Raw genomic sequence first — 57,671 nt, 5'->3', positions numbered from 1 at the left:
ATCAGACGTTGTTTCGGTTGGACTAATGACTTCAAGCTCAGTGACATTATCAACGTCAGAAGCAAATAAAGTGAGACTGGTTTCAATACTATCAAACACATAACTGATGTCGATTGACGCCGTTGTTGCTTGCTCTTCTTCAATATTATCAAGTGGTGCTAGGCGAGATAAACCTACATCCTCAATATCTTCTATAAACGGTGTTGGTGCAAAAAAACCTTCTCCGTAAGAGCCTCGAATAACCCAATCTTTAGGTTTATATAACATCGAAACCCGAGGGCTAAACTGTGTGCCATATTCGCTATGCCAATCGGTACGCGCACTAAGTGACATGGAGATATCGTCAGTCGCTTCATAATCAACTTGCGAGAATAATCCCGGGACTTGGTAGCTATAGTTAAATTCTGAGAAGTCTTCTGAGTCAAAACGGTCTGATTGATAAGCTCCCCCAACAAGCCATGCTATTTTATCGTTATACCCTGCGATACTTGATTCGACTAAATAACTTTCGTGGACATCATTTTCTTCAACTATGCCGTAAACATGATCGTGATCTTGGCGCATAGCCGAGCCACGAACGTTTAGGTTAAGCACCTCTCCAAGCGGTTGGTCAAAGATAAAACCACTATCAAGCCTCAGTGAATCTTGGCTTTGAATAAATGAATTGCCGTCGGGCATTGTTGCGCCCTCTTCAGTGCCGCCTTCTCGTTCTTCTTTCATTGCTCCAAATGTAAGGTACAAGTTAGCGCCGCTTTCACTTTCCCAATAAACACGAGGGCGAATAGTGGCACGTTTATACGCAGCCATATCAAGCCAACCGTCATCATCCAAATCTTGCTGTTCTTGGTTGTGTAAGCCCGTGGTTACTGATGCGCTGATAGTCTCATTAACCGGAGAAGCAAAGTATGAGGTGATGTCTTGGCCGTTTTTAGATGTCGCATTTAATAGCACTTCGCCTTCAAATTCATCAGACGGCGTACGAGAAATTAAATTAATCACTCCACCAAGTGCTGAGCCACCATACAGCGATGATGCCGATCCTTTGATGATCTCAACATTAGCCAGATCTGTCGGCGGTATTTGTAGCAAACCTATTGATGCGGTTTGGCCACCATATAATGGTAAGCCGTCACTGAGTAACTGGGTATAGCGTCCATACAAACTTTGCAATCGAATATTCGCGCTACCTAAAGCTGGAGAGGTATTTTGTACGCGTACACCGCCCGTTTCGGCAACTAACATCGAGATATTACCCGGTCTCATTAAGGCTTTTTCTTGGACTTCTTCACCATTAATAATTTCTGTACGAGTGGCTGATTCAGTTACAATACGGCCAAGGCGTGATGCGGTTACTTGAATTTTTTCAATCTTCTTTTCGTCATGTTCATGATGATGTTCTCCTTCACTCGCATAAGAAATTGAAGGAGCGAACAGCACAGCGAGTACTACTTTGAAATATTTGGTCAGCATTTTTTACCTCAAATAATGCTAAAAACTGTGAATTAATCACAATTTAAAAGAATTGTTTATGTTTTTTAATGTGGATGTAACTAGTTTTATATTGGCTCTGAGGTAAAAATTGGCGGCCGATAAAGAGATGTAGCAGTAAAGAATGTCGCTTGAGTAGAGAGCAAGTTCAGTGACTCACTGATAACCACTAACTCAGATAGAGGTAGGTTACTATATAAATAAAGCATAGAAGCACAAGCATTTGCTGGGCAAATACATTCATTTTCGCAACATTCAACGTCACAACAATCATCTTCTGAAGCACTTTTTGCCGACGAATGTTCGGTGCTAAAAGGTTGGAGTTGAGTGCTTGTTTGAAGTTCAGAGATACTGTCATACGACGTCATTAACGAATAAGCCATTGTTTGCCCAACAAAGGCAACTAATAGGATTATCATAAATAACAATTGTGACAATGATTTAAACATAAGTATCTCTAACAAGAATCGTGGCTATTGTAGGTGGTTTTAGGCTATAAGTGAAGAGGTGGTTTGGGTATCTATACTTCTTGCGCACTACTTATTCACCTTTATTATCTTTCGGCTGGCCGACCATCGCTGTAGACACGCATATTGACCGCGTATCTAACCGTACCAAATTTGCGATGGGTAAAAATGTAGTTGAGGTTGAACACAAGCTTGAAAAAGTGATCACAAAAGAATTTAAAGTAGACGTACACCACTGGCTTATTCTTCACGGGCGTTATACCTGTGTGGCCCGCAAACCAAAATGCGGTAGCTGTATTATTGAAGACTTGTGTGAGTTTAAAGAAAAGACTGATTAGATAAATACCAAAATCTATCAATAGCACAGGCTCATTTTTCGATATCCTTTAACTAAGTTTGAATAAAATCTTTTTATGCGAACAAATGTATTAGCAATTATTAGAACATTTTCAAAGTATTAATTTCACAAGCGTCAATCCTTTAGTTATGCTGTTGAGCATTATGAAATTTTATTGCGAGAATTCTTATGTTGCCTATACTTCGTATCTTGTTAATTGAGCAAGACCCCGCCACCTTGCAAGAGCTTTCTACTAATCTGTCGAAAACCATCCCAAATTTTGAGCGAGATGATATTCACATTGATATCATTGAACATCTCGAGCTTAAGCAAGCACTAGAATGTGTTGAAGAAGATGGCGATATTCAGGCCGTGGTACTTAGTTGGGATTTACAAAATAAGGTTGGCGAACGCACTTATAGTCGCTTTATCGAGCAGTTAAAGGGGATCCGCCTTGAGTTGCCCGTTTATGTTATTGGCGATGATACGAAAGGGCTTGAAATAGTTAATGAGTCGGAGGAGATTGAGTCTTTCTTTTTTAAAGATGAGGTGATTTCTGATCCTGAAGCAATTTTAGGCTATATGATCAACGATTTCGATGACCGCTCAGAAACCCCATTTTGGACGGCGTATCGCCGTTATGTTGGCGAAGCAAACGATTCTTGGCATACACCGGGTCACAGCGGCGGCTCCAGCTTTAGAAATTCCCCTTATATTAAAGATTTTTATCAGTTTTATGGTCGTAATGTCTTCGTTGGCGATCTGTCTGTTTCAGTCGATTCGTTAGGTTCATTGTCAGATAGCACCAATACCATTGGCCGTGCCCAAGAGTCAGCAGCGGCGACGTTTGAGGTTAAGCATACCTATTTCGTTACCAATGGGTCGTCTACCTCAAATAAAATCATCTTACAGACATTGCTGCGCAAGGGCGATAAAGTGATCATCGACCGCAATTGCCATAAATCTGTGCACTATGGCATTTTACAATCAGCGAGTTTACCTGTTTATTTGTCGAGTATTTTAAATCCAAAATATGGCATCTTCGCGCCGCCGTCGTTGGCCGACATTAAACAGGCGATAGAACAAAATACCGATGCAAAATTGCTGGTTCTCACCGGTTGTACTTACGATGGTCTGCTGAGCGATCTGAAACAAGTGGTCGAGTTTGCCCATCAACATGGTATTAAAGTATTTATTGACGAAGCCTGGTTTGCTTATTCCCTTTTCCATCCTAGCTTGCGTTATTATTCAGCAATCCATGCTGGCGCTGACTACGTCACTCATTCAGCGCATAAAGTGGTATCGGCATTTTCTCAAGCGTCTTACATTCATGTTAATGACCCTGATTTCGATGCCGACTTCTTTCGCGAAATTTACAGTATTTACGCCAGTACATCGCCTAAATATCAGCTAATCGCCTCTCTTGATGTGTGCCAAAAGCAGTTAGAGATGGAAGGCTATAAGCTACTCAATGCTTTGTTGAACCATGTGGAAGAATTTAAACAACAGATGGCGTCACTCAAGCAGATTAAAGTTCTTGGTAAAGAAGACTTTATGGAAATATTTCCACACTTTAGTGGTGATAACATGGGTCACGATCCGCTAAAAATTCTCATCGATATTAGCGAATTACCTTATTCATTAAAGGATATTCATAAATACCTGCTGGATGAAATTGGCCTAGAAATAGAGAAGTACACTCACAGTACCATTTTGGTGTTACTGACTCTTGGCGGCACGCGCTCAAAAATAATTCGCCTTTACAATGCGCTGAAGAAACTCGACAGCGGTAAAGTGAAGTTGTCAAAATCGACGCGACGATCTCGCTTGCCTGAGAATCTACCAGCAATAGACCTTGCGTGTATTCCAAGTGATGCTTTTTATGGTGAGCGCGAATCTGTGCCTATCGCTAAAAGTAACAACCGTATTTGTGCCGGTTTAGTTACCCCCTATCCACCAGGCATTCCGCTTTTGGTGCCTGGGCAGCATATTACTGAGGAACATATAGACTATCTAAAAGAGTTAGCTGGGCAAGGTTTGACGATTCAGGGGAGTTTTGATGGTGAAATCTATGTTCTTAAGGGTAAAGTTAAACAGTAAAGGCTGTCGTTTAACCCCAGTTTAGAGTTTAAAAAAGCCGCGATCATTTTATGAATGTCCGCGGCTTATATTTAGACTAATTTCAGGTATTAATTGCGCAGTTCAAAGCGACTTAGCCGCTCTTTTAAACCATGCGCTAGTTTACTTATTTCACTACATGCAATCGCTGTTTGAGAAGTCCCCTCTGCCATTTCTGTTGATGAGTTATTAATGTGTTCAACACTGCGGTTCAAGTCTTCTGATACCGCAGTTTGCTCACTACAAGCCGTGGCTATTTGCGTGCTCATATCAGCAATTTGATTAACTGATTCTTCGATTTCGTCGATTTGCGTACCGGCATTTTTTGCTTGCTCAACACATGAAACAATTCCTTCGTGGCATTGTCTACTTGATACTTCCATCGCTTTTGACTTTTTCTGTAATTGCTCAACAATATCAACAATTTCTCTTGTTGAGTCTTGTGTTCTTTTTGCAAGTGAACGCACTTCGTCAGCGACAACGGCAAACCCTCTGCCTTGCTCCCCCGCCCTAGCTGCTTCAATTGCAGCATTGAGGGCTAGCAAATTCGTTTGCTCTGCTATAGCACCAATTACATCAACAACAACATTGATATTATTTGAACTCGCCTCTAAGTCATTTGCAAGTCGCCCTGATTCATCAATCGTTGATGATACTTTAGAAATCTCAGTAACCATCTGCTCTAGTAATAAACTGCCATTTTTAGCCATATTTGCAGAATCATTAGCGGAGCTGGCTGCAAGCTCTGTATTTTGCGCCACCTCAGATACTGCGGCTTGCATCTGTGTCATTGCGGATGCCACAGAATGAAGTTCTAACTGCTGATTTTGCATACCAGATGCTGTTTGAGACGAAATAGCACTTACCTCTTCAACCGCTGATGTTAGTTGAATTGTTGCATCATTCACTTCTGTAACGAGGTTGTTTAAATTATTTTGCATCAAATTAATTTGCAATAATAAGTTACCGAGCTCATCTTTGCTTAAACTTTCATCGTCTAAAACAGTATTTAACTTGCCTTTGGCAATGGCTGAGGCGAATGTGAGGGCATGCTGTACAGGTTTACGAACCGATTGCACAAGCCATAAAGAAGCAATAACAATAAAAGCTATTACGATTAATGCACCAACGAGCGAAACCCACATGGTAGAATTCAACTTACTTTCAACAGTGCGAGATATACTCTCGACTGCTAATTCATTTAATTCAATAGCGGTATCTAAATTCGCGATAGCATCTGTATAAGCTTGGAAGCTCATTAATACAACGTTATTAGCTTTTTCTAACTGTCCTGATAACAAGAGCTGTGCATATTGATGCGTTTCACTTTGGTAAGTCTCCCACGTTAACTTAAATTTGTTTAGTGCTTGAATTTCAGCATCTGAAATAGAAAGTGCCTCATATTTTTTTAAAGTTTCCTCTACTAATACGCGTTTTTGGTTAAGCTCTTCTAACCATACCGGTAATTTAGGGTTTTCAGCATTTGGGATCAATGAGAACTCATCTTTACGAATTTCAGTTAAAATAACCTGTATATTCTTTAACTCAGTGATCGAGGGTAAGCTATCTTGGATAATAGTATCAACATTAGCATCGAGTTCAGATAAACTCTTGTTCATTACTAAGGTTAATATTAAAAAAATGATAAATACCAGAGAAAAGCTCCCCCATATTTTCTTACCAACACTTAAATCTTTCAATTTCATATGATTTCTCTTTATTTCAATAGCTTACTTAAAATAAACTATATATCCTTAACTGACCGAATTAAAATTTTTTCATACTTAAAAAAATAAATTAATCTATGATAGGTTGAACGCAAATAGTTAAGTTTAGCTAATATACTCCTGACCAAAAGCTCATAAGTAAGCGACTGAACCCTCTTAGTGTAAGCATAGACATAAGTAATCCTTTATGAAAATTTTAATTTAGGATGACTTAGCACGCAAAAGTATAACTTTCTTATTTCCCTTAGGTTGCCCAAGAGAATATTAACCAATAGAATACTCACTGCTAGATAGAAGATCTGTAGTCGATTTACTCCCTACTTAGCTAAAAGCAGGCTCAAGTAGTTATACCCATTTTTATCAACTACAAGTATTCTTATTTCAATATAAAACCATAGGGGCACCAAATGCGTTTACTACACACCATGTTACGGGTTGCTGATCTAGATAAATCAATTGAGTTTTATACTCAAGTACTCGCGATGAAAGAGTTACGCCGTGCTGATAACGAAGAATACCGTTATACTTTAGCCTTTGTAGGCTACGGCGATGAAAAAGACACAACAGTACTAGAGCTGACCTATAACTGGGATACCGACAGCTATGATTTAGGCAATGCTTATGGCCATATCGCCATTGAGTTTGATGATATCTATAAAGCATGTGCTGATATTAAAGCAGCTGGTGGCAATGTAAGCCGTGAACCTGGATCTGTGAAAGGCGGCACTACAGAGATTGCGTTTGTGAAGGACCCTGATGGCTATGTGATTGAACTAATTCAGAAAAAAGATAATAGCCAATTTTAACTATGTGATAGCACTAATCCTAAACTCAAACTGGCACAAATAAATAATAAGGTGGCGAAAGCTAACGTTTCTAAATCACCTCCAAATGAGATGTTAACTACACCTTGTGGCTTCCTACCTCATTGGCTTCCCAATTATTGCCTACAAAATCATATTTATCCTTGCGCCTGGTTTAATGACTAAGTCATAATTGATCCACAAATTATAGATTGGATATGTTATGACTTGGTTAGCAAATTTAGCCCAACAACGCAGTGCTTGGTTACTACTCGCCTTTAGCGCTTTTATTTTTGAAGCAATCGCATTGTTTTTTCAATATCAAATGGGCTTAGAGCCATGCATTATGTGTATTTACCAACGTACCGCCATGCTAGGGTTATTAGCCGCAGGGTTACTCGGTGCCATTAAACCCTCTAATATAATATGCCGTCTAACAGCATTTTCTGCATGGGCAGTTGCTAGTATTTGGGGTTATTTAATTGCACGCGAACATATCGATATGCAAACTACCACCGATCCTTTTGCGTTTAGCTGTGAATTCGAACCTAATTTCCCATTACCATTACACGAATGGATACCACATTTTTTTGCTGCAACAGGTGACTGCGGCAACATCGATTGGCAATTCGCAGGGCTAAGTATGCCGGCGTGGATGGAGATCATTTTTGCCGCATTTACTCTGATACTGATGAGCGTTATAGCAAGTCGTTTAATGATTAAAAAGTCGCTATGATGATGGCATTTTTTTCAAGCCAAATAACACAATTAAAACCATTTAAAATACGCCAACGTCAGCAACTCATTGCGCTTGCACTGAGTATGTTAACTCCAATGCAAAAAATCAATTTACGTATTATTAAGCTGGTTTTATTGATCCCGGTGTTTCTATCATTAGCATATGTTGAAGGTTGGCTGTTACTGCCAGCTTTACTTCTGGCCGGGTTAAGTTACCCATTATTAACCATGCCAGTCGAAATTCAATTTTCTAAACGCTATTTAAACGACGCTATTAAGCAATTAGAACAGGGCGAATAATTCGCCCTACTGATTTTTAGAATGTAACTTTGCCATCCAGTTTAGCGACTAATTTATCGCCAATACCTTTCACCTGCGCTAGATCTGCAACAGACTTAAATTTGCCTTGCTTGGTACGGTAATCAATTATCGCTTGCGCTTTTGATTTACCAATACCCGGCAACTGAGTAAGCTGTTCAACTGTGGCTTGATTCACATTGACTAACTGAACTTTATTCATACTTTCAGCAGCCTCGGTTTTAGTTACAGCTGCGCTACTAGGCAATGAAATAGCTAAGCCAAGCACTACTACTATTAAAGCTAAAAACTTCATGTTTCTCCTCCATGATATCCATACGTGGACTCAATTAATAGTTGATTTTAATGCCTTCACTTTTGGACTACCTCCAAATAAAGTCATACTAAAAAAGTGCGACTATTTAAATAAAGTAAAATTGTACCTTTTTGTCAAATCCTAGTAGTAAAAATAAAAATGTTCACTTGCAAAAAGACCAACAAACAATTACTGTACATAAAAACAGTAATCAATCAAGGTGAACGTGTTATTCACCACGCAAATTGGCAGGAGAAATCATGGCTGTTGTTGTTAAATATGTTGTAGAGAGAAACGGAGTCGAGCGTATGACGTTTACTACTAAAAAAGAAGCTGACGCGTATGACAAAATGCTTGATATAGCAGAGTCGCTTGAGGTTATGCTTGAAAAGGTTGATGTGCCACTAAGCGAACAACAAATCGAATCGCTCGCACTTGAGATTGCTAAAAGTAAAGATGACTTTATGAATGTGCTTAAAGGCGGTAAAGAGGCAATACAAAAAGCACCTACGGCGAAAGCAAAAAAAGAAAATGCAGCGCCTATTAAAGCCAGCGCTGATAAAGAAGCAAGCTAAAAACTCACAAGTTAAGCAACTAAAAAGGGCAATTAATTGCCCTTTTTAGTAACAAAATTACTATCTGTTACAGTTCTCGTTCAACTTCATCAAATAATGTGGTGATTTCTTTATTTGGTGGCGCTGTTGATAAGCTCACTGTAATAATTGCAATTGTTGCAAGTATAAAACCTGGTATAATTTCATAAATGATACTGCTGAGGCTCTCACCATTTATGGTGATTGGCGCATATATCCATATCAACACAGTGCCAGCACCAACAACCATACCGCTTATTGCACCTTGAAGATTCATTCGCTTCCAGTATAAGCTTAGCAATACTAATGGGCCAAATGCAGCACCAAAACCAGCCCATGCATTACTTACTAAATCTAAAATCGAACTATCGCGATCATAAGCCAAGTAAATAGCAAATAATGCAACCAGTAGTACGCTAATTCGACCGACTAAAACCAGTTCAGTTTGTGAGGCAGTACGGTTCAAATAAATTTTGTAAAAATCTTCAGTGAGTGAGCTTGAGCATACTAATAGCTGAGACGAGATAGTACTCATGATTGCAGCTAAAATAGCAGCAAGTAAAAAGCCGGCAATTAACGGATGAAATATTAATTCCGATAACACTAAGAAAATTGTTTCTTTATCATCAATTAACATTTGATTTTCGATCATGTAAGCGGCACCAAATAACCCAGTTAACACCGCACCAATTGCTGATAAGGTCATCCACGACATACCAATACGACGCATGCTTGGCATATCTTTAACAGAACGTACTGACATAAAGCGAACGATAATATGCGGTTGACCGAAATAACCTAAGCCCCATGCCATTGCAGAAATAATAGCAATGGTTGAACCACCAGCAAACCAATCCAACATATTAAGCGAGTGGACTTCGCTCTCTTTCGGAGCGCTTAACAACAAGTCATAACTGGCATTAGCAAGTGTGTCTAACACTGGCTGCTCTAGCATCATATAAGTAACAATAGGTACAGCAAGTAGCGAGATGAACATAATGCAACCTTGTACAAAGTCAGTCAAACTCACAGCTAAGAAACCACCAAATAATGTATAAAGTACGACCACCCCAGTTGTCACATAAAGCCCTGTTTCGTAACTCATTTGAAATGAGTTTTCGAATAATTTACCACCAGCAACTACGCCTGAAGAAGTATATAGAGTGAAGAAAACGATGATCACGATTGCCGAAATGACACGTAATATATTTTTATTATCAGCAAAGCGATTAGCAAAGTAATCAGGGATGGTAATCGAGTCATTCGCTTTTTCAGTATAGACACGCAGCCTCGGCGCGACTAAAAAGTAGTTTGCCCAAGCACCAAGTACTAAACCTATGGCAATCCAAACTTTACTCAAGCCAAATAAATACATCGCACCGGGTAAACCCATAAGTAACCAACCACTCATGTCCGATGCACCAGCAGATAGAGCCGCTACAGCTGGTGATAAACTCCTTCCACCCAACATATAGCCCGACACATCAGCGGTAGACTGCTTATAAGCGTATAAGCCAATACCTAGCATTGCGATAAAATACGCAGCTAAAGAAATAATCATTCCAGTTTCCAAACTCGCCTCCAACTCTGAAGTTAAAACCAGGCTTTCAATCCTAATAATGACTCATAAATCAATACTATATAAAGTCATTATTGGTGTAAAAACCAACCTAGAGCTTGACTATATCACGCCAAGGGTGAATAACTCCACTTACAGAGGAAACCATGTAATGATATAAGTTAAGTTGTTTTTACCTGATAGTTAATTATTTAACGACAGAACATGATAATTAATGCTATTTAGGCTGTTTTATCTTATATTGCCCAAGTAATCGCTTAACTGATGTGGATCCGCTGTTTATGTATTTTTATGCTGCACGCCAACCAATTTTAGATCGAAACAAACAACTTGTAGGGTATGAACTACTCTTTCGTGATGGCGTTGATAATGTATTCCCTGATATTGATGGTGACGAGGCAACTACTCGGCTAATTGAAGGTAGTCAATTCAATTTTGGTTTAGAAGATCTCACCGATAATAAACCAGCATATATCAACTTTACTCTGGAAACATTACAAAAAGGCTACCCAACACTACTTGGTAAAGAGCAGGTTGTTGTAGAAATACTCGAAACAATTCAACCAGGGAAACGCTTACTCGCGATCGTCAAAGACTTAAAACAAAAAGGTTATACGCTCGCGTTGGATGATTATATTCACCAGCCTGTATGGCGTCATTTCTACCCTTTTATTGATATTATTAAAATAGATTTTCTCAGTTGTGAGGTTGACACTATTAACACCATAATTGAAGAACTTAAACCTTATCCGCATATAAAGTTATTAGCAGAAAAGGTAGAAAGCTACGAAAAATATCAATTAGCACTAGATCTTGGCTTTGCTTACTTTCAAGGGTTTTTCTTTTCCAAACCAGAAATGGTGCAAAGTAAAACCTTGCCACCATCAGAAATCGCGCTAGCAGAGCTGCTTTATGAGACATCGAGTGTTGAAGTTAATTTAAAGAAAATTACCGACGTCTTTGAGCGGGATGTAAATCTCTCTTATAAATTATTACGTTATAGTAATTCAGCGGCATTTAAGCGTAGAGCAGAGATCAACACCATCAAACAAGCACTGATTGTGTTAGGTGCGGCAGAAATTAAAAAGTTTTTATCCTTGTTGTTTGCAGCCCAAGTTGCTGGCGATAAACCCGCAGAGTTAATACGTTTATCGTTAACCAGAGCACGCTTTACTGAGTTGCTAGCTATAAACCATAATAAACTCAAAGATACTGGCATGGCTTTTTTAACCGGTATGATGTCATTAATGGATGCCATATTAGATGAAGATATGGAAAGCGTAATGAAAAAGCTGCCATTGTCCAATGATATCAAGTTAGCCTTATTAGAGGATCAAGGTTTACTTGCACAATATCTGCGCTTGGTTAAATTATACGAACAAGCCAATTGGCAAGGTGCAAACGCGATTAAAGATGAACTTGGTCTTAGTGCTGGTAAAGTGCCAGATGCATATCATGATGCCGTTAGCTGGGCTAATGAGCAGATGAAAGTACTGGCTGGGTAATAAATAATATCGCAAATAAAAATGCCAGCTTAGAGACTGGCATTTTTATTTAACCTGAAAGTACACATTAAAGGCTTTCTAAAAAGTCCTCATCAAAATCTTCAGGCTCTTTTTCAACTGGTGGATTACCATCATACAGCTCATATAATTGACGTTGAAAGTAAATGTCTTTCATAAAAATATACGGATCGAGTGACTCATTCAATAAGCTTTCTTGTGGTATTAAAGAAGCTCGGGTTTCTACAGCTTCTAAAGCAAACACCAATACAGTTTGTGGCGTGGTTAAGGCCATTTTCGGTAACACAAACCTATCAACCACATCACCCGTTAGGTTACGCGCTGTTGTAGGCCCCATACCTGGGATCATTAAATAAGCACCGTCACCTATTCCCCAGACCCCTAGAGTTTGACCAAAGTCTTCATCAATAATATTCAAACCAAGTGATGTAGCAACATCAAATAAGCCTAAAATACCCACTGTTGAATTAACTAAAAACCGCGCTAAGCTCACGCCAGCGTTACCCGCTTTACCTTGTAACGTGGCATTAATTACATCAGTTGGTGCACTAATATTACCAGTAAAATTGACAATACTACGGCGCACCGGTGTTGGTGTAACGGCCACATACCCTACCGCGACAGGGCGCAGAACATACGCATCAAGTACATCCATATTAAAATCATACATTGAACGATTAAATGATTGTAGTGGATCTCGCTCATCTATTTTTTCGTTAGGCACTTGCGTGCATCCTGCTAGCACCAATAGCCCAAACAAAACTAAACTCTGTCTTAACATCTTTTATCCTTAAGGTATTAATTCATTAATAAGTAAATCATAAGCCTTTGTTTGGCTTCGTTCTAACACATCTGAACGACCTTCCAACTCACCCGTTGAAGGCATTACTGATGCATCCTTTGAAATACGTGCAGTTAAAATAATTTTATCAACGCTTGAAAGCGTCAAACCTGCAACCATAGCATTATTATCACTTAACTGTACTTCAATTGGAAAACTATAATCTGTTAATTTTACCACTGCTAATGGCATTGGCGGACCATTCGCAGCTTTTGCAAAGACGAATAAAGTGCCTTGCATTGGAAGCTTGTCCGCAAGCTGTGGCGCAAGATTAACAGTGACTTTGATAGCACTCATTTGAGCAGCGTTATGATCCTCGTCACTGCCCGACTCAACTTGTGACTGCAACCCAGATGCTAGTTGTGTGTTTTCAGCTATCATCATATTTTGTTCAATTTCAGTAATTCTCTGAGCAATCATGCCATAGCGAGTGTCTTGCTCGTCCATACTCTTTAACAGTACTTCGAATGCTGCTTTTGCTTGCAACCAATCATGACGTTCATAAGCAATTAACGCTAATAATGAAATTGCATCAAGGTTGGTTGGATCGTCTTTGAGCACTTTAGAGAGCATACCCGCAGCACGCGTCATATTTGCATCACTGCCTTCAAGTAATAGCACTTGGCTGTAACTGATCAGCACAGGCATATTGTCAGGATCCATACGCAATACTTTATCAAAAGACTGTTGCGCCATGTCGTATTCATTCAATGACATTGCAACGCGGCCGAGCAACATCCAAGCCACTTGATCATCACCACTTTGCGCAAGTTTAGTGCGCAATCCTAACGCAAACGCTTGTAATTCATTTTGTGTTAAAGACTCGCCTTGCTGCATTACGGCTCGTTCGCCATAAGCGGCTAAATTATCCATAGCGCTGTGCCAGTTCTGCAACTGTTGTTGTGAGCCAGTTGCGGTATAAAATATAGCTGTGAAAGCAATTAAAAATGCACTGCCTGTTAATGCAAAAATACGGTTATTGCCTCGACTCATTAGTGATTTTTCAGGTGATAACTCATTTAGTAAGCGACGTTTGAGCTCAATCACAGACTCATCATGGTTACCTTGATCAATACGCTTATTTACTAAATCATTCGCCAGCTCGCTAAGGCGCTGACGGTAGATGGCAATAAGCTCTGAGTTAGCATTGTAAGTGAGGCTTTGTACCCGCTCTTTACTCAAAAAAGGCAATACCACAAACGCCACAGCTAATAAGGTTAATAATGCAAAAGAAACCCACATTAGTATCATTTAAATCTGCTCCTGACGTTCATTTTTCGCAATGAGCTTGGCTAATAATGCCTCTTCTTGCTCACTCCATGTTTGCTTAACCGCAGCCTTACGTTGACGAAAAATAATAAAGCCAAAGCCAAATACCACAATCAAAATAGGTAGTACCCATAACACTAATGTTGCTGGTGTTACTGGCGGATCGTAGTGAACAAAATAGCCATAGCGATCAATCATATATTCAATAACATCGTCTTTTGATTTACCCTCTTTGACTAACGCCAATACTTTCTCGCGTAAATCTTTCGCAACCACAGCATCTGAATCAGCGATATTTTGATTTTGACATTTAGGGCAACGTAATTCTTTAGTTAACTCAGTAAAACGTTGCGCTTGTTCGTTGTTATCAAATTGGTAACGATCTTGCTCTGCCATAGCCATGCCACTGGCTAGTATCATTAAAGCAATTAAAAAATATTTCATGGCTGTAATTCCTGCATCAAGGGAGCAAATTTTGCACGCCAAACTCGCGGATTTATGTCCCCAGTATGGTGCAATAAAATAGTGCCTTTGCTATCCACTAAAAATGTTTCAGGTGCTCCTGATACACCTAAATCAAGCGAAAGAGTACGGTGTAAGTCAAGAATATTAAACTGATACGGATCACCGGCACGACTTAACATCGACGTCACTTCTTCTCGTAGCGCTGGCATATCAAATTCACCGTCAAAATCAGCATCGTAACTTTGTACATAGTAAAGTCCGATAATTTTAACGCCTTGCTCTCGCAGTTGGGTTAAATAACCTAATTCAGATAAACAGGTAGGACACCAAGTGCCCCATACATTGAGTAGGTACACATCGCCTTTTAATTGGCTATCTTGCCAACGCTTTGAATCCTGCATTAAATCAGGTAAATCAAAGGCTGGCATTGGCTGACCTAACCGACCTGTTTGAATTTCTCTTGGGTTTGAAAACAAACCTTGAAATAAAAACACGCACACTAAAAAAAATGCCAGCAGAGGTATCAGCGCTAACAACTTGCGGTTCATACTAGCTTCTCCTGTGACTTATCGGTACTTTTCTTACTAGTGCGGTAACGTTTGTCACCTAAAATCATAAATCCGGCGAGTGAGATCAATACACCACCAATCCACATCCAACGTACAAATGGCTTGTGGTAGATGCGCAGTGACCAGCCACTGTTATTTAATTGCTCACCAAGAGCAAGATATAAATCACGAGTAAAACCAGCATCAATTGCTGCTTCGGTCATAAATTGCATACCAATATCGTAGTGGCGCTTTTCAGCATGTAATACGGTGACTAGTTTATCATTTTTCAGGACACTCACTTCTCCAGCATAACCACTGTAGTTTGCACCACGAATAGTGTAGACCCCTTCAAAACGATACTGATATTGATTTAACTGTACGATTTCGCCCGGCTTCATCGAAACATCACGTTCAACCGAATACGCGGAAGTTAAAGTGACACCTGCGATAACAAAGGCAATACCAACATGTCCTAACACCATAGCCCAATAACTAAGTCCTAACCTTTTAAGACCTTGGCTAAAGTTAGTTTGCACAGTAGCTTTAACATATAAATCAACACCAGTGGTGATCACAATCCATATCGCAAGCGTGGTCGCCAATAAAGTTAAAGGTGCAACAACTGCATAGCTTGAATACAACCAAGCAGCTGTGATAACAAGGCTCATTAGCGCAGCAATAAGTAATTTATTTTGTAAAAAAGACCACTTATTTTGCTTCCAACGTAACAGAGGGCCAATGCCCATTAATATGGCAAACGGCACCAAAATAATGGCAAACATTTTATTAAAGAATGGTTCGCCAATTGAAATACTGCCTAAGCCCATTTCTTTATGGACCATAGGTAATAAAGTACCCAGTAATACAATAAAAGTAGCAACCACTAAAAATATATTATTGAGCCATAACGCCACTTCCCGAGATACCAGTTTATAGCGACCTTCGCTGTGTACTTGCGATACCCTAAATGCATATAAGGTTAACGCACCGCCAACCACTATCGCTAAAAACGCTAAGATAAATAAACCACGATCAGGATCGGTTGCAAATGCATGCACTGACACAATAATCCCTGAACGAACAATAAAGGTGCCCAGTAAACTCAATGAAAATGCAGCAATCGCAAGTAATACGGTCCATGATTTAAATACACCGCGTTTTTCGGTTACCGACAATGAGTGCAATAATGCTGTAGCCACTAACCAAGGCATAAGCGATGCGTTTTCAACGGGATCCCAAAACCACCAGCCACCCCAACCAAGCTCGGAATATGCCCACCAGCTTCCAATAGTAATACCTAGTGTTAAAAATCCCCACGCAGTCATTGTCCAAGGACGTGACCACTTAGCCCACGTATTATCAAGTTTACCAGTTAATAACGCTGCAATTGCGAATGCAAAAGAAACCGATAGACCAACATAACCCATATATAATAAAGGTGGATGGATGATCATCCCCGGATCTTGTAATAGCGGATTCAAGTCGCGCCCTTCGACTGGAAAGTAAGGCAGTAATAATTCAAAGGGGTTTGACATCCACAGGGTGTAAAGCATAAAGCCAACACCTAAAAAGCCTAATACACCTAATACGCGGGCACGCAGTATCCAAGGCAATGAATTAGAGCGTAGTGCTACTACTGCTGTCCAACCGGCTTGCATTACTAGCCACAATAAAATAGCACCTTCGTGCCCACCCCAGGTTGAAGTAATTTTATAATACCAAGGCAAGGTACTGCTAGAATGATAAGCTACATACGCGACGGTAAAGTCATCGGTTAAACTGGCATAAATTAAGGCCGCGAATGACACAAGTACAAATACAAATTGACCAACAGCTAATGAAGGAGCTGCACGCATTAACCGTAAATTACCAGTATGTGCGCCCCATAGAGGAAAAATACATAATAAAACACTCAGCACCATGGCCAGTGTTAGGGAAAAATAACCGAATTCTGGGATCATCTTAATTGCCACTTTCTAAGTTATATTTAGGTTTTTCGTGTTTGATCCCCTTCACCGCTTCCGCAACTTCAGCAGGCATGTATTCTTCATCATGCTTAGCCAACACTTCAAACGCTTCTATTACATCAGGTTCAATCAACACACCTTGAGCAACAATCCCTTGTCCCTCGCGAAATAAGTCAGGCAAAATACCTTGGTATTTAATCGTTACTAAAGGGCCTGTATCAATCAAGGTAAAGCTTACTTGTAGGCTGGTTTCATCTCGAATCACAGAGCCTGGCACAACCATACCGCCAATACGCAACTTTTGCCCAATGTGCGGCTTTTCTTTATTTGAGCCTTTACCTTCAATTAACTCACTAGGAGTATAAAATAAATTAATATTTTCTTGCAGTGCATACAGCACTAAACCGATAGCGGCACCAATACCAACTATAATAGCGACAACGCCAAGCAAACGTTTCTTACGTCTTGGGTTCATGCTTGATTCTCCTGTTGAGCGTGTTTAATGCGAGCCTCTCGTTCAGCTTGTTGCTGCACAGAAACCATAATACGCTTAGTATCATTCCAAGAGCTTACTAAAATACCTAATAAAATCAGTGTACATGAACCAAAAGAAAGCCACACATAAAAGCCGTAACCGCCCATGGCAATAAAATCAGAAAAAGAATCAAACTGCATAACTAGCCCCTATTTAACAACTGACGCACCCAAGGGCGATGCTTTTCACGTTGTAAAATTTCATTTTTAAGACGCATCAAAGTCACCATGCCAACAAAACCAGCAAACGCGACTATATTTACCATTAGTGGCCAAAACATACTTGGATCAATGGCTTTAGTATCAAACTTGGTAATAGTGGCCCCTTGATGCAAGGTGTTCCACCACTCAACCGAAAAATGGATAATAGGTAGGTTAATTACCCCCACAATAGCCAAAATAGATGCAGCTCGACCCGCTGCTTTTTTATCTTCAAAGGCATGATATAAAGACAATACCCCTAAATATAAAAATAATAGAATGAGCTCAGATGTAAGTCGTGCATCCCATACCCACCACGCCCCCCACATAGGTTTGCCCCAAGCGGCGCCAGTAATAAGTGCAATTGCAGTTACACATGCACCAACCGGTGCGATAGCAATCACCGCCAACTCGGCATTACGAAGTTGCCATACCAAAGCGATCACTGCCGCAACAGCCATTGATGTATAAGCCCCCATCGACAAAATAGCTGACGGTACATGAATAAAAATAATGCGATAACTGTCTTTTTGTTGATAGTCAGCTGGTGCATAGGCTAATCCCCAGACCCAACCAATAATCATAAAGACAACCGTTATCACGGCAAAATAGGGCAGTAACGTATTGCATAATTGATATGCACGATCTGCTTTAGCGTAGGGATGTAACCACTTCCACATATTAACTTACACTCACTTTCAATGCTGACGATATGGCGATTGGTGCGCTGATAATTGCAATGACAAGCATCGCACCAAGAATGGCAAGCTGACCACTATAATCCAGCGACATTGTGCTGGTATCGATAGCAGACGTTGCAAAAATTAATACGGGGATATATAAAGGCAAGACCAATAAACTCATCAAAATGCCGCCTTTTTGTAATCCCACAGTAAGTCCAGCGCCAATAGCGCCGATAAAACTAAGTAATGGTGTCCCCAATAGCAAGGTAAGCACCGTTGCAATCAATGCTTGATTGTCTAAATTTAATAACAAGGCGAACAACGGCGTCATCAGCACCAACGGCAAGCCTGTAATAATCCAATGGGCAACCACTTTGCCAAGTACCGTTAACGGTAGCGGGTACGATGAAGCAATCAATTGCTCTAAACTACCATCATGATAATCATCACGAAATAGTTTATCTAAGCCTAACATGGTTGAAAGTAACGCGGCGACCCAAATAATACCAGGTGCCATACGGCTAAGTAGACCGGGCTCAGGACCAATTGCTAACGGAAACAATGTGATAACAATTAAGAAAAATAAAATGGGGTTTACGATTTCAGCACGCTGGCGAAATGCCAGCTGTAAATCTTTTTTACAAACAGCACTGAATAGCTGCCAATATGAATGCTGGCGTAACATCAGTGTCGGTACTCCAGAGTAACGGTTTGCAACTCATTAAAGTGGGTCGTTAAGTCTTGATGAGTGGTTAGTAAAATCGCCCCACCTTGTTCTAGGTGAGCTAAAAAGCGTTGCTGTAAAAATGCGACACCTGCTTTATCTAGGGCTGTAAATGGCTCATCCAGCACCCATAATTTCGCATCATTAAGCCAAAGTCTGATCAACGCCACACGACGTTGTTGACCAGCTGATAAAGTACGCACAGGTACATCTTCAAGGCCTACTAAACCGATTTTAGCCAGTAAGGAATACAGGTCTTGATCTGTGTTATAGCCTTGGATCCGTAACCAAAATCGCAGATTTTCAATTGCACTAAGTTGACTATTCACCCCTGTTTTATGGCCGATAAATAGCAACTGACGGGCAAATTCATCATAATTTTTTGCAATTGATTCACCCTGCCACATAACCAGCCCCTCATCGGGCGTAGAAAAACCCGCAATTATACGCAGCAGTGATGTTTTACCTGCCCCATTTGGGCCTGCTAATTGCATGATTTGGCCTGATTTCAAGCTGAAATTAAGATCCGCAAACAAACAACGTTCTTGCTTGATGCAGGTGACGGACTTAATGTGTAACAAGATGATGATTCTCTATACCCAAAATTAGGCGTTAGTCTATCATAATGATAGGGTAATACGAATAATGCTTTGCACCGATTAACGAAAACTTGATTTAAAATAATGAATAAACCTACACAGATAACATTAGCGAATTCGCTTCCTGTCAGTCATTCATCGGACAATGGTGTTGCACAGCAATTACCTGTTTTCAGCGAGCAAACACTCAGCGCTAAAAACATCGTATTCGCCAAAGGCTCTGTGCAGATGGAAGTCTACGTTGATAAACATTGGCAAACATTACGCTTAGCTACGACTGGCACTGAAACAAACACTCAAAAAATTGCCAGTGCCGATATTCAACTCAGTAATGATGGTAAACAACTCACTATTTTACCAAAGCAAACTGAGATCAGCTTGCGTCAAATAAACCAACTGCAAAGTGTTTTAAATTTTATTAACAGTGGTGTTCAAGTAGAGAATAAACCTTTGTCGTTGCAAATTATTTTACAGCCTACAGCAAAATTACTGTTAAATCAGTTACAAGCCAGTATTCCTATCAATAAAGAAGTAGCCCAACTACTGCACAGTGAGCAAGGTCTAAAGGCAATCATTACCCCGAACCGTAATAACTTTACTTTAAGCGTTGTTAATCGCTTTGCTAATACACTTCACCAACAGCCAATTAGCCAAGCAAAACTTGCACTTTGGCTCAGTAAACTAGTACCAAATGGGCAGCTACAGCAAGATAAAAACACCGCAATACTGAGCTTTAATAATTATAATGGCAATATTAAGCTCGCACTGCAGCAGCCGTTAAATAACCACTGCACACACTCAACCCTGCCTGCCGGAGTAATTCAAAAAGTACAATTAAATGCGCTTAATGAACAATTAATAATAAAAACACAGCTGCCAAAAATGGCTTTGCAATTAAAAAATTCATTAGCCCATACTTTTAATTCACTGCTACAAAAAAGCCATGTACCTAGCCAGTTTAATACGCAAACAAGTGCAGCACCTAGCAGCCCTTCATTGGTCACTAGCAGCCCAATAAGCTCGTGGTTACAAGACAGTTTTGCTGATTTAAAAACCAGGATCAGTGACGCTGTACGCTATTTTGAAAGCAAACCATTTAGTCAATTAGCCATGCTCAGCAATAAATCAGCTGTAGCACAATCGCTAACACCAACAAATCAAACCTTATTGCCCAAATCACTCAGGCAAATAAACCTTGTAGCAATGGCGACAAACAACACTCAACCATTACTAGCAGATATCAGCCAAGGCACCGCGCTGCCAAAGAACTATCACCAGTCGCCTCCCTTGGTACAGTTATTTCAGCGATTAAAAGCCAGTTTAGCAAGTATTACAGATCCTAATGCGGTTAAAAATAACAGTCCCGCTGCGGCGCCACTAATTAAAGATACCGATAACCACAAACAATTAAATAAACTAGCTACCGCTATTCAATCCAGCAAAACCAATGGTACAACTGTCAATGCCAGTGATAATAGCGCTGTCGCCAAAACAGTTATAGCCGATGCTCAGCAAAAATTGAAAACAACACCAGTTATTATTGCTGGGGTAGATACCAAAATAGCATCCCTAACAGCACAGTTAAACAACGACAATCTAAAAGCAAGTACCCACTTACATATAGCAACACAGTTAAAAGAGCCGATAACCAGCCCCTTACCAGCAAGCCAAATAAGCTTACCACTGGAAGCCAAATTATTGGCGTCACTGCTAAAAACGCCTAGCGAAAAACCGCTGCCTAATTTTAAATCAACAGCAAACTACGATAAACAGTATATCGCTTCACAAATTGATAAACTAGCAGCGACCAAAGTGAGTGAGAATGTCGATTTAAACCGACTAGTCAATCAAGCCTTTAGCCGCATGATTGACAGCCAATCGTTGCAACCGTTAACCATTCAACGAGAAATACTCAGTATTTTGCGTCCAGAAAGCTTAACAACGAGTGCCCTACAAAATAGTTTTAGTCAATCTATTGAGCATCTGGCCGTGGCTATTTTAGCGGCTCCAAGCTTAGCAAATAGCAACGCATTGAATTTTAATAGTCAAAGCTCACTTGATGCTTTACTACAAGTATTAATGCCTAACTTTAAAGCAACTAACCCACAGAAACTGCAAGAACAATTATTACAGCCACAATCACAAGCCTTAGCGGCTGAGCTGAGCCAAATAAAAACGGCAATTAGCCAAATTAACAGTACCCCTATCAATCAGCAGCCTGATAATAATCCGTTAGTACAATTTTTGCTGCCGATGCGACTGCCACCGGAAACCGCACAAACTGAGATTTCATTAGGACAATATAAAAAACCAAGTAAAAATAAACTCGAAGATAAAAATGTTTGGTTTGTACGACTTAATTTTGATTACGCAGAGCTAGGCCAATTACAGATCACCGCTGAATTAATGGATAAAGCACTCGATTGTCAATTACTTGCCTCAAGTCAAGATATCACTGCGATGACTCATCCACATCTTGAGAGTTTGCGCCATAAATTAACAGCCCATGGCCTACAAGTTGGTGAAATGCAGCTAAGTCAAGGTGCACCGCAACACCACGCTTTCTATCAGTCCCATGCCATTATTAATATTAAGGTTTAAACCATGAATGAGATGCCAAAACACAAGTCTGCAATTGGTTTAGTTTATGAAGCCGGCCGCTCACCTACGATCAGTTGTAAAGGATTTGGTGAGCTCGCAGAAGAGATCATTAAAGCCGCAGAAGAAAAAGGAATTTTGATCCACAAAGATGAAGCATTGGCTAAAACGTTATCACATTTAGAGCTTGGCGAAGAGATCCCAAAAGAACTGTATTATGTGATTGCCGAACTGATTGCTTTTTCATATGTACTGCGGGGTAAATTTCCACCAGGCTGGCAAGACTTTCAAGGCAAGTTAAATATTCAGGCGTAAAAAGTAAAAGGCGCTAATTAGCGCCCTTTTGATGATGTAACGACATTAATAGTTCGGCTTCGGCACGCGGAAGTTCACACTCTCGTATGATCTCTTCAATATCGGCTCCTAACTCAACCATTTTCACTGCTCGAGAATAAATTTTCGCATCAGGATCGTCATATTTTTGCGCATCTTGTAACTGCGCTAACTCTTGATTTTGCTGCTCTACAGCGACTAAGCGCTTACCAATACTTAGCATACCAGTGCGCATTTCTGCAACTTCACTGCGTAAAATACTGAGCTGTTGTTGAGTTTCTTGCAGTTGCAGTATTTTGCTTTTTAATGCTGCAGCGTACTTATTATTATTAATAAAAATTAGTCCCAAGCATACTAACACCAGTACAATTGAGACGCCAAGCAACGAGTATAACAACATAGTTTTTCCGTAAGCGTTATAAATCGCTCAACTCATCCCACTCTTCGTCATTTAGTAATTTATTTAAATCAACTAAAATCAATAATTCACCATCACGATTACTCACACCTTGAATAAACTTGGCACTTTCTTCAGTGCCAATGTTTGGCGCACTATCAATTTCTGAGCTACGCAAATAAACCACTTCAGCTACACTGTCGGCTAAGATACCAATAACTTGCTCTTCAGCTTCAATAATTAATACTCGTGAATTGTCTGTTGCTTCTGCAGACATCAAACCAAATCGTGCACGTGTATCTATTACTGTTACAACATTGCCACGTAAATTAATAATCCCTAAAACATAGCTTGGAGCACCTGGTACTGGAGCAATTTCTGTGTAACGCAAAATTTCTTGTACTTGCATTACATTTACACCATAGGTTTCTGATTCAAGCTTAAAAGTAACCCATTGCAATACTTCATCATTGCCATCGGTATTTTTACTGCTTGATAATAATCTTTGTTCACTCATGTTATTACTCCGAATATCGTTACTGGTCGCGGCTGTCTAAACCTTGCTCTAATAATTGACCTAAGCTTTGCACATCAATTAAGGCACACATTTTTTCTTTAATTACACCTGCAAGCCAAGGCCGCTTGCCACTTTTAGCTCGCCATTTCACATCTTCACTGCGTAGTGTAATGTTATTAACCAGCTTTTCAGCCAACAATCCCCATTGGCTATTACCTAAAGTAATTAAGTATTGGTAGTTTAATTTTTCTTCTAACTCTTGGGTATACTTTTCTGGCATCACCCATAGAGCGGTATCAACTACATTAAGATTCTCATCACGATTTAGCATCACGCCTTTAAACCACTTAGGTTTACCAAAAAGCTGATTAACTTCACCTAATTGATGAATACCACCAAGTGCTTTTAATGGTACAGCGAGGGTAAGTCCTGCCACTTCAAAGAATAACGCCTGAAACTCGCCATCAAAATAATCTTCTTGGCGCTGCACAGGAGTTTTAGCTTCAGCAACATTTAACTGTTCACTCACTTTAGCTATATCTTTGATATTAGCTTGGATCTGTGGTTTCTCAAGCGGCGCTGGTATTTCTTCCCGAGGGCTTGTCTTTGGCTCATCAAGTGCGCTTGGCTGCACAATCGTCTGCTGCGACGCCTTGAGTGGCATTTTATTACTACTTTCTGTGGGTGGAACTTGTTCGAGTAATTTTGCAACCGGGTGTAAGTCTGTTGACTCATCGTCTTCGCACAGTAAAGCCCCCAAATACTGGGTCATTACTTTTTCATTAGCAAATAATTGCTTACTCATTCATTAACCTTGTTCAATCAAATAATCGAGTAATGCGCGATAAGCATAAACACCTCTTGAGCGTGGACAATACTGAATCGGTACTTGTTGAGCTAAACTTGCATCACGGAACTTAGTATCTACGGGTATTACCCCCGGCCATACTTTTTCTTGGTACGTTTGCTGTAATGTCTTATATGCTTCAAGGGATGCATTGGTGCGCTTATCATACATTGTAGGGATAATGGTATATTGATACTGCTTTGATTGCGAGCTTTGCATTAATTCCATGGTTCGCATCATTCGGTCAAGCCCTTTGAGTGCTAAAAACTCAGTTTGTACTGGCACTAAAATGCGCTCACTTGCAGCCAATGCGTTAACCATTAAAACACCTAACACTGGCGGGCAATCTAAAATAGCATAATCATAATGCTCACTAATTTTTGCGAGGGCTTTTTTTAAGATCAGCCCCATTCCAGTTTTATTACCCATACTGCGGTCAAGTGTCGCGATTGCCATCGTTGCAGGAAGAATATCTAAGTTATCTATGTTCGATGGACACAAAGCTTGCAATATTTCTTCACTTGCCATGGCGTTTCCACGGGCAAATATATCATACACACTGACTTCTAAATCTTCTGAATCAATACCAAAGTAATATGTTAAAGATGCATGAGGATCGGTATCAATCAGTAATACTCGCTTTCCTTGCAGCGCTAATATACCAGCTAAGCTCACAGCAGTGGTCGTCTTCCCTACACCACCTTTTTGATTTGCTACCGTCCAAATTTTCACATCACACCTTATTTTTGTTCGTTGCGCGTTGTAATTCGTATACCACCGTGTGGGAGTTGGATCACTTTAATAGTGTTATCATCACTTGGCAACTCAATTGGTTGCTCTGCTTCAGTTGCTGGTTGCTCGGTTGTAACAATGGGCTTGGGTGGCAAACCATATTTTGATAATGCAACGACTACTTTACGATTTTCAGCACGCCCTTGCTCTGTATCATTGTCGGCAAAGGGGGAATACTGTCCATATCCTTCAATGGCCATGCGCGCAGGGTTGATACCTAATGCATCAAGTTCGACTAAAATCGAGGTCGCTCTTGCAACCGATAGCTCCCAATTAGAACGAAACATTTCATTATGAATAGTTTCATTATCTGTATAACCACGCACTCTGACGTAGTTATCAACTGGGGCAATAATATCGTTCACTAATTTTATCACTGCTTTCGCGCGTTGATGCGCCACTGCACTGCCGCTAGAAAATAACATTCCTGAGCTTAATTCAATGATTAACCAGTCTTGATGTAACTCTAGACTTGCTTCACCATCACGTATTTCATCGATCAAGGCCGATTGTAATTTAGTTAATAAGCTATCTAAAGGTTTGCCTAAGTGTTTTTGTTTTATGTTACTAGTATCGCTTTGCCCATCCAATAACTCTGGGCCAGCTTCTTGCTTTTGAATACTTTCACCAAACAGCAGTTCGTTTTCAGGAGTCACTCTATCGGTTAATAAACCGGTCCCCGTCACACCTTGACCTTCTTGACTATACTGGCGAGCTGATTTATCAAAAACCTGCCCTAGCGAATCAGATAAAATTTGGAAACTTTCTTCTTTATTAATCGCAATCGCATACATCACCACAAAAAATGCAAACATGATAGTCATGTAATCAGCGTACGACACTAGCCAACGTTCTGTATGCTGACTTTTGGTCGATGGGTGACGAAGTCGACGGCGTATCATAATAATTATTCTTGTAACTGACTTGGACGCTCGACACGATACGCTTCAAGTTTCAGCTCAATATTGACAGGGCTATCACCTTGGCTCATGGCAATAATTCCTTCAGCTAATAACTCATGAAACAGCATCTTTTGTTCTACTTGTTGTTTGAGCTTGTTAGCCATGGGTAAAAACAGTAAATTTGCTAAGCCAACCCCATAAATAGTCGCAAGAAAAGCCGTCGCAACCCCAGCACCTAATTTTTCAGGTTCAGTGATAAATGACATCGCCTGGATCAGACCAAGTACGGCGCCTAAAATACCGATAGTAGGACTGTAACCGCCTAACGCCTCATACACCCGGCTGGCTTCCAGCAATCGCTCCCTTTCTAGCAACAGATCAATTTCTAGTGTGTCTCTGAGTTTTTGTTCACTGTTGCCATCAATCAGTAAACTCAAACCTTTAGCAACGTATGGATCCGGATGGGTTAATGCTATTTCTTCAAGTGCTAAATATCCTTCTTGGCGAGCTTTTTGTGACCAACTTTTAACTTGCTCAATTGCTCTGTTGATATCATAACTTGGAGGGAAAAATACCCAATGACTTATTCTTAATGCTTTATTAAACGTACTTGCTGGTGTTTGTAGCATTACAGCACCTAACGTACCGCCCAACACAATAATTAATGCTGGACCATTAAATAAAGCACTCACAACACCGCCTTCTAGTGAGTAGCCATAACCAATCGCCAAAAGTGCAACGAACAGGCCTAGAAACGACAACTTATCCACAACCAATCTCTCGAACTAACCGATTAGCAACGTCTTCAAGCGCAATGCTTGCAGATGATAACCCTGCGTTAGCAACCGCTTGTGGCATACCATATACCACACTGGTTTTTTCATCTTGTGCCCAAATAGTAGCGCCGGCTTGTTTAAGCATTCTTGCACCGTCTCGTCCATCAGCGCCCATGCCTGTAAGTACCACAGCTAATACATCACCTTGGAACGATTTGGCTATACTAGCAAAAGTAACGTCAACACTTGGTTTATAGGTGATCCGGGCACTATCGTCTTCAAAAACACGTAAAGAACGATTTCCAGCTCGCCCCTCAATCAACATTTGTTGACCGCCCGGCGCTAAATAAGCGACACCAGGGGTTAATCGATCACCTTGTTGCGCCTCTTTTACTTTTATTTTGCACAAGCCATTTAAACGTGCGGAAAATGCTGGCGTAAACGCAGCTGGCATATGCTGTATTAACAAAATGGGATGCGGAAAATTAGCGGGCAACTGAGTCAGGATTGTTTGCAGTGCAACAGGTCCTCCAGTTGAAGTACCTATTGCAACTATTTGATATTTCTTTCCTGAAGCCCGAGTGTTCGCTGCACTATTAGTCGCTGGTGCTGCACTACGGTTAAAGCTTCGATCTGGTTGAGTTATCGCAGGGCGACTTGTTGTACCCGCAGATACGGGAGCGGCTGGTGTCGGTGTCGGTGTCGGTGTCGGCCGACTAAAGCGTGAAAGCCGCTTGCGTCCAATTTCTTTTACTTTATTTTGTAATAACTTAATCGCATCTTCATTATTACGAGCAATATCTTCAAATTTTTTCGGTAAAAAATCTAAAGCACCCGCATCAAGTGCATCTAAGGTTGCTGTTGCGCCATCACGCGTCAGTGATGAGAACATCAGAATAGGGGTTGGATTTGCTGCCATGATTTCTTTTACAGCACTAATGCCATCAAGCACGGGCATTTCAACATCCATGGTGATCACATCTGGGCGTAGTTGAGCTGTTTTATCGACCGCATCTCGGCCATTTACCGCAAAACCAATTACGTCGATATCCTTATCTTGCTCGAGTATTTCGCTCACTCTGCGGCGAAAGAAACTTGAATCATCAACAACTAAAACTTTAACTGCCATTGGCATACTCTTGTTAAATTTTATCTGTGAGAGCCATATTTAGCTCCCACAATAAGATAAGAATTGGACTAACCTGCGTAGTGTTTTAGCAAGTTTGGCACATCTAAGATTAGCGCTATACCACCGTCAGACGTGATCGTTGCACCTGCCATACCAGGTGTCCCTTGTAGTAAAGCATCAAGCGGTTTAATAACAACTTCTTCTTGACCAATCAATGAATCCACTACAAAACCAACTTGTTGCGTACCTATTTGTACAATTACAACATGGCCTTGAGCTTTGCGTAATGATCTATCAGCGCCTTTAACTAACCAATGTTCTAAATAAAACAGTGGTCGTGCTTTCTTACGAACAATAATGGTTAATTGACCATCAACTACATTCGTTTTAGTAAGGTCTAGATGGAATATTTCATTAACACCAGCCAGTGGTAGTGCAAATGTTTGCTCACCGACAACCACCATTAGTGTCGGCAAAATAGCCAACGTTAATGGAACTTTAATTTCTAGGATTGTACCTACACCTAGCTCAGATTGAATACTCACAGAACCATTTAGTTGAGTAATTTTGGTTTTCACCACATCCATACCCACACCACGGCCCGAAATATCAGAGATCTGTTCTTTAGTAGAAAAGCCTGGTGCAAAAATAAGGTTATAGGCTTCTGTATCAGATAATCGAGCGGCTTGTTCGTGATCAAGCACTCCTTTACTAATAGCTATTTTTTTCAGCTTTTCTGGATCCATACCTGCACCATCATCACGAATGGTAAGCAAAATATGATCACCTTCTTGAGATGCTGATAAAGTTACAGTCCCTGCTCTTGCTTTTCCTGCAGCTTCACGTACATCAGGCATTTCAATACCATGGTCTACAGAGTTACGCACCAAGTGAACTAAAGGATCTGCCAATGCCTCAACTAAGTTTTTATCTAAATCCGTTTCTTCACCCACAAGTAATAAATTGATGTCTTTTTTCAAACTGCGGGCTAAATCACGTACTACGCGGGGGAAGCGACCAAACACTTTCTTGATCGGTTGCATCCGCGTTTTCATCACCGCACCTTGCAAGTCCGCAGTTACTACATCAAGGTTTGAAATGGCTTTACCCATTGCTTCACTTTCTGTATTGGTCGCTAAACTGACTAAACGATTACGCACTAGCACAAGTTCCCCGACCATATTCATTATCTGATCAAGTCGCTTTGTATCAACACGCACCGTCGTGTCAGTTTGTGGAGGAGCTGCTTTTTTAGCAGCAGCTGTCGCTGGAGCTGGTGCAGATTTTTCAGTCGCTTTCACAGGCTCTGACACTGCTGGTTTGGGTACTGGTTTAGCTGCGGCAACTGGTGCTACTGCTTTTTTAGCGGGTGTTGGCTCAGTCTCAGCTACTGCTTGTGGCGCACTGCCTTTGCCATGTAATTCATCAAGTAAAGCTTCAAATTCATCATCGCTGATTTCATCTGGCGCATTACTTTTAGTCGCAACTGAGGACGCGTGGGTCGGTTTAGGCGCAGCACTTTCAGTGTCTTTATTACTAACTAGACCGAAGCTACCAATGCCATGCAATTCATCCAATAAATTATCAAATTCATCATCAGTAATGTCACTATTTGATGACTCATTGCTGACAGTAGCTGTTGGCGTTATAGGACTCTGCCCTTTTCCGTGCAGCTCATCAAGCAGACTTTCAAATTCATCTTCTGATATTTCATCGATTTGAACATCTTTTTGATCACTATCAATTTGACCATCAAATAATGAGTCTAATGCAAATGGATCGTCAGAATCATCTAAAATAGCATCAGCATCAACAACAGGGATATCGTCTGCAGGTTCTGCACTGCCAGTTAATTCTTCAGCAGCTGGCGGTAGCCCCAATTTATGTAAAACAGCGAGTAATTCTGGATTTGCAGGTTCTGGTTTTTCTCTACTTTGAATGGTCGCAAACATTTCGTTGATAGTATCGAGTGCTTGCAAAATCACGTCCATCAGCTCGGAATTAACTTTACGAACACCTTGGCGCAATAAATCAAAAACGTTCTCTGCACCATGGCAAGCATCAACTAGTTCAGTCATGCTTAAAAAGCCTGCGCCGCCTTTTACCGTATGAAAACCACGGAAAATTGCATTGAGTAATTCGGTATCATCTGGGTTATTTTCAAGCTCCACCAGCTGTTCTGACAAAAGCTCAAGAATTTCTCCAGCCTCTACTAGAAAATCTTGTAAAATATCTTCATCGACTTCAAAGCTCATGCAGTTTTCTCCTCTTAGAAGCCCAAGCTTGATAATAAATCATCCACATCATCTTGTCCTGAGACAACATCATCACGAGATTCTTTATCAATAATTGGCCCTTCAGGGCCTGCAAGTGTATTTTCAGCAGGCGGTTTTTCAATGACTGCTGCGATTGTTTTTGTGTCGCTATCGTCTTGGCTGCCAAATGCTGTCAACAAGTGGATCAAGCTGTCTTCTACTTCTCTAACAAGCTCGATAACCCGACGGATCACTTGACCGGTTAAATCTTGAAAATCTTGTGCCATCAAGACATTGGTCATGAGCCCTTGCAACTCATCCGTTTTAGTTTGCGAACTATTCATGAACTTATCTAAGCTATGGCACAGTGTTTTAAATTCACCTAGCTCAATTTCACGGTTCATTAAACGATCCCAAGTGGGTTTAATGTCTGAAATGTCATCTGCAAGCTGTTGGGCAATGGGTAAACTTGCTTCTACGGCATCCATGGTTTTATTAGCAGCGTTTTCTGTCATTTCCATAACATAGTTAAGCCGCTGCTTAGCGTCGGGTAATGCATCTTTGGTCAAATCAGCTAAACGTGTATCAAGCTCAAAATTTTTCAACGCATCATGCAGCTGACGCGTAAGTTTGCCTACCTCGGCAAATAATTCTGATTGCTCTTTTGACGCCGCATCAATAATTAACTGATCAGCTTTATCTTGTTCACCATTTTCAAGGTAAACCACAAGCTGACGGGCTTGTTCTAAACTGATCTGAGGCGCAGCAGGTGCTGGCATAAGCCTCTCCTATTTATTTAACCTAAACGCTCAAACACTTTTTCCAATTTGGTTTTCAGTGTTGCAGCTGTAAATGGTTTAACGATATAGCCGTTAACACCAGCTTGTGCAGCAGCAACGATTTGTTCTTTTTTAGCTTCTGCTGTTACCATTAAAACAGGGATATGTTTCAGGCTGTCATCGGCTCTAATTGCGCGCAAGAGATCGATTCCTTGCATGCCAGGCATGTTCCAATCTGTTACTACAAAATCAAATTCTTGATTCTGCAACATCGGTAAAGCTGTTGAGCCGTCGTCAGCTTCTTGTACGTTTGTAAAACCCAAATCTCTTAACAGATTTTTGATAATACGTCTCATCGTCGAAAAATCATCAACAACAAGAATTTTCATGTTTTTATCCAAAACATCCTCCGGTGAGGTCTGAACCTATATTTACTTACTACTAATTTATCCAGTCATTGATTTTTGCTTTGAGCTTAATCATCGCCTGACCATGTATCTGACTCACACGCGATTCGCTTACATCGAGTATATGTCCAATCTCTTTTAAATTCATTTCATCGTTATAATACAGCGACAATACTAACCCATCTCGTTCAGGTAAAGATTGTATAGCTGTTAATAATGATTGATTAAAGCGTTCATTTTTAACGTTATTAAAGGGCTTGTCCAGTGCTAAATCATGCCCCACTGGGGTGATGGCATCTTCATCAACCCCTAAGTCTGCTATACCTAACACTTTACTTGAATTTACATCACTAAGAATATGATGGTACTCATCTAGCGTAATATCAAGTTTTTCAGCAACTTCACCGTCTTTAGGTTCTCTATTCAAGCTGCTTTCTAGCTCACTAATCGCTTCAGCGACTCTGCGGCTATTACGGTGTACTGAGCGTGGAGCCCAATCACCTCGGCGCATTTCATCCAGCATCGCACCACGGATACGAATGCCTGCAAAGGTTTCAAAGCTTGCCCCTTTAGTCGCATCAAAGTTCTTTGATGCTTCAATTAACCCTATCATTCCCGATTGAATCAAATCATCGAGTTGCACACTCGCGGGTAAACGAGCAATTAAATGACAAGCCACTTTTTTAACTAAAGAAGCATGTTGCTCAACAATCACATTTAAATTTTGTGTCGATTGATATCCCATCGCTTTATTCACCGATGCCGTCATAGTTAGCCGTTTACTAATTTTTCTATGAAAAATTCTAAATGACCAGATGGTTGATTAGGTATAGGCCATTTAACTGCTTTTGTCGCTAATGTTTTAAATGCGATTGCAGCAGGGGAACTTGGAAATAAATCAACAATCACTTTCTGGCGACGCGTTGCTTTACGCATATTTTCATCATACGGGACTGTTGCCACCAACTCCATTGAGACATCCAAAAAGCGATCCGTTACTTTTGAGAGCTTAGCAAATAGTTCGTGACCTTCACGCATACTGCGTACCATATTAGCCACGATTTTAAATTTATACACACCATGCTCGCGACTTAATACTTTAATGAGTGCATAAGCATCGGTGATTGAGGTTGGTTCATCGCATACTACTACCATGACATCTTGCGCTGCGCGCGAAAAACTTAACACCATGTCAGAAATACCGGCAGCAGTATCAACAATTAATATATCAAATTCGGTATTTAATTCGCTAAAAGCACGGATCAAACCAGCATGCTCAGAGGGAGAAAGTTCAACCATACTTTGTGAGCCAGACGTGGCGGGCACTATTTTTATGCCTGCAGGACCTTCTACCAAAATTTCGTCGAGTTCACATTCACCTGATAATACATGAGACAGGTTACGCTCTACTCGCAGCCCCAACATCACATCACAATTTGCCAAACCTAAATCGGCATCCAGTACTAATACTCGGTTTCCGAGCTGACCCAACGCAATCGCAGTATTTAGTGAGACGTTCGTTTTACCAACCCCACCTTTACCACCGGTGACAGCGATAACTTTAACGCCGTTATTATTGTTTTGACTCATTTTACGCAGGCCATTTGCTTGATCTAATACTGTGTTAATCATACATCCCTACTGTGCTTGACGCTACTGCTTGACGTCGTGAATGTTGCGCTTTTGTTCTTTTTAAATACAATTGTTCTGCTTTTTTTACTAATTTCTCTGCATTAGCAACCCGAATGTCCTCAGGAACGCGTTGACCGTTAGTAAGATACCCTATTGGGAGGCGATTTTGAATCGCTATGCTAATAATCTCACCTAAACTTAGCGATTCATCTAATTTAGTGAAAATACAGCCACTTAATTGTACTTTCTTAAAGTGTCTTACAGTCTCTTGCAATACGTTAATTTGTGCTGTGGCACTGAGCACCAAATAGTTACGAATATCGACACGTTGATTACGCATTAGCGTATTTAATTGCTCGGTTAAACGTAAATCACGTTGGCTCATTCCAGCCGTATCTATTAATACTAGACGCTTATTTCGTAAATGATATAAAACTTCTGCTAATTCATTGGCATCTTTCACTTGCTTTACACCACAGCCAATAATACGGCCATAAGTGGCTAGTTGCTCATAAGCGCCAATACGGTACGTATCAGTGGTAATAAGCGCAACTTTATCTGCGCCATATTTTTGTGCACCAAGGGCTGCAAGTTTAGCAACCGTAGTCGTTTTACCAACCCCTGTAGGACCAACAAGTGCATATACGCCGCCTTGGCGTAGTATTTCATTATTTGTAGTATGCATTTGGTTTTCAACCATTTGCAATAGCGCTTGCCATGCTTGCTGACGCGAAACATCATCGGGAATGAAACAGGCCATTTGCTCTGCAACTTCACTGTCGATACCCATTCCGACTAAACGATCGATCATACATGCGCGAGTTGGATCGCGACGCGCTAAGTCTTGTTGCATCAAGCCAGATACTTGATACTCAAGTAATTGACGCATCGCTGCCATTTCATCACGCATCGCGGCGATTTCATCTGTTTCGGCTACACTTTTTGTTGGCGTTGGAGTATCTAAATCGTCAAAACCACTTTCTATATCATCATCAAAACCTAAGCTATGAGCTTGCGTTTCTGGACGCGGTGCTGTCTCGCGACGAGTAAAGTCATTCTGTGCTTGTGGTTGATGGCGAGTTTGCTGTACTTGAGGTTGTTGCTGTGGCTGATACTGAGTTGATGTATCAATACTTGACTGGCTAAACATAGACGCAAGCTCAGGTGAGCGCGGACGAGGAGATTGGCGCTCTAATAATGCTTGTAGGCTGTCTGCGACCGGCGCTTGTGGCTCAGGCTGTGTACGTTGCGGCGCAGGTTTAACAAAGTTTGCACTTGTTGCTGCTTGCGCCGTTGTAGTTTGTGGCTGTACAGGTACTTTAGGGGCAGTTTTTTCATAATCAACCGCGGCCACAATTTCGACCCCATTAGCTAATTTTTTATTTGACATGATCACCGCATCTACACCGAGTTCATCTTTCACTTCTTTTAATGCGGTACGCATATCTTTAGCAAAAAAACGTTTTATTTTCATGGTTCAACCCCTTTAAAATCCGATTATTGGCCTACTGAGCTGACAATCTTGATCTGTCTTTCATCTGGTACCTCTTGGTAAGACATCACTCGCAATCCTGGAATGGTGTACTTAACAAAACGAGATAACACGGTGCGTAACATTCCTGACGTTAGCAATATAGAAGGTTCACCGGCCATTTCTTGATTTTGATGCGCTTCATTCAAAGATTGTTGAAGTCGCTCTGCAAGTCCTGGTTCTATTCCGGCTCCTTCGTCGCCTGCATTTTGAAGTGACTGATGCAACATCTGTTCCAACTCAGGTGCCAAGGTTATGACAGGGATTTCTGATGACATTCCAACCGCATCTTGAACAATTAGTCTGCGTAGTGAAATTCGCACTGCTGCGGTTAATACATCAGGGTCTTGGCTACGTGGGCCGTACTCAACTAAGGTTTGCACAATCGAGCGCATATCACGAATAGCAACGCCTTCATTTAATAAATTTTGCAATACTTTTACAATTACTGTTAGTGGTAAGGTATCTGGCACTAGCCCTTCAACCAAACGCGGATGACTTTTTGCCAACATATCAAGCAGGTTTTGTACTTCTTCATGACCCAGTAATAATGCCGCACTGTTAGTTAGTAATTGGCTAATATGGGTTGCCACAACGGTTGCAGAATCAACGACTGTATAACCAAGTGATTGCGCTTCATCTTTTTGCTCTGGCTTGATCCAAACTGCATCTAAACCAAAGGCAGGATCTTTTGTTTCAATTCCTTTGATTGGGCCAAACACTTGCCCTGGGTTTATCGCCAGTTCATCGCCATGCTTCAGTTCACCTTCCCCTGTTGATACACCCATCATGGTTATTCTGTAAGCGTTAGGATCAAGCTCTAGATTATCGCGAATATGCACCGGTGGTACTAAGAATCCTAGCTCTTGAGATAGTTTTTTACGTACTCCTTTGATCCGATTTAACAGCTCGCCACCTTGTGATTGATCAACCAATGGAATTAACCGATAACCAACTTCCAAACCAATGACATCCACTTGCTGAACATCATCCCAGCCAAGCTCTTTTTGCTCTTGCTTATTAGCAATACCAGTGCCTGTTGCACCGCCGTTAGCGGCTTCTGCTTCATTAGCTGCCGCATCTTTAAGTTTACTTTGTTGTGCGTAATAAGCTAAATATCCTAACAATGCGCCAAGGCTTAAAAATGCAAAATGTGGCATACCCGGCACTAACCCCATTACGATTAGAATACCTGAAGCAATAAATAAAGATTTTTCGTTACCGAGTTGTTTCTTGAATTGGTCGCCCATATTGAGCGATTCATTTTGACGAGTTACAACGATTGCTGTACCGATTGATAACAGTAATGATGGTAATTGTGCGACTAAGCCATCACCAATTGTCAGCAAGGTATACACTTCCATAGCGTTGCCAAAGCTTAAATCATGCTGGATCATGCCAACGAATAAGCCGCCAACAATATTGATGATCAGTATTACTATACCAGCAATCGCATCCCCTTTTACAAACTTACTTGCACCATCCATAGAGCCATAAAAGTCTGCTTCACGAGTGACTTCTTCACGGCGATCTCGTGCTTGCTCTGCACTAATAAAACCGGCATTCAAATCTGCATCAATGGCCATTTGTTTACCTGGCATTGCATCTAAGGTAAAGCGCGCTGAAACTTCAGAAATACGCCCTGCACCTTTGGTAATTACCACAAAGTTAATGATGATCAGGATTAAGAAAACAACGAGGCCAACTGCATAGTTGCCACCAATTACCACTGAACCAAACGCTTCGATTACTTTACCGGCAGCATCTCCACCGTTATGACCTTCTAGCAAAACCACCCGAGTACTCGCTACATTCAACGCCAAACGCATGATTGTTGCTATTAGTAATACTGCTGGGAACATCCCAAACTCAACCGGCTTCATGGTGTAGACTGTCACTAACAACACCACTAATGCTAAAGCTATATTAAACGAGAAAAGAATGTCGAGTAAAAATGGCGGTAACGGTAAAATCACCATGCCCAGTGCAGCAAGCACCAGCAAAGGTGTACCGACACCTTTTAAATACTCTTTTTTATCTTTATTAAGTTGTTGTAATACAGCTTTAAATTCCATGATTCTACAATTTCAAAAAATTGACACTACACGGAATTTGCAATAACTATTCCAAGTTATTAACTGCTGGTTGAATTAATACTTGTAAGCATCTGGGATAGGGAGTGTTTTATTCAATTTGGTAGGACGTTTGCCACGACCTTTTTGAAAACGTTTAAGCTGAAATACATAAGCTAAAACTTGTGCTACTGCGGTAAATAGTTGGTCAGGAATTTGCTCTCCAACTTCGCCAGTATGATACAGCGCTCGAGTTAACATGGGCGACTCAATAATGGGGACCTCGTTACCAATGGCTATTTTTCTAATTTGCATCGCCATTTCATCAACACCTTTTGCAACGACTATCGGCGCACCAGCACGCTCTGTATCGTACTTTAATGCCACGGAGTAATGCGTCGGGTTGGTAACAACCACATCGGCATCTGGCACATCCTGCATCATACGTCGCTGCGACATTTGTCTTTGTGTTTGCCTGATACGCGCTTTAATTTGTGGATCACCTTCTGAATTTTTATATTCATCTTTGACTTCTTGCAGAGTCATTTTTAATTCTTTGTGATGTTTATGACTTTGGTATGGCGCATCAATCGCAGCAATAATGGTTAAGGTACAGGTCAGCCCTAAAAACATCCAGGCGAGTATCTCTAAAGCATGAATGATATTTCCCGGCGCGCTTTCAATACTTAAATGAAGGATTTCATCAAAGAAGGTGTTGATTAAAAAAACGGCAAAGCCTGCAACAACGACAAACTTTAAAATCGATTTAACCAGTTCAACCCCAGCTTGGGGGCCAAGCATCCGCTTAATTCCTTTAGCTGGCGACATTTTACTGGCTTTGGGTGCAGCCGCCTGCCAACTAAAGTTAAAACCACCTAACAAGGTATTACCTATAATACCTGCCAGCACAATAATAAACACAAACATCGCCATCGGAAATACCAGCGCGTCGGCCACCGCTCCCCATACTGCAAACATTTTAGTGGTATCGTACGTTTCATTGCGGTCTAAGCTGAGCATGCGACCCATTATATTATACAGCCCCTTGCCAATCTCAGGTCCGTACAATAACAATGAAATAGCTGAAAAAATCAGCACAAACATAGTACCGAGCTCTTTGGATCGAGCTACTTGGCCTTTTTTCTTCGACTCATCAATTTTTTTCCCCGTGGGTTCTTCGGTTTTTTCTTGACCTGAATCTTCAGCCATCACGCTCTCCTATGGGGAACAACCAACTAAAGTGCACATTAACTCAATCATCTTTAACCATTGAAATTCAAATTGAGTAACAAAGTTACCTAAGGTTGCCCAAATAATGACTAAACCTGCAACTAAGGTAAACGGAAAACCGATTGAAAAAATATTTAACTGCGGTGCAGCGCGAGTCATCACACCAAACGACATATTAATCACCAGCATTGCAGTTAAAGGCGCCAAAGATAACACTAAGGCGGTAGTAAACATCCAGCCACCCCATGTCACTATGTCCCAATAATGATCAACCGCCCACCAATTACCATCGATTGGCAGCACTGCAAAACTATGCACTACCATTTGGATCATCATTAAGTGGCCATTAAATACAAAAAACAATAGCGTTGCTAGAATCAAATAAAACTGCCCAACAGCAGGCACACTCATACCATTAGAAGGATCAACAACTGAGGCAAAGCCAAGGCCAGTTTGCATTGCTAATATTTGTCCTGCTAACACAAAAGTATTCAACATTAGTACCGAGGCAAAACCTATTGCAACACCGATTAACATTTGTTGAATAACCACCAATATCATCTCAAAAGAGAATAAGTTATTAAAGGTCGCAGGCGGAAGTACTGGTACAGCTAAAAAGGTAATCATTACCGCTAGACCCATCTTGATCCGCGTAGGCACATTTTTGGCGCCCAGCCCAGCCATGATCATAAGCATCGAGCTGATCCGTACTAGTGGTAACAAAAAGTCACTCAGCCATTGAATAATGACTGAAAAAGGAAACTCCATACTAGCCTGCTATCTCTGGAATTATCAGCACTAAACGGGTGAAAAAATCCATTAATTCTTGGGTTAACCAATGCCCACCAACGATAAGCGCACTAATGGTAATCAATAGCCGCGGCAAGAAGCTTAATGTTTGTTCATTGATTGACGTTGCGGCCTGAAATACAGCTACAACTAAACCCACTAATAAGCCTGGTACCACAATTGCCGATACTAATTTAATAACTAAAAATAATGCATTACTGAGAATATCGACGAATATTTCTGGTTCCATGCTGCCCTCCTAGTCTTTGTAGGCAAAGTATTGTACTGCCATATCAAGTGCCTAAGCCAAAACTTTTAGCTAAAGTCCCCATCACTAAACTCCAGCCATCAACAAGTACAAACAGCATAATTTTAAATGGCATCGATACAATCATCGGCGAGAGCATCATCATACCCATGGCCATCAATACTGAAGCCACAACTAAGTCGACTATCAAAAATGGAATAAAAAACATAAAACCAATTATAAATGCGGTTTGTAATTCACTGGTTATAAATGCGGGGATCAAGACAATTAATGGTGTCGCTTCAGGTGAGTCTAACGTGTCATAACCGGCAATTTTAGCGAAAGTTTCTAAATCTTTAATGCGCACCTGTGAAAGCATGAATTCCTTCATCGGCTCTTTAGCTAGTTCAAGCGCTTGAATCGAGGTCACCTGCTCATTTAAATATGGCTCAATGGCTTGCTGATTCACTTTTTGATAAACCGGCGCCATTATAAAAATACTTAAAAATAGCGACATACCTAACAGTATTTGATTTGAGGGTGTTTGTTGCAAACCAATTGCTTGGCGTAAAATAGCCAGTACTACAATAATGCGAGTAAATGAGGTCATCATGATCACCGCAGCAGGTATAAAACTCAACGCGGTCATAATCGCCAGTACTTGCAAGGTTACAGAGTAATCTTGCGAGCCATCAGGGTTGGTTGTAATACTTAACGCTTCAATGCCTTCGGCGTTAACAGAGGGAATAAAAACGAATGCAAAAAGTATAAGCAGCCACTTAGTCATATTATTAATTCTTTTTAATGTGGTTAGTTTGTGGGTTTAATAGTTTGCCAAAACGTTGTGCAAGGGCTGGCAACTCTTTTTCTGTCAACGGGGTTTCTAATTTATGCAGGTAGTTAATACTGTGCGGCGTGACACCTAATAAATGCTGACAATTATCAATTTCGACGACCATTAATCGCTCTCGCGCACTGAGCGGTAAACTACGCACCACTTTAAATTCGTCGGTATTTGCTAAATTGGGGTTTAGTTTTTTAACCAAAAATGCCAGTACCACAATCAGTACTAGCACCATGATTAAAGACATGACCATTGAGAGTAAGTCACCCATAGGTGTCGCTGCGCTAGCTGCGGTTGATAAAAAAAGCCAACTGCTCATCGCAGCTTTTTGATCCGTTCAACTTGGCTGATCACATCAGTCAGGCGGATACCAAATTTATCATTAACTACCACCACTTCACCGTGCGCTATCAATGTACCATTAACTAATACATCCAATGGTTCACCAGCAACACGATCAAGCTCAACAACTGAACCTTGATTAAGCTGAAGTAAGTTACGAATATTGATTTTTGAACGCCCAACTTCCATCGAAATAGTTACTGGGATATCTAAAATTGTATCGAGTTTGCGTTTTTCTTCGCCACTCATTTCATGCCTAGTATCACTTAACTCGTCAAGTTCCGTTACTTTGGCGTCATCAGAACTATCAGTTCCTTCAGCTTCGGCTAAAGCTGCAGCCCATTCGTCCATTGTATCTTGGTCGTCACTCATACTATTAAACCTTTTAATTCTCTTACCAGTCTAAATCTACGCCTTCTGAAAGGTGTAGATCATCTTCTAGTTCTGCTAATTCCGCATCTGAATCAAGCTTTTTGCCACCTTTTGTAAAGACATGCAACTCTGATTTGACCGATTCAGGACGTTTAATTTTTTCACTAATTTGCAGCGCAACGTTATCACGAGAACGCCCCATTTTCGCCCTAAAGGTCGGCAGCTCTTCAACAAACACCGTTATGTGCTCTGGCATTTCCACCGGAATAATATCCCCTGCTTTAAGCTCCATAATTTGCGCTAAGCTTAAATCAACTTCAAGAAGTTGTGTTGATATTCCAACTTCAACATCCATAATTTCATCACGTAAGGCTTTGCTCCAACGTAAATCAGTGTCTTCTGTATCTGATTGCACACCGGCATCAAGAAGCTCACGAATAGGTTCAAGCATAGAGTACGGTAGGGCAACATGAAAATCCCCGCCCCCCCCATCAAGCTCTATATGAAAAGAGCTAATAACAACGACTTCAGTTGGGCTCACTATATTTGCCATTGCTGGGTTTACTTCTGAGTCAAGGTACTCAAAAGAGACATCCATCACGGGCGCCCAAGCTTCTTTATAATCTTCAAAGATTATTTTTAACAGCATTTGTACAATACGGCGCTCTGTAGGGGTAAACTCACGGCCCTCTATTTTGGCGTGATAACGTCCATCACCACCAAAAAAGTTATCTACCAAGATAAACACTAAACGCGCTTCCATAGTAATAAGACCAGTGCCTTTTAGTGGGCGAAAACGAACCATGTTTAAACTAGTGGGTACAAATAAGGTGTGAATGTATTCGCCAAATTTAAGCATTTGCACGCCATTAATCGACACTTCCGCAGTGCGGCGCATCATATTAAATAAGCTGATCCGCATGTGACGGGCAAAACGTTCGTTAACAATTTCCAGAGTCGGCATGCGGCCACGAACAATCCGGTCTTGTGATGAAAAGTCGTATTGCAGCGTATTACCGCTGCCATCATCACCGTCCTGTAGCTCCTCCTCTTCGACTTCATCGACACCATGCAACAGGGCATCGATTTCATCTTGGGATAATAAATCGCTCACGCTGACCCCTTATTGCATTACAAAGCCGGTAAACAACACCCGCTCGATTACTTTACTTCCCTCTACGTCCGTTAGCGCGGCTTGTACTTTATCAAGCGCTGCAACTCGGAGGGTTTCTTTGCCTTCGCTAGTGCCAAGTTCATCTGCGGTGGTAGTCGAAAACACTCCAAGCAATATATCTTCAATAAGTGGGATATGCTTTTTGGCCGTTTCTTCATTCACATCACCGCGCACTAATAATTGCACTTTTATTTGCACAATACGATCACGACTTGCGCCTGGTACGTTAAAAATAAAAGGTCGAGGCATTGCAACATATAAAGCACTGCCAACCTTTGCGCCACTGCCACTTGCCTCTGTAGTTTCAGTTGCAGATACAACCGATTCATCTGCAAGTGTTTCAGGAGCAGCATCGGAGCCTGACATCAAGAAAAAGCCAACTGCACCACCAATTACCAATACCGCAGCAATAATAATTATAACCAGCTTTTTTTTACTTTTACTGCCGTCTTCAATTTCTAAATTTGCTTCTTCAGCCATGCCGCTTTCCTTTATACCTTGATAGTAGCGATATTACGAGTGCCACCGCACACCATCAAGTTATTTATTTTTATAGTCTTACACCTCATATAATAGCAGGTGTTAGGCATAGTAATCTATTGCTGATGAAGATTGTTGCCCAGAGCCTCGAATTGGTTGCTGAGTTAATGCACTTTCCTCTTCATTTTGTTGCTGATTTGCCTGTTGACCACGGCCATTTTGTTGTCCGTCACCACCTGTATCACTTTGACTATTCCCTTGCTGGATACTACTTTCACCCAGTTCAATCCCCTGCTGTGCTAACATTTCCCGTAATCTCGGCATTGATTGCTCAAGGGCTTCTTTGGCTTGCTGATTTTGCACCACAAAGTTAATGTGAGCTTGTTCTGCATCGCTACGAATACGAATTTGCATACTGCCCATTTCTGGCGGATCAAGGCGTATTTCAGCTTCTTTATTGTTAATACTTAATAATGCACTCACTCGTTCTTGTAGTAACTTGGCAGCATCACTTTTCATGATATTCAACGCTTGCAGCACAGTTGGATCAATATTTACTTGTTTGATCTGTGATACAGGGCTCGCTTGCTGAGCGTGCATTACTTGCATATCAGCCAAAGCTTGTTGATAACGTTGCTCACTCTTCTCTACATCAGGGGCTGTCGCTGCTGCTGTGGTTAATCCGGTGATCTGGCCAAATAATTGATTTATACGAGTCAGTGAGTTATCTCGCACTTGGCTTTGCTCTGCTTTAATATTTTCAGCAAATTGCTCGCTTTTTAGAGCACTATCTTGCACTGCCAGTTTCACTTCCTGCTCTTTGCTTGCGGCCTTTATAAATTCATTTTGTGGCGCAGATACTTTATTTGTATCTAAAGTAGTGTTACGGCTTGTTGTAGTCGCTGTGGTTGCTAAATTATCTGTCATTGACTGAACGGTCAATTGAGCTTTTGATGCAATCAGTTTTTCAGTACTCTCTGGCTGGGCTAATTCAGCAATGACCTTATTGATCTGAGTTAATAAGGCCCCTTTGGGCTGCTCAGTGCTCACAAAATTTTGTAACTGCTGGCTTAATGCCTGCTTTTGCACAGGACTTAACAGCGCAATATCTTTACTTAATTGAGTTAGCTCTGCCGTATTCATAGTCGCAACGACCGCGCTAGGTTTTGCAACATCCTTGCTATTAAGCTCTACAAATTCAGCCAGCATTTGTTTCAAATCAGTTACGTTAGCCGTTGTAGCACCTTGTTGGCGAATGACATCAACCTGAGTTTGCAGCTGTTTTTGCTGTTCAGGTGTTAAGCTCGCCAATAATGGATTTTCATTTTTTTGTACAGTTGTCGTTGAGTTAAGTAGTACCTTGCTGATTTGCTCTAATGCAGTGCTGCTATTACTATGCTTTGACTGTTTAGCTGCTTTTGCTGGTACATCAGTTTGAGAGCTTGAGGCAACACCTTTAACCGTTTTAGCAGCAATTATTTGAGCTGCGTCATTGCCAACTTGTCCACTTTGTAACGTCGTTGGAGTAGCAACCGCTTGTTGGATTGTTGGCTGCATTGCCATTTCTTTATTTTGCGATGTCTCTTTTACTACTTGAATATCATTAATAACAGGAGGCACGGCATCATCAGTAGCAGGAGTGTCTGTATCAATAATAGGCGTGACACCATCGATTGGACGAGATCCATTGATAGTAACAAGCTTAGGATCTATTTTTTCTGCACTGTATTTACCTAACTTCGCAAGTAATTGAGAGTTTTCAACAGTTGGCGTACTATTTACTCGAGTGTCCGTATTATTAGCTGCCACTATTTGCGCAAGCATGGCATCGCCAGTCATCGTATCCTCATCACTATTGTCAGCAGGTATTTCTTGTGCTTTTTCAGCGACAACCTCGGCTTCATCTACAGGTGACTCAGCACCTATTAAATTGACCTTCACAGGTGTTTCCGCAATATTATTGGCACTTTGTAATTGGCTAAAAAAATCACTCTCTGCGCTTTCTTTATCTGCTACCGCACTACCTTTAGCACTGTCTTTTTTATTTAACTGAACATCCTGCTCCGTTGAGATAAACACTGAAAGATCACTAATAGCCATAATTCACCTAGAATAAAAGTGGCAATTTGCCGCCGCAGTTTGCCAGAATAAATACTTCTTACATTAAACAAGCAAATAATATGCCTAAGCTGATTTGAATTAATAAATAACGGTATTTTTGGTAAAAGACTATAAAACGCGACGTGTTTGATAAAATTGATTTGCAGAAAATTCATCAAGCATTTTTTGTTCATTTTTTTGTGCGTTCACATTCGCTTTAAGCTGCTGTTTTTCTATTAATTTAGCTACCGCTTTAGCCTTGATTTGCTGTTTAAGCCATAGACCTTGGCGTTGTGAGACAACTTGTTTAGCGGTACTGACTGTATTCGCTTGTTGACGAATAGCTTCTTCTATTTTGGCAATAAAAGTATGATATTGACTAAACCCAGCACTACTTAAACCGGACTTTCCTTTTACATGTAATTGCTGAGTATACTCTAAACGGAAGTTATTCAAGCCTTGCAATTTTTGTTGATTGCCTTGCAAGTTTTGCTGCGCTTGTAAATAATTTATCCGTAAAGCTTCTTCTTTATCATTTTCTATTTTCAGTAATAGATCGAGCTTATTTGTTGCCATTATGCTTGCCCTAATAATTGCGCAAGCCCTTGTAAACCATCGTCATAGCTGATCACATCCTTCATGCCTTGTTGTAAAAATGCATTCACTCTTGGCATCATATTAATGGCCTGATCAAGCATTTGGTCGGTACCTTTTTGGTAAGCCCCTAAGGTGATCATGTCTTTATTTTGCTGGAACATTGAATATACTTGTTTTAACACTCGCGCTTGTTGCAAATGTGCTTCTGAGACAACTTGTGGCATCACCCGTGAGATCGATTTTTCTATATCAATGGCAGGATAATGGCCACTGTCAGCGAGCTCTCTGGATAACACGATATGACCGTCTAAAATGGCTCGCGCCGCATCAGCAATCGGATCTTGCATATCATCCCCCTCACTCAGTACTGTAAAAAATGCTGTAATAGAGCCCTGCCCTTCGCCGCCATTACCAGCACGTTCCACCAGCGCTGGAAGCTTTGCAAATACTGAAGGCGGATAACCTTTAGTCGCTGGTGGTTCACCAACCGCAAGCGCTATTTCACGCTGTGCCATGGCATAACGCGTTACAGAGTCAAGTAACAATAAAACATTTAAACCTTGATCGCGAAAGTACTCCGCGATAGTTACCGCACTTTCACAGCCTTTTAAGCGCATTAATGGCGAGGCATCGGCAGGCGCGGCAACTACGACAGAACGTTTACGCCCTTCCACACCGAGTATTTCTTCAATAAACTCTTTAACTTCGCGGCCACGCTCCCCCACTAAACCAACCACAATTACATCAGCTTCTGAGCCTCGCGTCATCATACCCAGTAATACCGACTTACCCACCCCAGAGCCCGCAAATAAGCCCATACGCTGACCTTGGCCAACAGTTATCACTGAATTAATTGCCCGTACGCCAACATCCATAGGCTGCGTAATTGGTCGTCGAGATAATGGGTTAATAGAATTTTGTGCAAACTTTAAGTAATGCGCTGCTTTAATAGCTCCAAGTCCATCCAACGGACGTCCTAAGCCATCAACAACACGACCAAGTAAACACATACCAACAGGCAATCCGGTATCATTTACTTGTGGGATCACGCGTGCACCAGGTAATACGCCAGAAATATGGTCATTTGGCATCAAGTAAAGCGTCTGGTCATTAAAACCAACAATTTCAGCATCAACAAAACCATGCATGGTTTCAATTTTACATTGGCTGCCTACTGGCGCGCGTAATCCTTTCGCCTCTAATGTTAGCCCTACAACACGGGTTAAAACGCCCGCAACAGCAGGCGTTGGACTATGGATATGTTTTTGATACTGTTGTAAACGTTCACTTAATGGGCGTGTTTGAGAACTCATTGCAAACCAAAAATGGGGTTAGATACCACTACTATGCAAAAAGCTATCCAACGTTTCTTTGACACGGGTTTTTATAGTCATATCAATAGATGATTGCGGTGTTTTTACTTGGCAACCACCGCGTTCTAAGGTCGGCTCTGCAACTAACTGCCAATGGTTCTCAGCTAGTGCAGCTTCACCATAACTATTTTTAATCAGTTCAATATCTTCAGGATGTAAATGAATACGCACACTTTGCTGCTCATCGGCTAACGCATCAATACACTGCTTTAAACTTTGCAAAATAATTTCAGGGGAGGTTTTTATTTCTTGATAAACTAATGCTTCGGTTAACATGACGGTTAACTGTACAAGCTGTTTTTCAGCGTCATCATCGACTTTAGCTAATGGCACTGACAAACTATTTAGTAATGCTTTTAGGCTAGTTAGCTGCTCTTCCATCAGCGGCTTAATATCTTCTTGCCCCTGCGTTTTACCTAGTTCAAGACCTTCTTTGTAACCAGCTTCTTTGCCTTCACCTACGCCTTTTTCAAAACCATCAATATAGCCCTGCTCATGGCCTTGTTTTAAGCCTTCTTCATAAGCATCTTGGCGAATTCGCTCTAATTCAGCCATGGTTAAAGACGGTAACTCAGGCTCTTCAGGCTCCACGGTCAATTCACTTTCTGCTAATTCTTTGCGATATAAATCGGCCAGCGGTGTACCAAACGCCGTTGAACGACCATCGAATTTGCGAGTGTCTTGCGTGACATCTGGGATTGGCCAGTTTTCTAATAATTCATCAACCGCTTCACTGGCATGTAAAGGACGGCCTTGGTATTGGATAGATTTGCTCATGGTTTATAAGAACTCCTCACCACCACCACCACCAAGCATAATTTCACCTGAATCAGCGAGACGACGTGCGGTAGATAAGATTTCTTTTTGCGCGGCTTCAACTTCGCTGATCCGCACAGGCGCCATTGCCTCTAAATCATCAGCCAGCATTTCTGCAGCCCGTTTTGACATATTGCCAAGAATTTTCTCTTTCAATGCATCGTCAGTACCTTTAATGGCTTTCATCAGTACATCTTGTTGGACTTCACGTAAGATAGCTTGAATACCACGATCTTCAACATCCATTAAGTTTTCAAATACGAACATTAAATCTTGAATTTGTTGCGACATCTCTTCGTCATGCTCACGAATTGAATCCATCAACTGACCTTCAATATTGGTATCGAGGTAGTTCATGATATCTGCAGCCGCTTTCAAGCCGCCCATTTTCGCAGCTTGCGCACCAGCTTGCCCGGCAAATTGTTTTTCCATGATCTCGTTCAATTCTTGTAAAGCCGCAGGTTGTACTTCTTCAAGGTTAGCGATTCGCATGGTTAAATCTAAGCGCACTTTTTCAGGAAATTGCGCTAAAATTTCAGCCGATTGTTCAGGCTCCAAATACGATAAAACAATCGTTTGTATTTGCGGATGCTCATTGCGAATAATATTGGCAACTTGCTTTGAGTCCATCCATTTCAATGAATCAAGGCCTTTGGCTCCTGATCCCATAACAATTTGATCTATCAGGCTTGCCGCTTTATCTTCACCAAGTGCCGCAGTAAGCGCTTTTTTGATAAAATCTTCTGACTGGAAGCCAATTGTACTAAAGCTTTGTATTTGCTCTATAAACAAGTTGTGAACAGCACTAATCTTGGCTTGCGATAGATCATCTATCGCCGCCATTGCCATACCCACTTTTTGCACCTGTTTAGGCTCAAGGTGCTTTAATATTTGCGCTGCATCTTCTTCAGATAAGCTTAACAATAAAATTGCAGCTTTATCTACACCGTCTAATTTATCAACATCAAACGCTGCTGGCAGTTGTTTTTGTTCTTGATCAGTCATCTTCAGTTAACCACGCTTTCACAACTTGTGAGGAGAGTTCTGGTTCATTTGCTACCAAGGCACGAACAGCTTTTAATAAGTCTTCATCGCCATGTAGATCTGGTAACTGTAGTGTACCATCACTTGAGAAGCCAACCGAAGCAGAATCAAAATCTTTATTTAGCATATCTAGAGTGTTATCGCCAATATCTACACCAGAACTAAGTGCATCATCATCATACTCTTCAAGGGTATCATCTGGGTAAATCAAACGTTTCAGCATAGGTTTAACCACAGCCATTATCAATACAATGATAACCAACGCACCAAGCACTAAACGCACAACTTTCATAAACCAGTTTTGTTCCCACAACGGCACTTCAATTGCTAAGTCCATTGGTTCACGTACAAACGGCACGGTAACAACTTCTAAGGCATCACCACGTTGTAAGTCAAATCCAACACCGCCTTGCAGTAAACGGCGAATATTTGACAGTGCTTCAACAGAGCGTGGCACCATGGTTGTTTCACCATTTTCGCCGACAGTCGGAAGGTAATCGACCGCCACAGACACACTAATTCGGCGAATAACACCACTTTGCTGACGTTTATGAGAAATAGTGGTATCAAGTTCATAATTACGCGTTGCTTCTTTGTGGCTACGACTTGGCGATGAAGTTGCCGTGCCTGCACCAGCTTGGTCAGTCACTTCAGGTATATCAGAATTAACCGGAGGTTGATTAGTTAACGCGCCTGGTATACCTACAGCTAAGCCACCTATGTTGTTTTCTTCAAAGGTGGTTTCGCTGCGTACTGCCGGTAAATCAGGATTATAGCGTTTCTGAGTTTCTTCAATCGCGCTAAAGTCCATACTTAAATCGACTTGTGCAGTGTAGTTACCCATGCCAATAACTGGCATTAAGATACCATCTATTTTATCTAGATATTCTTGTTCACGTTTACGTTCAATATCGTATTCTTTACGTGAACGAGCAGCTAACGCACTTTGCGATCCTGAATTAAGTAATCGGCCATTTTGGTCTGTTACAGTTACTCGTGACGGCTCTAAACCTTGCACTGCTGAACCAATAATATCAACAATGGCGTCCACTTCTTCACTACCGAGCATACGGCCACGTTTTAACGTTAATACTACTGTTGCGGATGGTTTTTTTTCACGACGAGCAAAAACATTTTCTTTCGGGATTGCCAATAATACTTTAGCACGCGTGACATTTTGTAGTTCCTCAATGGTACGCGCCAGTTGTTGTTCACGTCCGTGTTTTAAACGTTCACGTTCTAAACGCTGACTAACACCAAACCCCATATCTTGCATGATAATATCAGTACCCGAGCTCGGCGCTTGTTCAATACCTTCGCGGGTCATTAACAATTTAATATTTTGATATTCATTTTCAGCAACAGAAACCACATTACCATCAAGTTGATAGTCAATTTTTTGTGCATCTAAAAAATCAAGCGTTTGAATTAGCTCTTCCGTTGGCATTTTTCCAAGTGGACGCATATCTGGTTGACGAGCCCAAATAATCACAAAAATAGCAATCGCCAAACAGATCGCTAATGCAATAATTAGAGTGACCTGACGCAATACATCAACGCCGTTTAATGCACTTAAATAGCCTGACTTTTGTTCTTGTTGATCGTCATTATCAGTTTGGTCGATACCGCCGCCGGCCAAAGCAAGATCTGTTGATTGATTAGATTGCGCCACAATAATTCTCCACTACCTAGTTAAACAGGCATGTTCATGATTTCTTTATAGGCTTCTACAAGTTTATTACGAACTTGCACAGTGGCTTCAAAAGCAACCGACGATTTTTGTGAGGCGATCATCGCATCCGCTAATGACACATTCCGGTCGCCCATTTCTACTGCAGTTACTTTTTGTTTCGCATCAGCTTGAAGACCATTCACTGTGTTAAGTGCATCACTTAACAAATCACCAAATTGGGCGCTCGAAGTAGGCTGCGCCTGCGTCGGTAATTTGTTTACTTGATTACTACGACCAGCTTCTAAAGCCATAGATTGCATTTCTTGAAATAATGCGCTGTTTTGAATTTTCATAATTGTCTCTGACGATGCAGTTTACTGATAATTTAATAAAGCACAAAGCATGCCAATTTATAAAACAATAAATATCAATAACTTGAAGTGTATTTTTATTGTCAGAGTTTTGACAAGTTTACGCCCAGCTAGGCTGAGCGTAAATCAAATAGCGAAGGAAAACCGAATTATAGAGGTTTAAGCAGGTAAGGTGATCCCCAAATCGCGCATTTGTGCCAATTTATAACGTAATGTTCGTGGGCTGATCCCTAATGTTTCAGCTACATCTTTACGCTTGCCTTGACAACGATTTAGAGTTTCTAAAATAATTCGATGCTCTTTCTCTTTGAGTTCATTTTTATAACTTCCCGAATCCAAGCTTGGTAATTCTTCAGATAGCGGATTGCGCTCTGCTGTCGCTTTTATTGCTGGCGCTTGCAGATCATAATAAGCATCATTCGTCGGTGAACTTGTAACCGTCGAAATCGTGCTCTCTGGTGCTGAATTGAGCGATACTAAACTTGCTGATAAAGCCGCAGTTAAAGGAGTTTGGGTTAAGTTCTCAATAAAAATAGCACTTTCGTCAATCATATCACCGTGGCGTAATATCAGCGCACGCTGGATCACATTATCCAGTTCACGCACATTACCCGGCCAAGCATGCGCTAATAATTTTTTCTCCGCTGCTTCACTAAGTATGGCGATAGGCTCTTTGTTTTTATTAAGATGACGTTCAATTAAATGCTTTGCCAACACGACAATATCGCCGGGCCGTTGACAAAGCGGACGCCACATCAACGGAAATACATTTAATCGATAATATAAATCTTCTCTAAACTGGTGTTTAGCCACAGCCTCTTTTAAGTCACGATTACTGGTAGCCAAAATACGCACATCTAGCTTAATAGTTTTACGACCACCTAAACGTTCAACTTCACGTTCTTGTAATACACGTAGTAACTTAGCCTGTAGGCCTAACTCCATCTCAGTGATTTCATCAAGTAAAATTGTGCCACCTTGCGCTTGTTCAAACTTACCCGGGCAAGCTTGAATCGCACCAGTGAACGCGCCTTTTTCATAGCCAAATAATGTAGCTTCGAGCATATTTTCAGGGATCGCAGCACAGTTTATTGCCACAAATGGCTGCTCTGCGCGAGCTGATTTATCATGGATAAAGCGTGCGAGTACTTCTTTACCTGAGCCACTAGGACCAAGCACCATTACACTGGCATCCGATTTAGCAACCCGACTTGCAAGTTCTAATAGCTGAATACTACTCGGATCAGCGACAATCGGGCCATCCGTTTCTTTTTCTGGCTCAGGTAGATAACGGCTGACCATATTAAGTAGCACTTCGGGCGCAAACGGTTTGGCCATATAGTCAATTGCCCCTAACCGCATAGCCTCAACAGCATCATCAATAGTCGCATACGCTGTCATCATTAAAACCGGTAGATCAGGGTAATTAAGATTAATGCTACGCAGTAAATCAAGACCACTCATCGCGCCCATTTGCACATCGCTTACAACTAGCGAAAAGCTGTCTTTTTTAAGTAGCACCATAGCTTGCTCGGCACTGTCAGCTGCAACGCAATCTATTCCAGACATTTCAAGCGTATCAATCAAGGCTTCACGTAGCCCTGCATCATCTTCAACCACTAAAATCGTGTTGTTCATATTGCCTCCGCCGATGTTGACTTTGTACAAATAGGTAACAGTAAACTAAAGCAGGCTCCGCCTTGAGCATTGTTCGTTACTGCAACGCGTCCTTGGTGTGCATTTGCGACTGAACTTACCACTGCTAAACCTAAACCAGTGCCTTGGCTTCGCGTAGTAAAAAATGGTTCAAATAATTTATCAAGTAAGCTTAAATCGACCCCAGGACCGTTGTCACTTACAGTAATACACACTAGCTCGGGGTCACTCACATCCCGCTGCGCACTTAATTGAACGAGTGCATTACTGCCAATGACTTGAATACTATTGTGAATAAGGTTTTGAATGGCACTGGCAAGCGCAGTTTTATTACCCATGATCTCGATATCAGGCTCAGGTAAACTAACTTCAAGTTCACTATTATTAAGCGCGACCATAGCATCAGCGCCAGTTTTCACTTCAGTTAATAATTGTTGCATGGAAACATGTTCAACGACTTGCTGATCGCCACTTTTAGCGAACAACAACATATCGTTTACTTGAGTTTCGAGATCTTTTAAACGCGACATCAACTTAGTATGAAAATTGCCTCGTGAGCTTTCGGGCAACCGCTTTGAACCTAAATTAGCAGCATACAAAATCGCAGCCGACAGTGGTGTTCGAACTTGATGTGCGAGCGACGCCACCATTTTACCCAGTGCACTTAAACGTTGCATATGTGCAACGCGTGTTTGTAAACGACGCGTTTCAGTTAAGTCAGTCATTAATATTAATTGCCCTGGCTCTGGCGCTAATGCCGTTATTTCTAACTTTATTAAGCGACCATCTTTGAGCGATACTTCATGACCATCATCTTGGTGGGGCCGAAACGATCGCTGAATAATGCTGAACCACTTTTCACCTTCGAGTGGCTCCCCAAGCATATCTGTTGCGATTTGATTAGCTTTTGCAATCAAACCGCGACCATCAAGCACAACCACACCTGCTGGCATGGTATCAACTAAGTGACTTAACCAACTCGCTTGTTGGCGCAATTCACTTAATTCACCAATGTACTCTTCTTGCTGTAAGCATGGGTTATACTGGGCCGCTGTGATAAATTGTGGTTTTAAGACATTAGCTAAGGCCATAATGCATTCTCGTTTACAGGATCTAACTAGCTAAATGCACAAATTGTACCAACAATTAAATTGATTAATTTCAGTTTCTTAGAGTATAAATAACGCGACAAAAAAATGACAATCTAAAATAAATAAAGCGAGTAGACACTATGAGTTCAACAAATTTATGTCGCTGCCCTTGGCTCGATACCAGTAAAGAGGACTATGTTGCCTATCACGATGATGAATGGGGGATCCCAGTATATGATGACCAAACTCTATTTGAATTTATTACCCTTGAATCAGCGCAAGCGGGATTAAGTTGGTATACGATTTTAAAAAAACGCGATGGTTACCGCCGTGCTTTTTTGGATTTTGATGTAGAAAAAGTCGCACAAATGAACGAGCACGATGTTGAACGATTAATGCTTGATGAAGGGATCGTTCGCAACCGCTTAAAAATTGCAGCGACTATTAATAATGCAAAGCGCTTCATTGATATCCAACAAAAGTTTGGCAGCTTTAGTAACTATCAATGGCAATTTGTAGGTGGTAAGCCGTTAGTGAATGAGTTAGATAAACTGAGTGACTACCCTGCAATTACCGAGGCCTCAACTGCATTTGCAAAAGATTTAAAAAAACGAGGATTTAAGTTTTTAGGTCCAACCACAGTGTACGCCCATATGCAGGCCTGTGGTATGGTTAACGACCACAGTAATGATTGTTTTCGTAAAGCAGAGATTATTGAAAAAAACTCGGTTTAGGAGCTAGGCTTATGAGGTAAAAATAAAGATATTAAATTTTAAGGTATGAAAAGCCCGTTGTATTTTTTCTTCTCATTTACTCTCATTGTCTTCTCATTGTGTAATAAATCTTTAAACGATTGATCCACCACAGAGAACTCCGAGTTCAAAGAGAAAGAGATTAGAGTCCTAGCAATTTTAAGCTCAGTGTAGCGCGCAGCGCCTCGGTGGTAAAAATGAAGTAACGATTTGCAAACACAGAGCTAATTGTCGTGCTTTAGCGCGTCAAGGAATGTACAACTAACAACACATGGGCGAAGCAAGTTCGACGCCAATAGATTCGTGTAGGCTCAGATTTGTTCTGTGCTGGTTTACAGCACTCAATGTAAGACAGAACGCGATGTGAAATCGCTGCTACAAGGATGAAAAATAGCTGCTCAATCTCGTGATAGGTTATATTTTTTCATTTTTTCAACTAAGGTTGTGCGGCGTACGCCGAGAATTTCTGCGGCACGCGCAACAACATAATCATAACGCTCCAACGCTTGGGTGATCAAACTGACCTCTAATTCAGCTAAATAATCTTTCAGCTCAATCCCTTCGTCGGGTAAAAGATCTGCCGATGGCTGAGTTGCTTCTACTTCTGACTCATCGTCATAATCACTAAAACCAGTACTGAAAATATCATTAAACGCATCACGTTCTAGCAGTTCTTCAGGGTATTGAGGTTCATAAGCATCGACTTCAATATAACGGTATTTAGCAGGCAGATCAGGAATATCAACTACTTTATCTGGCAACATGATCACCATACGCTCAACTAAGTTAGCTAACTCGCGAATATTACCCGGCCATGTGTGCTCTTTTAAACTATCAATTGCACGCTCGGTGAATTTAGCGGTAGTGCCACTTTGCTCACTAATACGGCGCATTAATTCTTTTAATAATAGTGGAATATCATCGGCGCGCTCTGCAAGAGATGGGTTTTCGATAGGAAAAACATTGAGTCGATAGTATAAATCTTCGCGAAAGCTTCCTTGCTCTATCATTTGTTCAAGATCACGATGTGTAGCAGCAATCACTCTTACATCGGCTTGAATTGGTTTTGTCCCCCCAACCCGCTCATAGCTTCGCTCTTGCAACACTCGCAATAACTTTACTTGCATTTGCAGCGGCATATCGCCAATTTCATCTAAAAACAACGTCCCGCCTTGAGCTAGCTCAAAGCGGCCTTTGCGAGCAGAAATAGCCCCAGTAAATGCCCCTTTTTCGTGACCGAATAACTCACTTTCAAGTAATTCTGCCGGAATAGCACCACAGTTAACAGGCACAAATGGCCCAGTATTACGTTTTGACAGTAAATGAACATTACGCGCAACCACTTCTTTACCTGTACCTGACTCACCTAAAATCAAAACATTGGCATCCGTTTTCGCTACTTGTTCAATTAAAAAGCGTACATCTTTAACCGCTTCTGTTTCGCCAACTAAACCATCAAACGACTTATGTGGCTTATGATGCTTGTGATCGCTTGGCAACATGCGTTGGTATTGCTGACAATCATGCAGTAATTGAGTCGTTACATCATGGTTAAAAGGTTCACAGATAAGGCCAACTACATTAGCAATGCTCAACAGTGGTTTAAGGGTTTCACCAATTAATAGGAATGGTATTGTTGGATGGCGCTTGATCACGCTTTCATGATCTAAACTTTGCAATGCACCGAGGATCACCATACATGACTGCTTTTGGTATTTTTCACATTCTTGCTCAAGGCTCGCATCGTCAAGCAGTTGCACTGCCTCACCAATAAAGGTAAGCGCAGCATGTAAACCAATCGCACGGTTATTATTATTATCTAAAATCAAGATCATTATTTAGCGAACCACAGTTACTACAAGCTATTGATAATTTAAATTGTAAGCGAGTTTGACAGGGATGCAAGCACAAAGCGGCAGTTTTTTGACATAGATGCCAAAAAACAGACACTAAGCTAATTGCAAGTAATACTTAATAATTACTGCTGTATCATTAATATTAAAGTAACCCTAAAATAGATTCAGCCGATTGGTTGGCTTGTCCACGCAGTGCAACTGACGCTTGTGCTAAAATATCATTTGATACTTGCTGTGAAACCGCCTGAGCATAATCTGTATCTTGGATACGACTTTGGCTCGCGGCAATATTTTCTTGCTGAGTACCTAAACCTTTAATTGTACTTGCTAAAGTATTCTGAAAAGCTCCTAATTCAGCTCGCTGGGCGTTAATTTCGTCCGCCGCTTGGTCATTGATATCAATTGCTGTTTGAGCACCGGCTTGAGTAGAAATATCAATTGTGGATATTACTGATGCAAAACTACCGTCCGAAGGAGTAACCGTTTGATTTGCATTCGCACCTGGACCAACTTGAAACGGCACCGGTTGACCATCAAACAATGGTTTACCTGCAAAGTTTGCGTTTTCAAACGTCTCGGTAATTTGGCTTTGTAACTGTACTACTTCTTCTTGCAATGCTGCACGGTCATTATCATTTAATGCGCCATTACCTGCTTGGATGGACAATTCTCGAATACGCGAGACAGCATCGTTGACACCCGACAAGTTTGACTCAGTCGCTTGCGAATAAGAAATACCATCATAGGCATTATTCACCGCTTGGCTGTAACCGTCTTGCTGGGAGGTTAATCTATTAATTATTTGTAATGCAGCGGCATCATCTGCCGCAGAGTTGACTTTTTTACCCGTAGCAAGTTGCTCTGCGAGCTTATTGCTGGTTTGCTGTGTTTGGTTTAAAAAATTAGTTGCTGGTGATTGAATTTTCATAACAGGCTCCGACACACTGATTGGTTAAATTATAGCTTAATTTGCCAAATTTTGTACTTTGTACCATGTTTAAACTAAATTAACTTGGTACCGAGCTTGCTAACACACTTAATAAGTATGTAAAGTATTGAGAATTGTGTCAAAATTCTCACAATGCGTACTTCATTTTATATACAGCTACGCCAATGATAAATAACTTGGGTAACACTATGTTCGATAATAAAACAATTCTAATTACCGGTGGTACCGGATCATTCGGTAAAAAATACGTAAAAACATTACTTGAGCGTTATAAGCCGAAAAAAATTATTATTTTTTCTCGCGATGAATTAAAACAATTTGAAATGCAGCAAGACTTTGATCAACCATGTATGCGCTATTTTATCGGTGATGTACGTGATAAAGATAGATTGCGCAGAGCTATGCGCGGCGTCAACTACGTTATACATGCGGCAGCTCTTAAGCAAGTCCCTGCCGCAGAATATAATCCAATGGAATGTATCAAAACTAACATCAATGGCGCTGAAAATGTGATTGACGCTGCCTTAGATAATAATGTTGAAAAAGTCATTGCGCTTTCTACTGATAAAGCAGCCAACCCAATTAATTTATATGGCGCCACAAAATTAGCATCCGATAAATTGTTCGTTGCCGCTAATAATATTGCCGGTGGTAATCGCACCACATTTTCAGTTGTTCGTTACGGTAATGTAGTCTGCTCGCGCGGTTCGGTAGTACCTATTTTCCAAAAATTTATTGACCAAGGGCGCGACCATATCCCTATTACCCATAAAGAAATGACCCGTTTTTGGATAAGCCTTCAACAAGGTGTTGATTTCGTTTTAACTAACTTTGAGAGGATGTTAGGGGGAGAAATTTTTGTTCCCAAGATCCCATCAATTCGTATTACTGATTTAGCAACAGCAATGGCACCAAACCTGCCACAAAAAAATATCGGTATTCGCCCGGGCGAAAAATTACATGAGGTGATGTGCCCTTCTGATTTGTGTTTTGATACCTACGAATTTGATGATCATTTTGTGATTGCACCTGGCATTAAATTTAGTAGTCGCAGCAATAATTTTGATACAAATGCACTAAATGAGTGCGGTAGGAAAGTTGAGATCGGATTTGAATATAGTTCTTTAAG

General features: G+C 41.0%; 58 protein-coding genes and 1 pseudogene (2 of these 59 cut by a window edge). 11 read left to right on the top strand and 48 right to left on the bottom strand.

The window, feature by feature from the left end:
* Positions 1–1,470: the 5' portion of a TonB-dependent receptor plug domain-containing protein gene (locus HHO47_RS05050; protein ID WP_169019299.1), read on the bottom strand. 501 nt of this gene lie to the left of the window's left edge; the window shows 1,470 of its 1,971 coding nt (coding positions 1–1,470); the start codon lies at positions 1,468–1,470; its stop codon lies beyond the left edge, outside the window.
* An 86-nt stretch (positions 1,471–1,556) separates the two neighbouring features.
* Positions 1,557–1,937 carry a hypothetical protein gene (locus tag HHO47_RS05045; protein ID WP_169019298.1) on the bottom strand — a complete coding sequence of 127 codons (381 nt, stop codon included), beginning with the start codon at positions 1,935–1,937 and terminating at the stop codon, positions 1,557–1,559.
* A gap of 107 nt (positions 1,938–2,044) precedes the next feature.
* On the opposite strand from HHO47_RS05045, the pseudogene HHO47_RS05040 reads away from it, so the two are divergent.
* A pseudogene (locus tag HHO47_RS05040) lies at positions 2,045–2,293 on the top strand (endonuclease III); the annotation flags it as partial.
* 188 nt (positions 2,294–2,481) lie between these two features.
* Entirely contained in the window at positions 2,482–4,392 is a 1,911-nt protein-coding gene (locus HHO47_RS05035) for an aminotransferase class I/II-fold pyridoxal phosphate-dependent enzyme (protein ID WP_169019297.1), read from the top strand.
* 89 nt (positions 4,393–4,481) lie between these two features.
* Here the strand turns inward: HHO47_RS05035 and HHO47_RS05030 are convergent, their stop codons facing one another.
* Positions 4,482–6,116: a methyl-accepting chemotaxis protein gene (locus HHO47_RS05030; protein ID WP_169019296.1), complete on the bottom strand. Its 1,635-nt coding sequence runs from the start codon at positions 6,114–6,116 to the stop codon at positions 4,482–4,484.
* Positions 6,117–6,544: 428 nt separating this feature from the next.
* Between HHO47_RS05030 and gloA the strand changes: the two genes are divergently transcribed.
* The 3 genes from gloA to HHO47_RS05015 all read left to right on the top strand — a co-directional run bounded on the left by gloA (position 6,545) and on the right by HHO47_RS05015 (position 7,978).
* The gene (gene gloA, locus HHO47_RS05025; protein WP_169019295.1) at positions 6,545–6,943 is read left to right on the top strand and encodes a lactoylglutathione lyase; all 399 of its coding nucleotides are present in this window, start codon (positions 6,545–6,547) and stop codon (positions 6,941–6,943) included.
* A 220-nt stretch (positions 6,944–7,163) separates the two neighbouring features.
* A complete protein-coding gene (gene dsbB / locus HHO47_RS05020; RefSeq protein WP_169019294.1) occupies positions 7,164–7,676 on the top strand; it encodes a disulfide bond formation protein DsbB in 513 nt (170 codons plus the stop codon).
* A complete protein-coding gene (locus HHO47_RS05015; protein ID WP_169019369.1) occupies positions 7,676–7,978 on the top strand; it encodes a DUF6170 family protein in 303 nt (100 codons plus the stop codon). The genes dsbB and HHO47_RS05015 overlap by 1 nt, the downstream gene beginning before the upstream one ends.
* Before the next feature lie 16 nt (positions 7,979–7,994).
* On the opposite strand, the gene HHO47_RS05010 is transcribed toward HHO47_RS05015, so the two are convergent.
* The gene (locus HHO47_RS05010) at positions 7,995–8,291 is read right to left on the bottom strand and encodes a ComEA family DNA-binding protein (protein WP_169019293.1); all 297 of its coding nucleotides are present in this window, start codon (positions 8,289–8,291) and stop codon (positions 7,995–7,997) included.
* 260 nt (positions 8,292–8,551) lie between these two features.
* Between HHO47_RS05010 and HHO47_RS05005 the strand changes: the two genes are divergently transcribed.
* Positions 8,552–8,866, top strand: a complete 315-nt coding sequence (locus tag HHO47_RS05005) for a YebG family protein (RefSeq protein ID WP_169019292.1) — start codon at positions 8,552–8,554, stop codon at positions 8,864–8,866.
* 67 nt (positions 8,867–8,933) lie between these two features.
* Here the strand turns inward: HHO47_RS05005 and putP are convergent, their stop codons facing one another.
* Positions 8,934–10,445 carry a sodium/proline symporter PutP gene (gene putP / locus HHO47_RS05000; protein ID WP_169019291.1) on the bottom strand — a complete coding sequence of 504 codons (1,512 nt, stop codon included), beginning with the start codon at positions 10,443–10,445 and terminating at the stop codon, positions 8,934–8,936.
* 299 nt (positions 10,446–10,744) lie between these two features.
* On the opposite strand from putP, the gene HHO47_RS04995 reads away from it, so the two are divergent.
* Entirely contained in the window at positions 10,745–11,968 is a 1,224-nt protein-coding gene (locus HHO47_RS04995; protein WP_169019290.1) for an EAL and HDOD domain-containing protein, read from the top strand.
* Between the two features lie 67 nt (positions 11,969–12,035).
* On the opposite strand, the gene HHO47_RS04990 is transcribed toward HHO47_RS04995, so the two are convergent.
* From HHO47_RS04990 to ccmA, 10 genes are read right to left on the bottom strand one after another with little or no spacing between them, the layout of a single operon-like run.
* A complete protein-coding gene (locus HHO47_RS04990) occupies positions 12,036–12,767 on the bottom strand; it encodes an MlaA family lipoprotein (protein ID WP_169019289.1) in 732 nt (243 codons plus the stop codon).
* 9 nt (positions 12,768–12,776) lie between these two features.
* Positions 12,777–14,078, bottom strand: coding sequence for a c-type cytochrome biogenesis protein CcmI (gene ccmI / locus HHO47_RS04985; RefSeq protein WP_169019288.1), 1,302 nt, complete (start codon positions 14,076–14,078; stop codon positions 12,777–12,779).
* Positions 14,079–14,540, bottom strand: a complete 462-nt coding sequence (locus tag HHO47_RS04980) for a cytochrome c-type biogenesis protein (protein ID WP_169019287.1) — start codon at positions 14,538–14,540, stop codon at positions 14,079–14,081.
* Positions 14,537–15,109 carry a redoxin family protein gene (locus HHO47_RS04975; protein ID WP_169019286.1) on the bottom strand — a complete coding sequence of 191 codons (573 nt, stop codon included), beginning with the start codon at positions 15,107–15,109 and terminating at the stop codon, positions 14,537–14,539. Before HHO47_RS04975 ends, HHO47_RS04980 begins: the two co-directional genes overlap by 4 nt.
* A complete protein-coding gene (locus HHO47_RS04970; protein ID WP_169019285.1) occupies positions 15,106–17,073 on the bottom strand; it encodes a heme lyase CcmF/NrfE family subunit in 1,968 nt (655 codons plus the stop codon). Before HHO47_RS04970 ends, HHO47_RS04975 begins: the two co-directional genes overlap by 4 nt.
* A gap of 1 nt (position 17,074) precedes the next feature.
* The gene (gene ccmE, locus HHO47_RS04965; protein WP_169019284.1) at positions 17,075–17,554 is read right to left on the bottom strand and encodes a cytochrome c maturation protein CcmE; all 480 of its coding nucleotides are present in this window, start codon (positions 17,552–17,554) and stop codon (positions 17,075–17,077) included.
* Positions 17,551–17,754 carry a heme exporter protein CcmD gene (gene ccmD, locus HHO47_RS04960; protein ID WP_169019283.1) on the bottom strand — a complete coding sequence of 68 codons (204 nt, stop codon included), beginning with the start codon at positions 17,752–17,754 and terminating at the stop codon, positions 17,551–17,553. The genes ccmE and ccmD overlap by 4 nt, the downstream gene beginning before the upstream one ends.
* A 2-nt stretch (positions 17,755–17,756) precedes the next feature.
* The gene (locus HHO47_RS04955; RefSeq protein WP_169019282.1) at positions 17,757–18,494 is read right to left on the bottom strand and encodes a heme ABC transporter permease; all 738 of its coding nucleotides are present in this window, start codon (positions 18,492–18,494) and stop codon (positions 17,757–17,759) included.
* Between the two features lies 1 nt (position 18,495).
* On the bottom strand, positions 18,496–19,182 hold the full coding sequence (gene ccmB / locus HHO47_RS04950) for a heme exporter protein CcmB (RefSeq protein WP_145239323.1): 687 nt from the start codon (positions 19,180–19,182) through the stop codon (positions 18,496–18,498).
* A complete protein-coding gene (ccmA, locus tag HHO47_RS04945) occupies positions 19,182–19,802 on the bottom strand; it encodes a cytochrome c biogenesis heme-transporting ATPase CcmA (protein ID WP_169019281.1) in 621 nt (206 codons plus the stop codon). Before ccmA ends, ccmB begins: the two co-directional genes overlap by 1 nt.
* A gap of 102 nt (positions 19,803–19,904) precedes the next feature.
* Here ccmA and HHO47_RS04940 point away from each other — a divergent pair, with 102 nt between their 5' ends.
* The gene (locus HHO47_RS04940; protein WP_169019280.1) at positions 19,905–22,421 is read left to right on the top strand and encodes a flagellar hook-length control protein FliK; all 2,517 of its coding nucleotides are present in this window, start codon (positions 19,905–19,907) and stop codon (positions 22,419–22,421) included.
* Positions 22,422–22,424: 3 nt separating this feature from the next.
* Positions 22,425–22,733: an EscU/YscU/HrcU family type III secretion system export apparatus switch protein gene (locus HHO47_RS04935; RefSeq protein WP_169019279.1), complete on the top strand. Its 309-nt coding sequence runs from the start codon at positions 22,425–22,427 to the stop codon at positions 22,731–22,733.
* A 13-nt stretch (positions 22,734–22,746) separates the two neighbouring features.
* Here the strand turns inward: HHO47_RS04935 and HHO47_RS04930 are convergent, their stop codons facing one another.
* The 31 genes from HHO47_RS04930 to HHO47_RS04780 form a co-directional block, all read right to left on the bottom strand.
* Positions 22,747–23,151 (bottom strand): DUF2802 domain-containing protein, encoded by a 405-nt coding sequence (locus HHO47_RS04930; RefSeq protein WP_169019278.1) that lies wholly within the window; start codon positions 23,149–23,151, stop codon positions 22,747–22,749.
* A gap of 16 nt (positions 23,152–23,167) precedes the next feature.
* Positions 23,168–23,665 carry a chemotaxis protein CheW gene (locus HHO47_RS04925; protein WP_145239335.1) on the bottom strand — a complete coding sequence of 166 codons (498 nt, stop codon included), beginning with the start codon at positions 23,663–23,665 and terminating at the stop codon, positions 23,168–23,170.
* Positions 23,666–23,684: 19 nt separating this feature from the next.
* A complete protein-coding gene (locus HHO47_RS04920) occupies positions 23,685–24,470 on the bottom strand; it encodes a chemotaxis protein CheW (RefSeq protein WP_169019277.1) in 786 nt (261 codons plus the stop codon).
* Between the two features lie 3 nt (positions 24,471–24,473).
* Positions 24,474–25,244, bottom strand: a complete 771-nt coding sequence (locus HHO47_RS04915) for an AAA family ATPase (RefSeq protein WP_169019276.1) — start codon at positions 25,242–25,244, stop codon at positions 24,474–24,476.
* Between the two features lie 8 nt (positions 25,245–25,252).
* Positions 25,253–26,206, bottom strand: coding sequence for a flagellar motor protein MotB (locus HHO47_RS04910; protein ID WP_169019275.1), 954 nt, complete (start codon positions 26,204–26,206; stop codon positions 25,253–25,255).
* Between the two features lie 5 nt (positions 26,207–26,211).
* Entirely contained in the window at positions 26,212–26,976 is a 765-nt protein-coding gene (locus HHO47_RS04905; RefSeq protein ID WP_149981471.1) for a flagellar motor protein, read from the bottom strand.
* Positions 26,969–28,111 carry a protein-glutamate methylesterase/protein-glutamine glutaminase gene (locus HHO47_RS04900; RefSeq protein WP_169019274.1) on the bottom strand — a complete coding sequence of 381 codons (1,143 nt, stop codon included), beginning with the start codon at positions 28,109–28,111 and terminating at the stop codon, positions 26,969–26,971. Before HHO47_RS04900 ends, HHO47_RS04905 begins: the two co-directional genes overlap by 8 nt.
* Positions 28,112–28,179: 68 nt before the next feature.
* Positions 28,180–30,366, bottom strand: a complete 2,187-nt coding sequence (locus HHO47_RS04895) for a chemotaxis protein CheA (protein WP_169019273.1) — start codon at positions 30,364–30,366, stop codon at positions 28,180–28,182.
* Positions 30,367–30,380: 14 nt separating this feature from the next.
* Positions 30,381–31,145, bottom strand: a complete 765-nt coding sequence (locus HHO47_RS04890; protein ID WP_169019272.1) for a protein phosphatase CheZ — start codon at positions 31,143–31,145, stop codon at positions 30,381–30,383.
* A 17-nt stretch (positions 31,146–31,162) separates the two neighbouring features.
* Positions 31,163–31,546 carry a chemotaxis response regulator CheY gene (gene cheY, locus HHO47_RS04885; RefSeq protein WP_016708035.1) on the bottom strand — a complete coding sequence of 128 codons (384 nt, stop codon included), beginning with the start codon at positions 31,544–31,546 and terminating at the stop codon, positions 31,163–31,165.
* A 40-nt stretch (positions 31,547–31,586) separates the two neighbouring features.
* A complete protein-coding gene (locus HHO47_RS04880) occupies positions 31,587–32,297 on the bottom strand; it encodes an RNA polymerase sigma factor FliA (protein WP_169019368.1) in 711 nt (236 codons plus the stop codon).
* A 26-nt stretch (positions 32,298–32,323) separates the two neighbouring features.
* Positions 32,324–33,184: a MinD/ParA family ATP-binding protein gene (locus HHO47_RS04875; RefSeq protein ID WP_169019271.1), complete on the bottom strand. Its 861-nt coding sequence runs from the start codon at positions 33,182–33,184 to the stop codon at positions 32,324–32,326.
* A complete protein-coding gene (gene flhF, locus HHO47_RS04870) occupies positions 33,177–34,658 on the bottom strand; it encodes a flagellar biosynthesis protein FlhF (RefSeq protein ID WP_169019270.1) in 1,482 nt (493 codons plus the stop codon). Before flhF ends, HHO47_RS04875 begins: the two co-directional genes overlap by 8 nt.
* Before the next feature lie 23 nt (positions 34,659–34,681).
* Positions 34,682–36,790: a flagellar biosynthesis protein FlhA gene (gene flhA, locus HHO47_RS04865; RefSeq protein WP_169019269.1), complete on the bottom strand. Its 2,109-nt coding sequence runs from the start codon at positions 36,788–36,790 to the stop codon at positions 34,682–34,684.
* Between the two features lie 75 nt (positions 36,791–36,865).
* Positions 36,866–37,996, bottom strand: a complete 1,131-nt coding sequence (gene flhB / locus HHO47_RS04860) for a flagellar biosynthesis protein FlhB (protein ID WP_169019268.1) — start codon at positions 37,994–37,996, stop codon at positions 36,866–36,868.
* A 9-nt stretch (positions 37,997–38,005) separates the two neighbouring features.
* Entirely contained in the window at positions 38,006–38,785 is a 780-nt protein-coding gene (gene fliR, locus HHO47_RS04855; RefSeq protein ID WP_169019267.1) for a flagellar biosynthetic protein FliR, read from the bottom strand.
* A 1-nt stretch (position 38,786) separates the two neighbouring features.
* Positions 38,787–39,056, bottom strand: coding sequence for a flagellar biosynthesis protein FliQ (gene fliQ / locus HHO47_RS04850; RefSeq protein WP_169019266.1), 270 nt, complete (start codon positions 39,054–39,056; stop codon positions 38,787–38,789).
* Positions 39,057–39,099: 43 nt separating this feature from the next.
* Entirely contained in the window at positions 39,100–39,840 is a 741-nt protein-coding gene (gene fliP / locus HHO47_RS04845; protein WP_169019265.1) for a flagellar type III secretion system pore protein FliP, read from the bottom strand.
* 4 nt (positions 39,841–39,844) lie between these two features.
* Positions 39,845–40,216 (bottom strand): flagellar biosynthetic protein FliO, encoded by a 372-nt coding sequence (fliO, locus tag HHO47_RS04840; RefSeq protein WP_169019264.1) that lies wholly within the window; start codon positions 40,214–40,216, stop codon positions 39,845–39,847.
* Entirely contained in the window at positions 40,213–40,611 is a 399-nt protein-coding gene (gene fliN, locus HHO47_RS04835; protein ID WP_169019263.1) for a flagellar motor switch protein FliN, read from the bottom strand. Before fliN ends, fliO begins: the two co-directional genes overlap by 4 nt.
* A gap of 22 nt (positions 40,612–40,633) precedes the next feature.
* Entirely contained in the window at positions 40,634–41,725 is a 1,092-nt protein-coding gene (fliM, locus tag HHO47_RS04830; protein ID WP_169019262.1) for a flagellar motor switch protein FliM, read from the bottom strand.
* A gap of 9 nt (positions 41,726–41,734) precedes the next feature.
* Positions 41,735–42,265, bottom strand: coding sequence for a flagellar basal body-associated protein FliL (gene fliL / locus HHO47_RS04825; protein ID WP_169019261.1), 531 nt, complete (start codon positions 42,263–42,265; stop codon positions 41,735–41,737).
* Between the two features lie 102 nt (positions 42,266–42,367).
* The gene (locus HHO47_RS04820; protein WP_169019260.1) at positions 42,368–44,365 is read right to left on the bottom strand and encodes a flagellar hook-length control protein FliK; all 1,998 of its coding nucleotides are present in this window, start codon (positions 44,363–44,365) and stop codon (positions 42,368–42,370) included.
* 129 nt (positions 44,366–44,494) lie between these two features.
* Positions 44,495–44,941 (bottom strand): flagellar export protein FliJ, encoded by a 447-nt coding sequence (gene fliJ / locus HHO47_RS04815; protein WP_169019259.1) that lies wholly within the window; start codon positions 44,939–44,941, stop codon positions 44,495–44,497.
* Complete coding sequence (fliI, locus tag HHO47_RS04810) at positions 44,941–46,275, bottom strand: flagellar protein export ATPase FliI (RefSeq protein ID WP_169019258.1); 1,335 nt, start codon at positions 46,273–46,275, stop codon at positions 44,941–44,943. The genes fliJ and fliI overlap by 1 nt, the downstream gene beginning before the upstream one ends.
* Positions 46,276–46,293: 18 nt before the next feature.
* On the bottom strand, positions 46,294–47,112 hold the full coding sequence (fliH, locus tag HHO47_RS04805) for a flagellar assembly protein FliH (protein ID WP_169019257.1): 819 nt from the start codon (positions 47,110–47,112) through the stop codon (positions 46,294–46,296).
* Between the two features lie 3 nt (positions 47,113–47,115).
* Positions 47,116–48,156 (bottom strand): flagellar motor switch protein FliG, encoded by a 1,041-nt coding sequence (gene fliG, locus HHO47_RS04800; protein WP_169019256.1) that lies wholly within the window; start codon positions 48,154–48,156, stop codon positions 47,116–47,118.
* On the bottom strand, positions 48,149–49,867 hold the full coding sequence (gene fliF / locus HHO47_RS04795; protein ID WP_169019255.1) for a flagellar basal-body MS-ring/collar protein FliF: 1,719 nt from the start codon (positions 49,865–49,867) through the stop codon (positions 48,149–48,151). Before fliF ends, fliG begins: the two co-directional genes overlap by 8 nt.
* Before the next feature lie 20 nt (positions 49,868–49,887).
* Complete coding sequence (gene fliE / locus HHO47_RS04790; protein ID WP_149981498.1) at positions 49,888–50,220, bottom strand: flagellar hook-basal body complex protein FliE; 333 nt, start codon at positions 50,218–50,220, stop codon at positions 49,888–49,890.
* Positions 50,221–50,397: 177 nt separating this feature from the next.
* Positions 50,398–51,876 (bottom strand): sigma-54-dependent transcriptional regulator, encoded by a 1,479-nt coding sequence (locus tag HHO47_RS04785; RefSeq protein WP_169019254.1) that lies wholly within the window; start codon positions 51,874–51,876, stop codon positions 50,398–50,400.
* Complete coding sequence (locus tag HHO47_RS04780) at positions 51,873–52,985, bottom strand: sensor histidine kinase (RefSeq protein ID WP_169019253.1); 1,113 nt, start codon at positions 52,983–52,985, stop codon at positions 51,873–51,875. Before HHO47_RS04780 ends, HHO47_RS04785 begins: the two co-directional genes overlap by 4 nt.
* A gap of 140 nt (positions 52,986–53,125) precedes the next feature.
* Here HHO47_RS04780 and HHO47_RS04775 point away from each other — a divergent pair, with 140 nt between their 5' ends.
* Positions 53,126–53,719 (top strand): DNA-3-methyladenine glycosylase I, encoded by a 594-nt coding sequence (locus HHO47_RS04775; RefSeq protein ID WP_169019252.1) that lies wholly within the window; start codon positions 53,126–53,128, stop codon positions 53,717–53,719.
* Between the two features lie 416 nt (positions 53,720–54,135).
* On the opposite strand, the gene HHO47_RS04770 is transcribed toward HHO47_RS04775, so the two are convergent.
* Together HHO47_RS04770 and HHO47_RS04765 are read right to left on the bottom strand one after the other, a co-directional pair.
* A complete protein-coding gene (locus HHO47_RS04770; protein WP_169019251.1) occupies positions 54,136–55,572 on the bottom strand; it encodes a sigma-54 dependent transcriptional regulator in 1,437 nt (478 codons plus the stop codon).
* A gap of 163 nt (positions 55,573–55,735) precedes the next feature.
* Positions 55,736–56,521: a flagellin gene (locus tag HHO47_RS04765; RefSeq protein ID WP_169019250.1), complete on the bottom strand. Its 786-nt coding sequence runs from the start codon at positions 56,519–56,521 to the stop codon at positions 55,736–55,738.
* Between the two features lie 209 nt (positions 56,522–56,730).
* Here HHO47_RS04765 and pseB point away from each other — a divergent pair, with 209 nt between their 5' ends.
* Positions 56,731–57,671: the 5' portion of a UDP-N-acetylglucosamine 4,6-dehydratase (inverting) gene (gene pseB / locus HHO47_RS04760; protein WP_169019249.1), read on the top strand. 61 nt of this gene lie beyond the right edge of the window; only the first 941 of its 1,002 coding nucleotides appear in the window; it begins with the start codon at positions 56,731–56,733; its stop codon lies beyond the right edge, outside the window.

This window comes from Pseudoalteromonas arctica (assembly GCF_012927645.1).
GTDB lineage: Bacteria > Pseudomonadota > Gammaproteobacteria > Enterobacterales > Alteromonadaceae > Pseudoalteromonas > Pseudoalteromonas arctica_A.
Note: the sequence above shows the minus strand (reverse complement) of the source record. Positions and strands in the feature narration are given on the sequence as shown.

Excerpts from the sequence above, each read along its gene's own strand:
- fliJ (WP_169019259.1), bottom strand. The coding sequence starts at position 44,941 with ATGGCAACAAATAAGCTCGATCTATTACTGAAAATAGAAAATGATAAA.
- HHO47_RS04920 (WP_169019277.1), bottom strand. The coding sequence starts at position 24,470 with ATGAGTAAGCAATTATTTGCTAATGAAAAAGTAATGACCCAGTATTTG.
- fliR (WP_169019267.1), bottom strand. The coding sequence starts at position 38,785 with ATGGAGTTTCCTTTTTCAGTCATTATTCAATGGCTGAGTGACTTTTTG.
- fliH (WP_169019257.1), bottom strand. The coding sequence starts at position 47,112 with ATGAGCAAATCTATCCAATACCAAGGCCGTCCTTTACATGCCAGTGAA.
- HHO47_RS04820 (WP_169019260.1), bottom strand. The coding sequence starts at position 44,365 with ATGGCTATTAGTGATCTTTCAGTGTTTATCTCAACGGAGCAGGATGTT.
- HHO47_RS04775 (WP_169019252.1), top strand. The coding sequence starts at position 53,126 with ATGAGTTCAACAAATTTATGTCGCTGCCCTTGGCTCGATACCAGTAAA.
- HHO47_RS04955 (WP_169019282.1), bottom strand. The coding sequence starts at position 18,494 with ATGTGGAAGTGGTTACATCCCTACGCTAAAGCAGATCGTGCATATCAA.
- HHO47_RS04900 (WP_169019274.1), bottom strand. The coding sequence starts at position 28,111 with ATGGCAGTTAAAGTTTTAGTTGTTGATGATTCAAGTTTCTTTCGCCGC.
- fliI (WP_169019258.1), bottom strand. The coding sequence starts at position 46,275 with ATGAGTTCTCAAACACGCCCATTAAGTGAACGTTTACAACAGTATCAA.
- HHO47_RS04780 (WP_169019253.1), bottom strand. The coding sequence starts at position 52,985 with ATGGCCTTAGCTAATGTCTTAAAACCACAATTTATCACAGCGGCCCAG.
- HHO47_RS05010 (WP_169019293.1), bottom strand. The coding sequence starts at position 8,291 with ATGAAGTTTTTAGCTTTAATAGTAGTAGTGCTTGGCTTAGCTATTTCA.
- HHO47_RS04930 (WP_169019278.1), bottom strand. The coding sequence starts at position 23,151 with ATGTTGTTATACTCGTTGCTTGGCGTCTCAATTGTACTGGTGTTAGTA.
- HHO47_RS04925 (WP_145239335.1), bottom strand. The coding sequence starts at position 23,665 with ATGAGTGAACAAAGATTATTATCAAGCAGTAAAAATACCGATGGCAAT.
- HHO47_RS04785 (WP_169019254.1), bottom strand. The coding sequence starts at position 51,876 with ATGAACAACACGATTTTAGTGGTTGAAGATGATGCAGGGCTACGTGAA.
- HHO47_RS04910 (WP_169019275.1), bottom strand. The coding sequence starts at position 26,206 with ATGATACGCCGTCGACTTCGTCACCCATCGACCAAAAGTCAGCATACA.
- HHO47_RS04895 (WP_169019273.1), bottom strand. The coding sequence starts at position 30,366 with ATGAGCTTTGAAGTCGATGAAGATATTTTACAAGATTTTCTAGTAGAG.
- HHO47_RS04935 (WP_169019279.1), top strand. The coding sequence starts at position 22,425 with ATGAATGAGATGCCAAAACACAAGTCTGCAATTGGTTTAGTTTATGAA.
- fliN (WP_169019263.1), bottom strand. The coding sequence starts at position 40,611 with ATGAGTGACGACCAAGATACAATGGACGAATGGGCTGCAGCTTTAGCC.
- HHO47_RS04940 (WP_169019280.1), top strand. The coding sequence starts at position 19,905 with ATGAATAAACCTACACAGATAACATTAGCGAATTCGCTTCCTGTCAGT.
- ccmD (WP_169019283.1), bottom strand. The coding sequence starts at position 17,754 with ATGCAGTTTGATTCTTTTTCTGATTTTATTGCCATGGGCGGTTACGGC.
- flhF (WP_169019270.1), bottom strand. The coding sequence starts at position 34,658 with ATGAAAATAAAACGTTTTTTTGCTAAAGATATGCGTACCGCATTAAAA.
- fliE (WP_149981498.1), bottom strand. The coding sequence starts at position 50,220 with ATGAAAATTCAAAACAGCGCATTATTTCAAGAAATGCAATCTATGGCT.
- HHO47_RS04880 (WP_169019368.1), bottom strand. The coding sequence starts at position 32,297 with ATGGGATATCAATCGACACAAAATTTAAATGTGATTGTTGAGCAACAT.
- HHO47_RS04875 (WP_169019271.1), bottom strand. The coding sequence starts at position 33,184 with ATGATTAACACAGTATTAGATCAAGCAAATGGCCTGCGTAAAATGAGT.
- HHO47_RS04995 (WP_169019290.1), top strand. The coding sequence starts at position 10,745 with ATGTATTTTTATGCTGCACGCCAACCAATTTTAGATCGAAACAAACAA.
- HHO47_RS05030 (WP_169019296.1), bottom strand. The coding sequence starts at position 6,116 with ATGAAATTGAAAGATTTAAGTGTTGGTAAGAAAATATGGGGGAGCTTT.
- fliG (WP_169019256.1), bottom strand. The coding sequence starts at position 48,156 with ATGACTGATCAAGAACAAAAACAACTGCCAGCAGCGTTTGATGTTGAT.
- HHO47_RS04770 (WP_169019251.1), bottom strand. The coding sequence starts at position 55,572 with ATGATCTTGATTTTAGATAATAATAATAACCGTGCGATTGGTTTACAT.
- fliP (WP_169019265.1), bottom strand. The coding sequence starts at position 39,840 with ATGACTAAGTGGCTGCTTATACTTTTTGCATTCGTTTTTATTCCCTCT.
- flhA (WP_169019269.1), bottom strand. The coding sequence starts at position 36,790 with ATGGAATTTAAAGCTGTATTACAACAACTTAATAAAGATAAAAAAGAG.
- HHO47_RS04970 (WP_169019285.1), bottom strand. The coding sequence starts at position 17,073 with ATGATCCCAGAATTCGGTTATTTTTCCCTAACACTGGCCATGGTGCTG.
- ccmE (WP_169019284.1), bottom strand. The coding sequence starts at position 17,554 with ATGAACCCAAGACGTAAGAAACGTTTGCTTGGCGTTGTCGCTATTATA.
- dsbB (WP_169019294.1), top strand. The coding sequence starts at position 7,164 with ATGACTTGGTTAGCAAATTTAGCCCAACAACGCAGTGCTTGGTTACTA.
- gloA (WP_169019295.1), top strand. The coding sequence starts at position 6,545 with ATGCGTTTACTACACACCATGTTACGGGTTGCTGATCTAGATAAATCA.
- HHO47_RS04765 (WP_169019250.1), bottom strand. The coding sequence starts at position 56,521 with ATGAAAATTCAATCACCAGCAACTAATTTTTTAAACCAAACACAGCAA.
- ccmI (WP_169019288.1), bottom strand. The coding sequence starts at position 14,078 with ATGATACTAATGTGGGTTTCTTTTGCATTATTAACCTTATTAGCTGTG.
- HHO47_RS04890 (WP_169019272.1), bottom strand. The coding sequence starts at position 31,145 with ATGCCAGCACCTGCTGCGCCTCAGATCAGTTTAGAACAAGCCCGTCAG.
- HHO47_RS04980 (WP_169019287.1), bottom strand. The coding sequence starts at position 14,540 with ATGAAATATTTTTTAATTGCTTTAATGATACTAGCCAGTGGCATGGCT.
- HHO47_RS04975 (WP_169019286.1), bottom strand. The coding sequence starts at position 15,109 with ATGAACCGCAAGTTGTTAGCGCTGATACCTCTGCTGGCATTTTTTTTA.
- ccmB (WP_145239323.1), bottom strand. The coding sequence starts at position 19,182 with ATGTTACGCCAGCATTCATATTGGCAGCTATTCAGTGCTGTTTGTAAA.
- HHO47_RS04990 (WP_169019289.1), bottom strand. The coding sequence starts at position 12,767 with ATGTTAAGACAGAGTTTAGTTTTGTTTGGGCTATTGGTGCTAGCAGGA.
- HHO47_RS05045 (WP_169019298.1), bottom strand. The coding sequence starts at position 1,937 with ATGTTTAAATCATTGTCACAATTGTTATTTATGATAATCCTATTAGTT.
- putP (WP_169019291.1), bottom strand. The coding sequence starts at position 10,445 with ATGATTATTTCTTTAGCTGCGTATTTTATCGCAATGCTAGGTATTGGC.
- fliO (WP_169019264.1), bottom strand. The coding sequence starts at position 40,216 with ATGAGCAGTTGGCTTTTTTTATCAACCGCAGCTAGCGCAGCGACACCT.
- fliL (WP_169019261.1), bottom strand. The coding sequence starts at position 42,265 with ATGGCTGAAGAAGCAAATTTAGAAATTGAAGACGGCAGTAAAAGTAAA.
- flhB (WP_169019268.1), bottom strand. The coding sequence starts at position 37,996 with ATGGCTGAAGATTCAGGTCAAGAAAAAACCGAAGAACCCACGGGGAAA.
- HHO47_RS05015 (WP_169019369.1), top strand. The coding sequence starts at position 7,676 with ATGATGGCATTTTTTTCAAGCCAAATAACACAATTAAAACCATTTAAA.
- HHO47_RS05005 (WP_169019292.1), top strand. The coding sequence starts at position 8,552 with ATGGCTGTTGTTGTTAAATATGTTGTAGAGAGAAACGGAGTCGAGCGT.
- HHO47_RS05035 (WP_169019297.1), top strand. The coding sequence starts at position 2,482 with ATGTTGCCTATACTTCGTATCTTGTTAATTGAGCAAGACCCCGCCACC.
- fliQ (WP_169019266.1), bottom strand. The coding sequence starts at position 39,056 with ATGGAACCAGAAATATTCGTCGATATTCTCAGTAATGCATTATTTTTA.